The 57,671-nt window shown below is 36.8% G+C and carries 49 protein-coding genes, 1 pseudogene and 2 riboswitches (2 of these 52 running past the window's edge); of the genes and pseudogenes, 6 read left to right on the plus strand and 44 right to left on the minus strand.

Going from position 1 to position 57,671, the window contains the following annotated elements:
• On the minus strand, positions 1-536 hold the 5' end (the start) of the coding sequence (adh, locus tag O7776_RS19950; protein ID WP_274310554.1) for an aldehyde dehydrogenase. The gene continues 991 nt to the left of window position 1, outside the view; 536 of the gene's 1,527 nt are visible here — the first part of the coding sequence; the start codon lies at positions 534-536; the stop codon falls past the left edge of the window.
• Between the two features lie 318 nt (positions 537-854).
• On the opposite strand from adh, the gene rluF reads away from it, so the two are divergent.
• A complete protein-coding gene (gene rluF / locus O7776_RS19955; protein ID WP_241370700.1) occupies positions 855-1,559 on the plus strand; it encodes a 23S rRNA pseudouridine(2604) synthase RluF in 705 nt (234 codons plus the stop codon).
• Positions 1,560-1,735: 176 nt separating this feature from the next.
• On the opposite strand, the gene O7776_RS19960 is transcribed toward rluF, so the two are convergent.
• The 9 genes from O7776_RS19960 to O7776_RS20000 all read right to left on the minus strand — a co-directional run bounded on the left by O7776_RS19960 (position 1,736) and on the right by O7776_RS20000 (position 10,007).
• On the minus strand, positions 1,736-2,227 hold the full coding sequence (locus O7776_RS19960) for a cupin domain-containing protein (protein ID WP_274308610.1): 492 nt from the start codon (positions 2,225-2,227) through the stop codon (positions 1,736-1,738).
• A gap of 63 nt (positions 2,228-2,290) precedes the next feature.
• Positions 2,291-2,998: an ABC transporter ATP-binding protein gene (locus O7776_RS19965; protein ID WP_274308611.1), complete on the minus strand. Its 708-nt coding sequence runs from the start codon at positions 2,996-2,998 to the stop codon at positions 2,291-2,293.
• A gap of 1 nt (position 2,999) precedes the next feature.
• Positions 3,000-3,776, minus strand: coding sequence for an ABC transporter ATP-binding protein (locus O7776_RS19970; RefSeq protein WP_241370697.1), 777 nt, complete (start codon positions 3,774-3,776; stop codon positions 3,000-3,002).
• Entirely contained in the window at positions 3,773-4,711 is a 939-nt protein-coding gene (locus tag O7776_RS19975) for a branched-chain amino acid ABC transporter permease (protein WP_274308612.1), read from the minus strand. Before O7776_RS19975 ends, O7776_RS19970 begins: the two co-directional genes overlap by 4 nt.
• Positions 4,712-4,720: 9 nt before the next feature.
• The gene (locus O7776_RS19980; protein ID WP_274308613.1) at positions 4,721-5,596 is read right to left on the minus strand and encodes a branched-chain amino acid ABC transporter permease; all 876 of its coding nucleotides are present in this window, start codon (positions 5,594-5,596) and stop codon (positions 4,721-4,723) included.
• A gap of 82 nt (positions 5,597-5,678) precedes the next feature.
• Positions 5,679-6,893 carry an ABC transporter substrate-binding protein gene (locus tag O7776_RS19985; RefSeq protein ID WP_274308615.1) on the minus strand — a complete coding sequence of 405 codons (1,215 nt, stop codon included), beginning with the start codon at positions 6,891-6,893 and terminating at the stop codon, positions 5,679-5,681.
• Between the two features lie 259 nt (positions 6,894-7,152).
• Complete coding sequence (locus O7776_RS19990; protein WP_274308616.1) at positions 7,153-7,755, minus strand: class I SAM-dependent methyltransferase; 603 nt, start codon at positions 7,753-7,755, stop codon at positions 7,153-7,155.
• 145 nt (positions 7,756-7,900) lie between these two features.
• On the minus strand, positions 7,901-8,371 hold the full coding sequence (locus tag O7776_RS19995) for a methylated-DNA--[protein]-cysteine S-methyltransferase (protein ID WP_274308617.1): 471 nt from the start codon (positions 8,369-8,371) through the stop codon (positions 7,901-7,903).
• A gap of 154 nt (positions 8,372-8,525) precedes the next feature.
• The gene (locus tag O7776_RS20000) at positions 8,526-10,007 is read right to left on the minus strand and encodes a malate:quinone oxidoreductase (RefSeq protein ID WP_274308618.1); all 1,482 of its coding nucleotides are present in this window, start codon (positions 10,005-10,007) and stop codon (positions 8,526-8,528) included.
• A 751-nt stretch (positions 10,008-10,758) separates the two neighbouring features.
• On the opposite strand from O7776_RS20000, the gene O7776_RS20005 reads away from it, so the two are divergent.
• Positions 10,759-11,604: a DegV family protein gene (locus O7776_RS20005; protein WP_274308619.1), complete on the plus strand. Its 846-nt coding sequence runs from the start codon at positions 10,759-10,761 to the stop codon at positions 11,602-11,604.
• A gap of 41 nt (positions 11,605-11,645) precedes the next feature.
• On the opposite strand, the gene O7776_RS20010 is transcribed toward O7776_RS20005, so the two are convergent.
• Complete coding sequence (locus O7776_RS20010; RefSeq protein ID WP_241370688.1) at positions 11,646-11,891, minus strand: hypothetical protein; 246 nt, start codon at positions 11,889-11,891, stop codon at positions 11,646-11,648.
• A gap of 95 nt (positions 11,892-11,986) precedes the next feature.
• Here O7776_RS20010 and O7776_RS20015 point away from each other — a divergent pair, with 95 nt between their 5' ends.
• The gene (locus tag O7776_RS20015; protein WP_274308620.1) at positions 11,987-12,733 is read left to right on the plus strand and encodes a DUF2268 domain-containing putative Zn-dependent protease; all 747 of its coding nucleotides are present in this window, start codon (positions 11,987-11,989) and stop codon (positions 12,731-12,733) included.
• Between the two features lie 187 nt (positions 12,734-12,920).
• On the opposite strand, the gene O7776_RS20020 is transcribed toward O7776_RS20015, so the two are convergent.
• From O7776_RS20020 to O7776_RS20085, 14 genes are all read right to left on the minus strand, one after another.
• Positions 12,921-13,568 (minus strand): peptidylprolyl isomerase, encoded by a 648-nt coding sequence (locus O7776_RS20020; protein ID WP_274308621.1) that lies wholly within the window; start codon positions 13,566-13,568, stop codon positions 12,921-12,923.
• Positions 13,569-13,634: 66 nt separating this feature from the next.
• Positions 13,635-14,516 carry a VOC family protein gene (locus O7776_RS20025; RefSeq protein ID WP_274308622.1) on the minus strand — a complete coding sequence of 294 codons (882 nt, stop codon included), beginning with the start codon at positions 14,514-14,516 and terminating at the stop codon, positions 13,635-13,637.
• 70 nt (positions 14,517-14,586) lie between these two features.
• A complete protein-coding gene (locus O7776_RS20030; RefSeq protein WP_274308623.1) occupies positions 14,587-14,964 on the minus strand; it encodes a nuclear transport factor 2 family protein in 378 nt (125 codons plus the stop codon).
• Between the two features lie 3 nt (positions 14,965-14,967).
• A complete protein-coding gene (helD, locus tag O7776_RS20035; protein ID WP_274308624.1) occupies positions 14,968-17,304 on the minus strand; it encodes an RNA polymerase recycling motor HelD in 2,337 nt (778 codons plus the stop codon).
• A gap of 234 nt (positions 17,305-17,538) precedes the next feature.
• Positions 17,539-18,285: a class I SAM-dependent methyltransferase gene (locus tag O7776_RS20040; RefSeq protein WP_274308625.1), complete on the minus strand. Its 747-nt coding sequence runs from the start codon at positions 18,283-18,285 to the stop codon at positions 17,539-17,541.
• A 263-nt stretch (positions 18,286-18,548) separates the two neighbouring features.
• Positions 18,549-19,076, minus strand: coding sequence for an isoprenylcysteine carboxyl methyltransferase family protein (locus tag O7776_RS20045; RefSeq protein WP_274308626.1), 528 nt, complete (start codon positions 19,074-19,076; stop codon positions 18,549-18,551).
• 1 nt (position 19,077) lies between these two features.
• On the minus strand, positions 19,078-20,160 hold the full coding sequence (locus tag O7776_RS20050; RefSeq protein ID WP_274310555.1) for a type III polyketide synthase: 1,083 nt from the start codon (positions 20,158-20,160) through the stop codon (positions 19,078-19,080).
• A 302-nt stretch (positions 20,161-20,462) separates the two neighbouring features.
• Positions 20,463-21,728: an MFS transporter gene (locus O7776_RS20055; RefSeq protein ID WP_274308628.1), complete on the minus strand. Its 1,266-nt coding sequence runs from the start codon at positions 21,726-21,728 to the stop codon at positions 20,463-20,465.
• 95 nt (positions 21,729-21,823) lie between these two features.
• Positions 21,824-22,579 (minus strand): SDR family NAD(P)-dependent oxidoreductase, encoded by a 756-nt coding sequence (locus O7776_RS20060; protein ID WP_274308629.1) that lies wholly within the window; start codon positions 22,577-22,579, stop codon positions 21,824-21,826.
• Positions 22,580-23,236: 657 nt separating this feature from the next.
• On the minus strand, positions 23,237-24,589 hold the full coding sequence (locus O7776_RS20065) for a uracil-xanthine permease family protein (RefSeq protein WP_274308630.1): 1,353 nt from the start codon (positions 24,587-24,589) through the stop codon (positions 23,237-23,239).
• Positions 24,590-24,660: 71 nt separating this feature from the next.
• Positions 24,661-26,031, minus strand: a complete 1,371-nt coding sequence (gene guaD, locus O7776_RS20070) for a guanine deaminase (protein ID WP_274308631.1) — start codon at positions 26,029-26,031, stop codon at positions 24,661-24,663.
• Positions 26,032-26,730: 699 nt separating this feature from the next.
• Complete coding sequence (locus tag O7776_RS20075) at positions 26,731-27,066, minus strand: CotD family spore coat protein (protein ID WP_420802137.1); 336 nt, start codon at positions 27,064-27,066, stop codon at positions 26,731-26,733.
• Positions 27,067-27,696: 630 nt separating this feature from the next.
• Positions 27,697-28,776, minus strand: coding sequence for an agmatine deiminase family protein (locus O7776_RS20080; protein ID WP_274310557.1), 1,080 nt, complete (start codon positions 28,774-28,776; stop codon positions 27,697-27,699).
• A gap of 95 nt (positions 28,777-28,871) precedes the next feature.
• Positions 28,872-29,672: a MerR family transcriptional regulator gene (locus O7776_RS20085; RefSeq protein WP_274308632.1), complete on the minus strand. Its 801-nt coding sequence runs from the start codon at positions 29,670-29,672 to the stop codon at positions 28,872-28,874.
• A gap of 157 nt (positions 29,673-29,829) precedes the next feature.
• Positions 29,830-29,929: riboswitch (purine riboswitch) on the plus strand.
• Between the two features lie 62 nt (positions 29,930-29,991).
• Between O7776_RS20085 and O7776_RS20090 the strand changes: the two genes are divergently transcribed.
• The gene (locus O7776_RS20090; protein ID WP_274308633.1) at positions 29,992-31,188 is read left to right on the plus strand and encodes an MFS transporter; all 1,197 of its coding nucleotides are present in this window, start codon (positions 29,992-29,994) and stop codon (positions 31,186-31,188) included.
• A gap of 336 nt (positions 31,189-31,524) precedes the next feature.
• Here O7776_RS20090 and O7776_RS20095 read toward each other — a convergent pair whose 3' ends face one another.
• On the minus strand, positions 31,525-36,399 hold the full coding sequence (locus O7776_RS20095) for an OmpL47-type beta-barrel domain-containing protein (protein WP_274308634.1): 4,875 nt from the start codon (positions 36,397-36,399) through the stop codon (positions 31,525-31,527).
• Between the two features lie 93 nt (positions 36,400-36,492).
• Positions 36,493-36,585, minus strand: a riboswitch (cyclic di-GMP riboswitch).
• A gap of 239 nt (positions 36,586-36,824) precedes the next feature.
• Between O7776_RS20095 and O7776_RS20100 the strand changes: the two are divergent.
• Positions 36,825-37,384 (plus strand): annotated as a pseudogene (locus O7776_RS20100) (IS3 family transposase); the annotation flags it as partial.
• A gap of 115 nt (positions 37,385-37,499) precedes the next feature.
• On the opposite strand, the gene O7776_RS20105 reads toward O7776_RS20100, so the two are convergent.
• The 18 genes from O7776_RS20105 to rpsF form a co-directional block, all read right to left on the minus strand.
• Positions 37,500-39,518 carry a GAF domain-containing sensor histidine kinase gene (locus tag O7776_RS20105; RefSeq protein ID WP_274308635.1) on the minus strand — a complete coding sequence of 673 codons (2,019 nt, stop codon included), beginning with the start codon at positions 39,516-39,518 and terminating at the stop codon, positions 37,500-37,502.
• A 129-nt stretch (positions 39,519-39,647) separates the two neighbouring features.
• Positions 39,648-40,127 carry a 23S rRNA (pseudouridine(1915)-N(3))-methyltransferase RlmH gene (rlmH, locus tag O7776_RS20110; protein WP_274308636.1) on the minus strand — a complete coding sequence of 160 codons (480 nt, stop codon included), beginning with the start codon at positions 40,125-40,127 and terminating at the stop codon, positions 39,648-39,650.
• Between the two features lie 90 nt (positions 40,128-40,217).
• Positions 40,218-40,382 (minus strand): CxxH/CxxC protein, encoded by a 165-nt coding sequence (locus O7776_RS20115; protein WP_274308637.1) that lies wholly within the window; start codon positions 40,380-40,382, stop codon positions 40,218-40,220.
• A gap of 166 nt (positions 40,383-40,548) precedes the next feature.
• Positions 40,549-41,823: a S1C family serine protease gene (locus O7776_RS20120; RefSeq protein WP_274308638.1), complete on the minus strand. Its 1,275-nt coding sequence runs from the start codon at positions 41,821-41,823 to the stop codon at positions 40,549-40,551.
• 157 nt (positions 41,824-41,980) lie between these two features.
• A complete protein-coding gene (locus O7776_RS20125) occupies positions 41,981-42,769 on the minus strand; it encodes an MBL fold metallo-hydrolase (RefSeq protein WP_274308639.1) in 789 nt (262 codons plus the stop codon).
• A 15-nt stretch (positions 42,770-42,784) separates the two neighbouring features.
• Entirely contained in the window at positions 42,785-43,615 is an 831-nt protein-coding gene (locus O7776_RS20130; protein WP_274308640.1) for a two-component system regulatory protein YycI, read from the minus strand.
• A complete protein-coding gene (locus O7776_RS20135) occupies positions 43,602-44,915 on the minus strand; it encodes a YycH family regulatory protein (RefSeq protein WP_274308641.1) in 1,314 nt (437 codons plus the stop codon). Before O7776_RS20135 ends, O7776_RS20130 begins: the two co-directional genes overlap by 14 nt.
• A complete protein-coding gene (walK, locus tag O7776_RS20140) occupies positions 44,912-46,747 on the minus strand; it encodes a cell wall metabolism sensor histidine kinase WalK (protein ID WP_241370662.1) in 1,836 nt (611 codons plus the stop codon). Before walK ends, O7776_RS20135 begins: the two co-directional genes overlap by 4 nt.
• 5 nt (positions 46,748-46,752) lie before the next feature.
• Positions 46,753-47,463 (minus strand): response regulator YycF, encoded by a 711-nt coding sequence (gene yycF, locus O7776_RS20145; RefSeq protein WP_274308642.1) that lies wholly within the window; start codon positions 47,461-47,463, stop codon positions 46,753-46,755.
• Positions 47,464-47,700: 237 nt separating this feature from the next.
• Positions 47,701-49,167 carry a peptidoglycan DD-metalloendopeptidase family protein gene (locus tag O7776_RS20150; RefSeq protein ID WP_274308643.1) on the minus strand — a complete coding sequence of 489 codons (1,467 nt, stop codon included), beginning with the start codon at positions 49,165-49,167 and terminating at the stop codon, positions 47,701-47,703.
• A gap of 423 nt (positions 49,168-49,590) precedes the next feature.
• A complete protein-coding gene (locus O7776_RS20155) occupies positions 49,591-50,877 on the minus strand; it encodes an adenylosuccinate synthase (RefSeq protein ID WP_274308644.1) in 1,287 nt (428 codons plus the stop codon).
• 183 nt (positions 50,878-51,060) lie between these two features.
• Entirely contained in the window at positions 51,061-52,413 is a 1,353-nt protein-coding gene (gene dnaB / locus O7776_RS20160; protein ID WP_274308646.1) for a replicative DNA helicase, read from the minus strand.
• A gap of 12 nt (positions 52,414-52,425) precedes the next feature.
• A complete protein-coding gene (rplI, locus tag O7776_RS20165) occupies positions 52,426-52,872 on the minus strand; it encodes a 50S ribosomal protein L9 (protein WP_274308648.1) in 447 nt (148 codons plus the stop codon).
• Positions 52,869-54,842: a DHH family phosphoesterase gene (locus O7776_RS20170; RefSeq protein ID WP_241370656.1), complete on the minus strand. Its 1,974-nt coding sequence runs from the start codon at positions 54,840-54,842 to the stop codon at positions 52,869-52,871. The genes rplI and O7776_RS20170 overlap by 4 nt, the downstream gene beginning before the upstream one ends.
• A 13-nt stretch (positions 54,843-54,855) precedes the next feature.
• Positions 54,856-55,803 carry a YybS family protein gene (locus O7776_RS20175; protein WP_274308649.1) on the minus strand — a complete coding sequence of 316 codons (948 nt, stop codon included), beginning with the start codon at positions 55,801-55,803 and terminating at the stop codon, positions 54,856-54,858.
• A 249-nt stretch (positions 55,804-56,052) separates the two neighbouring features.
• Entirely contained in the window at positions 56,053-56,292 is a 240-nt protein-coding gene (rpsR, locus tag O7776_RS20180; protein ID WP_188227411.1) for a 30S ribosomal protein S18, read from the minus strand.
• A 44-nt stretch (positions 56,293-56,336) separates the two neighbouring features.
• Entirely contained in the window at positions 56,337-56,900 is a 564-nt protein-coding gene (gene ssb, locus O7776_RS20185; RefSeq protein WP_274308650.1) for a single-stranded DNA-binding protein, read from the minus strand.
• A 37-nt stretch (positions 56,901-56,937) separates the two neighbouring features.
• A complete protein-coding gene (rpsF, locus tag O7776_RS20190; RefSeq protein WP_241370653.1) occupies positions 56,938-57,228 on the minus strand; it encodes a 30S ribosomal protein S6 in 291 nt (96 codons plus the stop codon).
• A 176-nt stretch (positions 57,229-57,404) separates the two neighbouring features.
• On the opposite strand from rpsF, the gene O7776_RS20195 reads away from it, so the two are divergent.
• Positions 57,405-57,671, plus strand: the 5' end (the start) of a protein-coding gene (locus tag O7776_RS20195) for a DUF3267 domain-containing protein (protein ID WP_274308651.1). The gene runs 270 nt beyond the window's last position; the window shows 267 of its 537 coding nt (coding positions 1-267); it begins with the start codon at positions 57,405-57,407; the stop codon falls past the right edge of the window.

Raw genomic sequence — 57,671 nt, forward strand, 5'->3', positions numbered from 1 at the left:
GGTGCTAGTTTCCATACCGCCATTAGCAATGGGAAATTCCAAGGAATAATTTGCCCTATTACTCCAATTGGTTCATGGAAATGATAAGCAACTGTATTTTCATCTACTTGGCTAAGAGAACCTTCTTGTGCTCTTAATGCACCAGCAAAATAACGGAAGTGATCAATCGCAAGTGGCAGATCGGCATTTAATGTTTCACGCACAGCTTTACCATTGTCCCAAGTTTCTGCAACAGCTAACATTTCTAAGTTCTGTTCGATGCGATCTGCAATTTTTAACAAAATATTACTTCGCTCTGTGACCGACGTTGTGCCCCAAGCATCTTTAGCCGCATGAGCCGCATCTAAAGCTAATTCAATATCTGCTTCTGTAGAACGGGCAATTTGTGTAAATACTTTACCTGTTACTGGTGTAACGTTGTCAAAGTATTCACCATTTGCCGGTGCAATCCATTCGCCACCAATAAAATTGTCATAGCGTTCCTTAAAATGTACAAGTGCACCATCCGTATTTGGATTTGCATAAACTCCTGTCATTACATTAACCTCTGCCATTGAAAATTCTCCCCTTTTCTTAAATAATGGTGATCATACCTATTAAATTTTGTTTACGCTTACATTCATGCCGAAAATGATCTGTAATAAAATAGGTATCTTCTATTCTTATATTGTCAGAAAAGTAATTAAATTTCAAATATTAAACTACAATTTACAGAATTTTAAAATTGTTTACAAGCACTCTTAAAGAAATCTAGACACAATTACACCAAAACATAATGGATATAGCTCATAACAATTAACCTCCGAAGTGAATTATTGTATACTGAAGATATTCTATTAGTAGGTGAAAAAATTATGCGTATCAATAAATTTTTAGCAGAAACAGGCATCATCTCTCGTCGTGGTGCAGATAAATGGGTAGAAGAAGGTCGAGTAACGATTAACGGTGAACTTGCAACAAATGGTAGCCAAGTAGAAACTGGTGATCATGTTTGCGTAGATGGTAAACCAGTACAACGTGAAGATCAACTAGTATACATCGTGCTCAACAAACCAGTTGGCATTACAAGTACAACCGAAAAACATATCGAAGGAAATGTCGTAGATTTTGTCAATCATCCGCTACGTATTTTCCATATTGGGCGTTTGGACAAAGATTCAGAAGGGTTATTGTTATTAACAAATGATGGTGACATCGTAAACGAAATTTTACGTGCAGAAAACCATCATGAAAAAGAATATGTCGTACAAGTTGACAAGCCGATTACCGACAAGTTTTTACAGGAGATGCGTGCGGGGGTAGAAATTTTAGATACAAAAACATTGCCTTGCCGTGTTGAAAAAATATCCTCACAAGTATTTAAAATCATTTTAGAACAAGGTCTGAACCGTCAAATTCGTCGTATGTGTTCGGCACTTGGCTATTCCGTAAAACGTCTACAGCGTATTCGCATTATGAATATCCATATCGGCAACTTAAAGGTGGGTCAATGGCGTGATTTAACAGACAAAGAACGAAACGAACTTTTTACACTACTCAACTACACACCAAAGCAATAAGTGATGCCTATTGGGATTTAGATGATATTATTACAGCCATTCATAAATTGTAGGCAAAGAAAAGCAATATTTCCATTATGAAATAGAGCTAGCATTAAAATATCCGAATGATGATGCTATCATTTGGTGATTATATTGATAAAAGCGAGCCAAACTTTTAAGTTTGGCCCGCTTTTTTAAAGTTGTTCAAATGCCATTTTTTTAATTATCACTTCATGCTGCGGATAGATTTCCAGTAACTGCTGCTGTGTAAACAGCTCAAAATCTTCAAAATCAAAGCCTGGTGCCACCATACAGCCTACTAAGCCAAATGTATTTTCCTCCTCAACCGAAGAACCAAAGATTGTCCCCTTCTCGACTAAAATTTGTGGTTGCTCACCGTTCTCAATATTTAATCCTAATTTCTTTGCCTCATACGTACCGTCCTCATAAATCATATGGATAGTTAAAGCACTACCACCGTGGTAATACCATACTTCATCCGATTGAAGACGGTGCAAATGTGAAATGTCCTGCGAGCGTAGTAAAAAGTAAATGCTCGAATAAAGTGGACGCTCTCCATGCGCTAAGATTAGCTTTTCATTATCACGCATCGTTGAACGGTAAAAGCCACCTTCTGGATGTGGTTCTAGCTGTAGTGCCTCAATCAATTGTTCAATCGTTTGCATAAAAATCGCTCCATTCAAAAAAGTTCCCTATAAGCTTATAGCTTACAGGAAACTTCGTCAAAGTTACAGTCCACCCAGATATGCTGCTTTTACTTCTTCACTTTCTTGTAGCTCTTTTGCGGTACCGGAAAGTACGATTTTACCCGTTTCTAAAACGTACGCGCGGTGTGCTACTGAAAGCGCCATATTGGCATTTTGCTCTACTAGTAAAACGGTTACGCCTTCTTTATTAACCATTTCAATGATGTTAAAAATATTTTTTACCATTAGTGGAGCAAGACCCATTGATGGCTCATCCAGAATAATTAGTTTTGGTTTTGCCATTAATGCGCGGCCCATTGCTAGCATTTGCTGCTCACCGCCAGATAATGTACCCGAAAGCTGCTTGCGACGCTCTAGCAATCGTGGAAACAGTTCATAAACATGCTCTAAATCCTTTTTGATACCGTCCTTATCTTTACGTAAGTACGCACCAAGCTCTAGATTTTCTTCTACGCTCATATTTGAAAATACGCGACGCCCTTCTGGAACATGCGAAATCCCTGCTTTTACAATCGATTGTGCAGCCTTACCGTCAATCGCGGTGCCTAAATATTCAATCGAACCACGCTTTGGCTTGAGTAATCCTGAAATCGTCTTAAGAAGCGTACTTTTTCCAGCACCGTTCGCTCCGATTAGTGTAACAATTTCACCTTCATTTACTTCGAGGGAGAGCCCTTTTAAGGCTTGAATATTGCCATAGTATACATCGATGTCATTAATTTTTAGCATATTATTCTGTAACCTCCTCACCTAAGTATGCTTCAATAACTTTTGGGTTTGAACGAATTTCCCCAGGTGTTCCTTCCGCAATTAGTTGCCCATGGTCTAATACGTAAATCCGCTCACAAATTCCCATGACTAAGTGCATATCATGCTCAATTAAAAGAATCGTTAAATCAAATTCCTTACGAATAAATGCAATTAACTCCATAAGCTCATGTGTTTCCTGCGGATTCATACCAGCAGCTGGCTCATCTAGTAATAGCAACTTTGGCTTTGCAGCAAGTGCACGAGCAATTTCTAAACGACGTTGCATTCCGTATGGTAAGTTTTTCGCTAACTCATCACGGTAGACATCTAAACCAAAAATTTTTAAAAATGCTAGCGACTCCTCTTCCATTTTCACCTCACCTTTAAAGTGACTCGGCAAACGGAAAATGCTCGAAATTAAATTGTGCTTTGCTAAGCCATGATTCGCTACCTTTACGTTGTCTAACACAGATAGTTCTTTAAATAGACGGATATTTTGGAATGTACGGCTAATCCCTTGGCGCGTTACTTTATAAGGATCTAGTCCGCCAATTGATTTACCGTCAAATGTAATTGTTCCTTCCGTTGGAGCATAAACACCCGTTAACATATTGAATGTTGTTGTTTTACCAGCACCATTTGGCCCTATTAGTCCGATTAACTCGCCGCTGTTCATGTGGAGATCTACATTTTGCACAGCCTTTAATCCGCCAAATTGAATGCCTAATTTATCTACTTTAAGAAGTGTACTACTCATACACGAGTACCTCCTTTTTTACCGAACTTGAAAAATTCTGTAATCTCTTTCGTGCCAAGTAATCCCGTTGGACGATACAACATCACTAAAATTAACACTAAAGAATAAATAATCATACGCGTTTCTGGGAAACCTTGTAAGTATGTTGAAACAATTGTTAATAAAATTGCGGCAATGACAGAACCCGAAAGACTTCCTAAACCACCTAATACTACGAAAATCAAAATATCAAATGACTTTAAGAAACCAAATGCAGTTGGCTGAATTAAATAATAGTTATGCGCATAAATGGCACCAGCAACCCCTGCAAAGAACGAACCGATCGCAAATGCGACTACTTTGTAATATGTTGTGTTAATACCCATTGCATCGGCTGCAATTTCGTCTTCACGAATCGATATACATGCGCGGCCATGGCGTGAATTCGTAAAGTTCGCAATAACTAAAATTGTAATAAATGTCCCAAAAAATGCATATGTCCATGTCGATTGATGTGTTACCGATATACCAGCCGCACCTCCAACATAATCCACGTTTAAAAACACAATACGAATAATTTCTGCAAATCCTAATGTCGCAATTGCTAAATAGTCCCCCTTTAAACGCAGTGTCGGAATCCCAACTAAAAGCCCCGCGAGTGCCGCAACAACTGCACCAATTAAAATAGCTGTAACAAATGGTAACCCTAGCTTCATTGTACAAATGGCGGAAATGTATGCACCTACCGCTAAGAAACCAGCATGACCAATCGAAAACTGCCCAGTAATTCCGATAATAACGTGTAAACTTACCGCAAGCATAATGTTAATACACATCGCGATTAACATGTTTTGATAGTAGAACGCAACGAACCCGTTGTTGATTAATAATTGAACAACAACATAAATGACAAGTGCTAGAACGGCATAACCCCAAAAGATTTTTGATTTTTTCATGCTGCTCACCTACACTTTCTCGCGCGTATTTTTTCCGAAAATACCCGCTGGACGAATAATTAATATTAAAATTAAAATGACAAATGCTGCTGCGTCGCGCCATAACGAATAACCAAGCGCCGAAACGATTGTTTCTACGACACCTAATAATAAACCACCAACCATCGCACCTGGAATAATTCCAATACCACCTAATACGGCTGCGATGAACGCTTTAATCCCAGGAAGCATCCCCATTAATGGATCGATACGTGTGTAGTAAATACCAAAGATAACCCCTGCTGCACCAGCTAAAGCAGAACCGATCGCAAATGTTGCAGAAATTGTGTTGTCTACATTAATCCCCATTAATTTTGCTGCATCCGCATCATGAGATACTGCACGCATCGCTTTCCCGATTTTTGTTTTGTGCACAATGAATTGTAATAAAATCATTAAAAAGATTGATATTGATAAAATAAAAATCGAAAGTGTACTAATTTGTACGCCGAAAATTTCAAAATTCGTTTTTGAAAATACATTTGGATAAGCTTCTGGTGAGGCACCACGGAAGAAAATCACCGTATACTCAATTAATAATGACACACCGATTGCTGTAATAAGTGCTGCGATACGTGTAGCATTACGCAGTCGCTTATAGGCAATACGCTCAATAATAACCCCAATTACTGCACAAAGAATCATCGCTAAAACAAGCGCTAAGAAGACATTCATTTCCCAACGTGCAATGGCATAAAAGCCAATGAATGCACCAAGCATGAATACGTCACCATGGGCAAAGTTAATTAATTTTATAATTCCGTATACCATCGTGTACCCTAATGCAATTAGCGCGTAGATACTACCTATCGAAATTCCATTTACTAGCTGTTGGATCCATTCCATACACTTCACTCCTTTTTTTAGTTATTGAAGTATGTCCACATAAAAAAGGGAGGCTAGTTCCGCCCCCCTTACTTGTAAAAAATTAAGGATTTACTTTAGAGTTGAACTGTTGCTTACCGTCTACGAATTCTAGAACTGTTGCTGATTTTACTGGGTTGTGGTTTTCGTCAACTGTGAATGTACCTGTAATTAGACTTAAATCTTTTGTTGCAGCTAATTGTTTTTGAATTGCTTCACCTGTAATATCACCATCAACACGTTTGATTGCATCTACGATAAAGTAAACTGAATCATAACCTAAAGCGTGGAAGGCATTTGGCGCTTGATTGTATTTATCTTTAAACGCTGCAACGAAATCTTGAATTTTTGTATCTGGATCTTCAGATGAATAGTGGTTTGTGATGAATGTGTTGTTTAACGCATCGCCACCTGCTAAATCCACTAATGTTGGTGAATCCCAACCGTCAGCACCCATTAATGGCACTGTAATACCTAATTCACGAGCTTGCTTAACGATCAGGCCAACCTCCTCATAATAACCAGGGATGAAGATGAAGTCTGGGTTTTTACCTTTAATGTTTGTTAATGTTGATTTGAAGTCTACATCTTTTGCAACGTATGCTTCTTCAGCAACAACTGTACCGCCGTTCGCTTCGATTGTTTCTTTGAACGAAGCTGCCAACCCTTTTGCATAGTCAGATGCATTATCCGCGAAGATAGCTACATTTTTCGCTTGTAGCTCATTTGATGCGAAGTTTGCCGCTACTGTCCCCTGGAATGGGTCGATGAAGCAAGTACGGAATGCATACTCATTTACAGAACCGTCTTCATTTACTGTTACATTTGGTGCTGTACCAGAAGCTGTCACGATTGGCACCTTATGTTGATTTGCAATTTGTACAGTCGCCACTGAGTTACCAGAAGTTGCTGGTGCTAACATTGCAACTACTTTTTCTTGCTCTGCTAAACGAATTGCTGCAGAAGTTGCTTCCGCTGTTTCTGATTTATTGTCAACTGGGATATATTCAATTTTCTTACCATCAATGCCGCCAGCAGCATTAATCTCTTCAATTGCTAATTTAGCACCATCGTTAATAGATGAACCATAAGATGCTACAGCGCCTGATAATTCTAAGTTCGCACCGATTTTAATTACATCACCTGATGCTGAATTACCACTACCACCCGATGAAGTTGAACTAGAGTCGTCTGTACCGCATCCCGCTAAAGCCCCAGTTAACATTGCTGTTGCAATAAATAAAGAACCATATTTTTTCATTTTGTTGTGCTTTGTCATCATTGCATCCCCCTACTAACGCTTAATTGTTTGATATTTCTGATAATTATAATCAATTTAACTCATTATCACAATCTATTTTTATAATTTTCTGAATAAAAAGTTTCATTGAAATAAATTGTAGCAATCCAACTTCTGTATTGTAATAGAAACATAATATTTAGTCTAGTGTGATTTTTCAGTTAATTATGTAAATTTAGATTTTACTGAACTTAAAATCAAATACTTATTAATATTATGTAGAAATTTAACCCAATATTTATGGTTGCAGACGAAAAATTATAATGCGTTCATTTTCATTTTTTTCATTGCGTAATTTTATATTCAAGTAATAATCTAGCCCTAAATCTTGGTGCAAATAGTGCAAGTAATCGGGAGATGGATAATACAAAACAATGTCGATTGTACGGGTGTATTGCTCATAGGATTTTAAAATTTTGCTCATGAACTCACGAAATACGTGAATTGAAAAGGGGTTGAAGAAGAAAAAGACTTGATCTTTCCCCTGAATTTGATAAGTTTCTGCTACCATGTTATAAAACTGCAACGATGAACGCTTTTTCCCTGCCTTTTTCAAATATTGAGCTGCATTATGTTCAGCTTCTATAAAAAATTTTGGATCCATTTCAATACCGATGGCTGGAATATCAAAACGGTGATGTACATAAATAGGGACACGTCCTTTGCCACAGCCAATATCTAAAAAATTGGCTCCCGGAGGTAACGCATATACTTCAAACAATTGCTCTAACCCACTATACGGTGTCGGTTCATAGCGATGATATTTTGCTAATTTCGGAAATCCATATTGGAATCCTGTTGTTTCGATATTTAAAAATTTATCAAATTGTTGTTCATTCATTAAAAAAACTCCTCAAAAAAACAGTCCTGTAAACAAGGGTTTACAGAACAGTTTTCAATTTACTATATTATTTCTGGTGAAAAGTTGGCTCATACATCATTATTTTGAAAATAATCGATTTTCCTTCTTGTGAAGTTTTTATGGTTTAAAAATCCTTTTTCTCATGCTCAAGTAACCACTCTTTTCGCCAAATACCACCTGCATAGCCTGTCAGTTTACCACTTGCCCCTATAACACGATGGCACGGTACGATAATACTAATTAAATTTTTACTATTGGTCATCCCTACTGCTCGCACTGCTTTTTCATTACCAATTTGTTGGGCAATTTCTTTATAAGAAGCCGTTTTTCCAAAGGGTACGGTCGTCAAAGCCTGCCAAACACTTGTTTGGAATTCTGTTCCGTCAAAATGGTATGCGACCGTGAAATCCTTTCGTTTGCCATTGAAATATTCATCTAGCTCCCGATAACAAGTATTTATAATTTCAGGCATTTGTTCCACTTGTTTATGTTCTACATGCTCTCGTTCTGGAAATAAAATCGAAGTTATATGTTTTTCTGTACTTGTTATCTCAATAATTCCAATTGGTGAATCATAATCTACTTTATATAGCATAAAATATCCTCCTGCTATGAATTATATTTCCTTCTACTATAGATTCATTTATTCCAATCAATTACGCTGAGGCATAATTTGTGCTTTGACACCCGCTGAAAAAAGGTTAAAAAAGAACCTTTAATCTCTGAATAAATTAAAGGTTCTTTAATCATTATTTATTTAAGCCTAACGCTTCAGAAGTTGTTTCTTTTACTTCTTGTAGAAGTGCTGTATTTTCAACTAAGTTTTGACCGTAAGCTGGAATCATTTCTTTAATTTTTGCTTCCCAAGTTTTCATTTCTTGTGGGAAACATTGTTTAATTACTTTTAACATAACCGATACAGCTGTAGAAGCACCTGGAGATGCACCAAGTAATGCTGCGATTGACCCGTCTTGAGAGTTAATTACTTCTGTACCGAATTGTAATGTACCTTTACCAGCGTCTGTGTCTTTTATTACTTGTACACGTTGACCTGCTACAATAATCTCCCAATCTTCGCTCTTCGCTGCTGGTACGAATTGGCGCAATTCTTCAATACGTTTTTCTTTAGATGCTACAACTTCTTTTACTAAATAAGTTGTTAAGTCCATGTTTTTCGCACCACAAGCAAGTAATGTTACTAAGTTGTGTGGTTTGATAGATGCGAATAAATCCATGTATGAACCTGTTTTTAAGAACTTCGGAGAGAAGCCTGCGAATGGTCCGAATAATAATGATTTTTTGCCATCAATGTAACGTGTATCTAGGTGAGGTACTGACATTGGTGGAGCACCAACTGCCGCTTTACCATATACTTTTGCATGGTGTTGGTTAATTACTTCTTCATTGTTACAAACTAAGAATACACCTGAAATTGGGAAACCACCGATGTGTTTCGACTCAGGGATACCTGATTTTTGTAGTAACTCAAGGCTACCACCACCAGCACCTAAGAATACAAACTTTGCAGTGTGGTATTCAACTTTACCGCTGTTTTTATCATGAACTTTAACTTCCCATAAGCCGTCTTTTGTACGCTTAACATCAAGAACGCTGTGGTTGTAGTTAACACCTACGTCTTGTTTTTGTAAGTTGGCAATTAATGTACGAGTTAACGAACCGAAGTTTACGTCTGTACCAGAATCAATTTTTGTAGCTGCGATTGGCTCGTTTGATTTACGGTCATTCATAATTAACGGAATCCATTGTTTTAGTGTTTCTGGATCGTCAGAGTATTCCATACCTTCGAACAATGGGTTAGCAGTCATTGCTGCATGTCGCTTCTTAAGATACTCTACATTGTTTGCACCTTGTACCATACTCATATGTGGTAGAGGCATAATGAAATCTTCAGGCTTTTCGATTTGACCTGTTTTTACAAGGTGAGACCAGAACTGTAAAGAATCTTGGAATTGCGTATTTACATTGATTGCTTTAGTAATATCGATTGTTCCATCTTTTTTCTCACTTGTATAGTTTAATTCACATAAAGCAGCATGCCCTGTTCCAGCATTGTTTAATTCGTGAGAACTTTCCTCACCTGCTTTTGCTAACTGTTCGAACACTGTAATTTTCCACTCTGGTGCTAACTCTTTAAGCATTGTACCTAAAGTAGCACTCATAATTCCGGCACCAATTAAGATAACGTCTGATTTGATATGCTTGTTACTCATTTTTACCTTCCCTTATATATATATTAAGATTTTTAGAATTTTGAAAGCGCTACCGTAAATTATCGACAACATAATATTGGCAGAGACCTACTTATTCTATATCAATTATTACCTTATTGTAGTGTAACACAATTGCTAAAAGATTAAAATATATACAGAATGCTTAGCTGTAAGGTATTGAAAAGCACATCATTTACGAGAAATCTACCAACAATTGTGAGCATTTTTTGTCTTGTAAGAGTTCAATTGTTTTTATTTTCTGTATTTTCTCGCTGGGTATTGTCATTTTTTGTACCATCTATAATAGGAACGTAACCTTGTTATTGAACTGGCTTACCTGTATATTTTTCAAAGCCTTTATATGCATTGTTTTTATGTCAACGCTTTACAAGCCATGCAAATAGTTTGCGCTGTAATCAAAATGGTATACCGACAACTAATGTATTTTGCATTGATAAGATGAGAGCCGTATGCGCATATTTTTAGGATTGCCTTTTGATCCTTCGGCTATTTCTAAAAATGTAATTTGTTCTCCTGTAATTTGGTGTTTTACGGTACGATTAATATATTTAGTTTGCCCTCGTATATTACTTTTTGCCAATCGTAACATATTATTGAGGTATTCTTGATATATATAATAGAAGTTATTTTATATAATAAGGGAATTAGAACAATCATTGTGACAAATGTAAATAGTTTTAAATGAACATTAATACTAGTATTAATAATAAGTAAGATAAGGGGGATTTTTATGAAAATTTTTACGGATAGTGGTTCAGACTTACCAAAATCATATTTTGATAAGGAAGATGTGCATCTTTTCCCGTTACGTGTATTAATGAAAGGTGTCGAGTATGATGACGTTATTGGCATCTCAAATGATCAAGTATACGCAGCAATTGCAGAAGGCGAAATTCTAAAAACATCACAAGTTTCATTAGAAATCTTTTTAAACGCATTTGAACAACTAGCAAAATCAGGCGAGGAAGGGATTTATATTGCCTTTTCTTCAAATTTATCAGGTACTTGTCAAAGTGCTTTTTTAGCAAAAAATCAATTACTTGAAACCTACCCAGATTTAAAATTAGCAATTATCGATACAAAATGCGCTTCTTATGGACAGGGCTTAGTTGTTAAAGAGGCCGTACGTTTAAATAAATTCGGCGTAACTTTTGACGACGCTGTTGCACAATTAACAGATATGGCCGATTCAATGGAACACCTATTTACAGTTGGCGATTTAAATCACTTAGCAAATGGTGGCCGTATTTCAAAGACAAGCGCTTTTATGGGTGGCCTACTGAATATTAAACCGATTTTAAATATTGACGATGGAAGGCTTGTCCCACTCGAAAAAACGCGTGGCTTTAAAAAAGCAATACAGCGTATGATCGCCCTTATGAAGGAACGCGGCGGCGACTTCACAAATAAAACTGTCGGTCTATCTCATAGTAATGATGAGGAATTAATGCACGAAGTAAAGGTTGCAATCGAAGAAGCACTTCATCCAAAATCCATTGAAACGACAACAATTGGATCAGCGATTGGAGCCCATGTCGGACGTGGTACAATCGCCATTTTCTTCACAAACAAATAATGAAAAGCTAGCACAAATACAGAGTGTGCTAGCTTTTTTCGTTAAATGAAAAAAATTGAAGCAAGTACGATGCCTGTAATCGCTCCTAATGCAATTCCGTAGCCAAATCCAGGTTCACCAAAGCCCCAAAAGCCAATACCGTAACCTGCACGATCTGGCATCAGCCAAACATTTCGATTATCTACATTTGTAATACGCCCAACATGTACATTTCCGCGATTATCCGTAATTCTGACACGCTTGCCGTGGTATTTACAGCACATGTCATAAGCTGCTTTTGAATTCATTTTTTCCCCTCCTTTCTTTTCCTACTATATGTATAAGCAAATCGCACACACGAGCCTATCGTCCAAAACATATAGTAGAACGAAGGAGGGATTTTTTGATAGTCCTCGATACGCAAAGTTTATTTCAAGATTTAACAGAGCGCGTCCAACATACCTATCCACTTGTTCAATCCATTTTCCCAAACACTCCAGCTAAAGCCGTACAATATGAGCTTCTCCAACAAGGATTGTTAGAAACAGGGGCACTTCCTTTACAGCTCAATGTATGGGACATTGTAAAACGGCAGCTCTATGATTTGATGAAGATGTGGGATGGCCCTAACACTCAGGTAGCTATTTTGCCAATGCGACATGGCTTTATGAAAAATGGTGTCGCCTATAAACACGGCATTTGTTTATTCATTTCAAATCATGTTTCTGTAAAAGAGCTTCACGCCCTCATTACCCATGAATATCATCATATTTGCCGACAACATTATCAGTCTGAATTGCCGACATTACTTGATTCCGTGATGATGGAAGGCTTAGCCGAACACGCTGTAGAAAGCCTACTTGGAGAACATGCCCTTAGCTCTTGGACGAGGCGCTATAACTTAGAGCAAGTAAAACATTATTGGCACACCCATTTTATAGATGCTTTAGCGTTGCGCGGCTTACATAATCATCAAAGTTATTTATTTGGTGACGCTTCCGGGCAACTCCCAGCACATATCGGTTATTGTGTCGGTTACCGTATTGTCGAAGCCTTTTTAGAAAAAAACGGCCCTTTGACTACTCATCAATTACTACAAATTCCTTCTGAACAAATCACTTTAGGAGCTGGGTTTCCACTCACCAAATGAACAAAAGCGTTAAAACGCACGTCTAGCTCCGAGTGGGCAAAATGCCACGTCCATGTGGCATGCTCTCAATGACTCACATCGTATGAACCTCAAGCTTTAGAGGGCCGACTAAAAAGTTTGTACTTTTTCCACAACGGAAAAAACCATTAAAACTCGTCTGTTGCCCTACGAATTTTAATGGTTTTCTTTATTGTTTTTGCGTTACTGGCGCTGGATAATCAAAGCCTTTTGTATCGACTTCGACTTTCTTCATTTTTTGATCTTGTAATGGTTTGTCGTTACCATCGCGCTCTGCTGCTACGATTTCGTCAACAACCTCCATCCCTTCGATCACTTTTCCAAATGCAGCATATTCACCATCTAGATGAGTAGCTGCTTCTGTCATAATAAAGAACTGTGAACCGGCTGAATTTGGATCCTGTGTACGGGCCATTGACAAGACACCGCGCTCATGAGCTAGCATATTTTCAAAGCCATTTGATGAAAATTCGCCTTTAATTGAATAGTCTGGACCACCCATACCTGTACCATCTGGATCGCCACCTTGGACCATAAATCCTGGAATGACACGGTGGAAAATTAAACCGTCATAAAAACCGTCTTCCACTAATGAAATAAAGTTTGCTACTGTATTTGGCGCTGTTTTTGGCTCCAATTCGATCACGATTTGCTTATCATTTTCCATTGTAATCGTTACAATTGGATTTTCTTTTACATCGTTTGCGTAATCGCTAGATGTTGTCTGCTCGCCACTATCCGTCTTATTGTTGTCACCACATGCAGCGATAATAAGCATAGCGATTGCAGTTAACATTAAAAGCATGTATTTTTTCATATTATTTCCACTCCTTTTCCTACGTAATTCAATCATACTTAGGAAGGTTTAATCAAGTATTCACATTCAATTATTTCGAGCACGTTCGAGCGCAGCAATATCGAGCTTTTTCATTTTTAGCATCGCCTCTGTTACACGTTGATTTTCCTCACGCGAACCCTTATTCAAAATAGCCCCTATATTGGCTGGTACAATCTGCCACGACACGCCAAAACGGTCCTTTACCCAACCACATTGTTCCGCCTCCTCGACATACGATAAATGTGCCCAGTAAAAGTCGATTTCCTCTTGATCCTTGCAGTTAATAATAAAAGACACCGCTTCATTAAAATGAAAATCAGCTTCCATTCCATTATCCATTACAACAAATTGCGTATCCTCTAGTTGAAAGCGCGCAAAACTTACACTAGCTTTCTTTGCTGGCACTTCCCCCTCAGCAAAATAGGCTATTTCCTGCAACTCTACAAATGGGAATAACCCTGTGTAAAAATGCAGTGCAACTTCTGCTTGTCCATTAACTTCATGTGAAAATAAGAGGCTTGGCGTAATTTTTTGAAGCACTTTTTCTTCAGGTACCAACATCAGTTGCCAAGACAGACCGTAGCGATCCTGCACCCATACATACCAATCACTAAACGGATATTCCCCGAGCGGCATCAGTTCTGTACCACCTTGTATTAACCCTGCGTACAATCGGTCCACTTCTTCTTTTGAATAACAAGCTACCATAAACGAAATGGAGGGGTTCAATTGAAAATATGGCCCGGCACTAATTGCTTGGAATTCTTGATTAGCCAGTTGAAATGTTACATATTCGGCATCTCCAGACGGTGTATTTTCAATGACCGTTTCATGCATAATTTTTGAATCATCAAATAAACTTACATAAAAGTTTGCTGCCTCTTTTGCTTCTTTATCGAACCATAAATGAGGAATGATTTTTGGCATTACGCTACTCCCTTTCCTTGAATATGCTATTAAAACCCACTTAATTAACTATCCATACCCTTACTAGTGTTTAAAAAATCCCATCTGTATTGACAATTTCCTGTGGGATTGCTTGTCCAACATCCCACATCTCAACGATTTTTCCATTTTCTATTCGTACAATATGCACAACTACTACCCCTACATCTTCAGGCTTGTGCTTTAAATGCGAGTACGTCATTACTTTATTGCCATCTTCTAATGTAAGCTTTACTGTAAATTGCTTATTTGGTGTCATCTTTGCACTTTCTTCCATTCCGCGCATTAAGGCCTCACTCCCTGCTGCAAAATACGCATTATGATGTACAAAATCTTCGCCTATATAAAGCTCATATGCCTTTTTCACTTGCCCATCTGCTACTAATTGTAAAAATTTTTTAGCGATTTCTTTATTTGATTCGTTTAGCATGCATTATTCCCCCTCAATTATAATTTGAATAACATCTTGTTCACATGGAGCATGCAAAAATTCACTTGGCTCCCCTAAACTGAGAAGCGTTAACTGATGCATCGCTCTTGTACAAGCTGTATAAAGTAAACGACGCACTCGCTCTTGTCCATAACGATATTTGGATGCATCATAAATCACTACAGCATCAAATTCAATCCCTTTTGCTAAGTACGCCGGAATGATAATCACGCCTTGCTCGTATTCGGCAGAACCCGGTTTCATAAGCTTTAATTGATCGATAGAACTAGCTAATCCTTCATATGCGTCTTTACTCTCTTGCGCAGACTGACAAATAATTGCGATCGTTGCCATCCCTTGTTGCTGCAGGGCTACAACACGATGCTGAATTTTTTCATGTAGCTGCTGTCTGCTTTGAAGTATTGTCAGCGTTGGCATGTCACCCGCTCGATTAAATGGAATAATTGCTTGTCCTTCTGGAATGAGCTGACGCGTAAATTCAATAATTGGTTTTGTAGAACGATAGCTACGATGCATCGCTAATAGTGTTGTTTCTTGCTCTCCGAACAGCTCGATTAAGTGCTCGAAATTATTGAGATGATGCGCATGTGAAAAAATCCCTTGATTAAAATCACCTAAAATCGTAAATTTCGCAGCAGGAAATAAACGCTTCAACACCTCAAATTGAAATGGTGCATAATCTTGCGCCTCATCAATAAAAATATATTTAATTTGACGGTTCACTTGCATACCTACAAGCCATTCTTTCAACAAAACATAAGGCGTTGCATCTTCGTACAACAATATCCCAGAAGCTAGCTGTTGCTTTGTAATATGACAAATTTCAGCCCAATGTTCAACTTGGGATATAGAAGTATTCTCGTCAAACAGCCCTTCATAAATAGCCGGTATATCGATAAATTCCAACGCCTCAATTGCTTCACGTAGCGGCTTAAAACGGCGTGCTACCAGTAGTTGTGTAAGCTGTTGTTCTGACATTTCAAATTGCTCTACTTCTTCACGCTTAAATCCTTTCTTTCTCGCAAAATAGCGACGTGCTTCTTCAAAAGCAACATCACTCAACAACTCCATTTCTTCTTGTACCCAATTCTTTGTCCGTTCATACTTCGCTCGTTTTTTTAATGTATTAATCAGTCCGTGTTGAATCTTTTCTAAACGGGCTGCAAATGGTAATTGCCCATAGATCATATAAAACTGTTGTGAAATTTCATTTGCAGAAACAATTTCTTCACCGCGGAAAACAATCGGTTTAAATTGCATGCCCTTTTCTGTTAAAGCTATAAAGTACTGTTCAATTTGAGCAAAAAATGCCGTTGACGCTTTATAGTGAATGGCAGCAAGTCGGCTATTCATCGTTTCTGTAAAAGAATTCGTCAACAGTGTTTCTAATTGTTCATACGCTGTTTCTAGCGTAAAATCACCATCAATACGCTGCTGCAAATATTCCTGAAATGTCGTCTGTTGCATATTTTCTTCCCCCAGCTCTGGTAAGACATTTGCTACATAGCTGTTAAACATCCCATTGGGAGAAAATAATAATACTTGATCGGCCTTTAAAGTGGCACGATGCTTGTATAATAAATAGGCTATTCTTTGCAAGGCTGCTGAAGTTTTGCCACTACCAGCTGCACCATGGACGATTAATATTCTCCCCTGTTCATGACGAATGAGTTTATTTTGCTCCCGTTGAATCGTCGAGACGATGCTTTGCATTTGCTTATTTGTACCTTGCCCAAGCACCTCTTGTAATAACTCATCTCCAATTGTCAGGCTTGTATCAAACATTGAAATTAGCTTGCCGTTACGAATTAAATATTGCCACTTCTTTTCAAGTTCGCCTTCTACTGTTCCACTCGGTGTTTTATAACTTACATGGCCTGGTTCATCATCGTAATACACACTTAATATCGGTGCACGCCAATCATATACAATAAAATCCTCACCGGTTTCATCCATTAGTGACGAAATTCCAATATAAATTGGCTCTGCATCATTCATACCTTGTTCCTTTAAATCAATTCGTGCAAAATAAGGAGCGTTTTGCATTTTTTGCAACGTACTTAGACGTTTTTTTACATGGTCATAAGTCGTTTCGCCAACTGCTAAAGCTTGCGTTTCTTGGCGTAAGTTAATAACGGTTTCTAAAAAGTCGTCAAATGTATCGGTATTAATTTTTACCTCATCCCAAAAATGACGTCGAATCGATACAACTTCTTGCTGACGCTTCGATGTTTCTGCTTTTAACTTTTGCGTTTGCTGATCCACTACCTCCAAAACATCCTGTAAATGTTGTTGCTCTTGCTGAAATAATGTACTCATCGCATTCACTCCTTAAAAATAGATACAAAATGATTGACGCACACATAATTTTGATGTATGATTAATATAGGGAAAGTATACAATAATTATAAAAATGTGTGCATATCTTTAATAAGATACCATATTTTTTTGTGATTCGCAATGATGATATTTCTAAATTAATGGGACCAATTCGAAGTTTTTTTCGATTTGGTCCCTTTTTTGAAGCCACCTGTACAAAAATAATTGGCTGAATCAATTTAAATTTTTAGCTCTTATAATTAAAAACGGAGGGCTTCGAAGTATTTTTTTAAAATTGGACACTTGTTGCAAAATTTCTCTTGATGGAATTGGTTCAACTACTTTTTCAATGGATAAGCCATTATTCAATAACGTATTAAATATTGTGGCAATAGACCTATGATACATAATGACACCATCTACTAACCAATCTTCCTTTCTTATCCCCTCTTCATGATAACGGTCCACCGCAAAATGCAGGATATTTCCATCTTCATCTGTTATCCAATTATCCTCTCCCATATTCGCCGTATAAATAGGGTGCTGAATTGAAAATAATAATACACCGCCTCTACTTAAGGCTGCACTAATTTTTTGAATGACATCATGCAAATTAGCCATATAGTGTAGAGCCAGAGAACTACTTATAAAATGAAAATGACCCTGTTGTAAAATTAAATCTTCAAAAGCAATCTTCATAAATTTTAAATGCTCTTGCTCGTGACGTTTTTTAGCCGTAGTAATCATATTAGCAGATATATCAATCCCTAAAACTTCTTTCGCGCCTTTTTGTATACAAAGGACAGCAAAATCACCAGCACCACACCCAATATCTAAAACGACTTGCCCTTGAAGATCTGGTACAAGCTGCAGAAAACTCGGTTGCTCTATTTGCTTGTTATAATTATATTCTCTCGCTCTAATTTGCTGGTACTGTTCAAAAAATTCGGTGTTATCATAAATGTTCTGTTTCATATCCATCAACCATTCTCATAACGTTATGATGTATTTGCGCAAAATTATTATCTCACCCTACCTTGTCCAAAAATAGACTTATAATTAAATATTTGGTAGGATGTAGATAGAGGCATGCCATCTTTCTTAAATTACACTTTATTATCTTCTGAAAATCGTATGACAGACAATAATCGAAAATATTTACTTTTGTAAAACAACACACTTTACCAATTAAATTTAAAGACCGATTTGAGATAAAACACGTCTCAAATCGGTCTATTGTTATTTTATGTGCGTTTCATAGATGTAGCATAATCCGTTACCTCTTTTAATGCCTTTTCTTCTATTGGAATTCGGACAGCAAGCATGAGGAAATTTAAAATTGTAAAAATAAGCGCTGTAACATAGGCATGGAATAGTAAAGGCAGCACTAAAATTTCAAGACATACCACTAAGTAATTGGGGTGGCGAATATAGGAATACGGACCTTTCACAACAACATTTGCCCCTGGTAAAATAATAATTTTTGTATTCCAGTACATACCAAGGGATACTAAGCACCATATTCTAAAAAGTTGCAATAACACAAATACAACTAGCAACTCATAAAATGGGACAACCATGGATTTAAAATACAATACTTCTATTAGAAGACTTATAAAGAAGCTGACATGTAACGCAATCATAAATGGATAATGAGAGGCCCCAACTTCATAGGCCCCTTTTGCCCGCATCAATTTTTCATTTCTTTTCGCAATTAGCAGTTCCACTAGTCTTTGAATGATAACGAAAACAAAAATGAAGTAAAAAATCAATTTATGCCCTCCATTCTAATAACACCGCTTCCCCACTAAAACCTGGACCCAGTGCAACAAGTAAACCTAATGGATTGGATTGATTTTCCTTGAGCATAAATTGCTCTAAAACATAAAGAACCGTTGGGGAAGACATATTACCATGCGTTTTTAATATTTCACGTGAAACACTTGTATGCATTTTTGTTAAATTCAGGGCATCCTCATAAGCATTCAATACTTTTTTTCCACCTGGATGTGCTACAAAATTATTAATTTGGCTTGATGAAATATTGTAACTACTTAAAAATTCATGAATAAATGGGCCAAGCCAATTTGAGATGATACCGGGGATACTTTTAGAAAATACAACATGTAATCCTCCGCTTTTCACATCCCACCCCATTACATCTTCAGAATTTGGCATCCATTTTGATTTGCAACCAAGGATGTGTGGGATAGCTCTTTCCTGTTCAAGCTCCACATCATCCCCACAAACAAGCACACAGGCCGCGCCATCTGCAAACAAAGATGTCCCAACTAAATTACTTTTTGTATAATCCTCTTTCTGAAACGTTAAGCTACAAAGCTCTACACAAACTACGAGCACTTTAGCGTTTGGATATGCTTTGCAATAGTCATATGCCCTACTAACACCAGCAGCTCCACCAGCACAGCCAAGTCCCCAAATCGGTATTCGAACAATATGCTCCGAAAAAGCTAAAACATTCATGACACGCGCATCGATGCTAGGCGTTGAAATTCCTGTGCTGCTGACAAAAATAATGGCATCAATATCTTTTGTAGCAATATCTTTTTGTAAAAATGAGCGATTAGCCAAGCACCGTTGAATGACTTCCACACTATACGCTGTAGTTAACCGAATATAAAGTTCATTACGCTCTTCAAATGTATGGTCCTCACGATACCAATCTGGTGGAACACAAAAATTTCGCGTTTCTATTTCACCATTTTCAAAAACCTTTAGTAGCCTTTCTAATCTAGAAATCTTGTGTTGAAAAAGCTCTTTTGTTAATTGCTCAATATTGGACTGAGCTAATGAGTATGGTGGCGTGTATGTACCAACCGAAACGATTTTAGGAATAGTCATTGCTCCTTATATTAAATACTTTCTTTCAATGTATTGATAAAGTAAGAGAAATATACAAATGCACTAGAAAATTTCCTTCTACTAATTCCACTTAGCCGTATTTTCTTATGCGGATTTCTTTGAAAAATTGATCTATACCCGTCCAATAAAAAATGCCCCCTTATCACTTACATAAGTAATAAGGGAGCATCCGTTTTATAATAACATCGCTACTAGGCGTACAAAATATCGTATCATGTTCGCCGTTGAAAGTAATGTACTACTCAATGTTATGTTAAAGTCACCTTACGGAAGTATTAATTCCACAAACCTGCTTTTTCTAATTTCTTTTTACCTTTAAACGCTAATAATACTAATAGCGCGTTTAAAATCAACATAATAGCAAGTGCATACAGTACTAGTGTATAGCTACCAGTAAACTCAAAGATAAAACCATATCCCGGTAATGCTACGATACCAGCAACTGCTAAACCAATTGCAGCTGTAGAATAAATTTGACTATATTCTTTGTTTCCAAATAATGCTGTTGTTAAAAGAGGCCCTAATGTTCCTAGTGATGAAACGATGAAACCAAAAATAACAATTGCGACGATAAACATTGTTTGATTATCAGGAACTGTTAGGAAAATACCTACTGGCACTAAACCTAATAACATCGCGAAAATCGCTGTGTTTTTTGCACCAATTTTATCACTTAATACACCAAATGATAAAGCACCAACTAATACACCGATTTGCATGGCACCTAATGCACTACCTGCAAATTTTATATCGTAGCCAACGCCCATTGCGAATGGTGCAAGATGCTGACTAAAGCTCGCAATCGATGTAATGATGAAGAAAAAACCAAATAAAGCAAAGAATGCGCTAGATTTTTTTGCAACTGCAGCTGTAATTCCTTTTGCCGTCTCTTGTTGAGAAGAAGAATCACCATTTGTTTTTACTTCGTCCATACCAACTGGTTGTAAACCTTTTTGTTGAGGAGTCATTCGAATAAATAATAGAATGATTGGAATAATAATTGCCGCTACAGCAATACCTGAAGCAATATATGAAAATCTCCATCCTTGGCTGGCAATTAAATTACCTACTGTTGGTTGAATGATTGCACCAAATACACCACCGATTGCAACCATAAGTCCGATTGCTAATCCATTATGCTTTTTAAACCAGTTATTGATTAAAACAGGTCCTGCCATTTGTGTAATAAAAATTGAACCAATTGCCATTGGAATACTGAATAAGTACCAGCCCCAAACTGAGCTCATGAATCCGAACATTGCGAATGAACCAGCCATTAAGATAATCGATACGATTAAAATTAAGCGGATATCATATTTCGCCATTAATTTACCTGCAATTGGTAAGAAAATCATTGTAACGATTGATGCGATACTAAAGTATAGTGTTAAGCTCCCCATACCAATACCTAAATCTTGAGTAACAGGTGCTAGATACAATCCACCTGCTGTCGAAATACCATTTTTACCTAGAGCGACCATTATAGATACGGCGATTAATAGTAACCAAGCATAATGGAACTTATTTTTTTGTTTAGTCATGATGAAATCCTCATTCCATAATTTATTATAGTGCCGTGTTACATGTACTTCACGCAACACGGCAGTTTGTTTGTCCTAAAAATAAAGTATACGAATTAACGTAATTTAATTGATCCGCCGTCTACCATGATTGTTTGACCAGTAATATAAGCCGAATCTTCACTCGCTAAAAATACTGCAACACGACCGATATCTTGTTCAACTTCTCCAAGTCTTCTTAGCGGAATTTTTGCAAGCATTCCTTCGTAATATTCTGGATTTGCTTCTGCCCATTGGATCATACCTGGTGATTTAGCGATTGGTGAAATGATGTTAACATTAATACCAAATGGGCCAAATTCGTTTGCTGCTACACGTGTAATACCGCGGATTGCTTCTTTAGCAACAGCGTATGAACCTTGATTTACATCTCCGTTAATTCCTGCACCAGATGCGAAGTTGATGATATTTCCTTTTGTTTCTTTTAAGTAAGGTAGTGCCGCTTGCATCAAGTAGAATGTTGGATAGAATCCAGTATTAAACGAGAAATCGAAATCTGCTTGAGTTGTATCTTCAATTGAGTTCATTCTCGAAGCGTGTGCATTGTTTACTAAAATGTCCAATTTGCCATATTTATCAATAACTTGATTTACAATGTTTCCTAAATTAGCGTGCTCTGTAAGGTCCGCTTGGATGAACATTGACTCTGGTTCAAGCGCTTGTAATGTTTTGACCGTTTCATTTCCTACTTCTGCATTTAAGTCTACAATTACAACTTTTGCTCCCTCTTTTACAAAGGCAGTTGCCATGCCCATACCAATACCGCCAGCGCCACCTGTAATAATTGCTACTTTTCCTTCTAATTTTTTCATTGCTATATCTCCTTATCTAAAATTATTAAATTTTATCCAATAGCCTTCTTGAGTATTAAAATACCCCTAGTTCAAAGCAACGCACTTTTTGAATTGACTAGTTTCCTTAGTTTTCTTAACCTATCCTACTTCAATTCGCAGACGGTCTATCAAACCCTGGTTTTCGAGGGAAACTAACGTAAATCAATTCACTTAACCAAATTTGAAGTAGCGAGAATCTAAAAAAAAGCATTAAATATCGAAAGTATACAGTTAAAAAGTTTACGACTAAACGAATAATAATCGTTTTTGCTTATTGTGTCAATAATGTGAATTGTATTCTCTCAAAAACTTTAACAAACAGAATCTATAGTTTTATTTTCCATTACCTATCTGCTATTAGTTACTTTACGTAACCGTAGTAGCCTCGGTACTTTTATGTGCCAATTTAATGAACTCGACCATTTTAAAATTGTATTTTGGCTAGTTAAAAAACTAATAAGAGAAAAGTAGAAATCCATGTTCATACAAGAATAGAAATGTTAGAAAAACGGATTTCTCACCAAAGCGCACGACACAATATCTTTTCTTAAAGTTCAATAAAAATTAATACTTTTCTAACCACAAAAAAACTAGCTAGAATTTCTAGCTAGTTAATTCCTTTATTTTTATTATTGGCTATTTGCCACTTGGTAAAACTTTATTTAATACAATCGCGGCAATTGCAGCTGTTGCTACTGGAGAGCCAAATAAATATTGTACTGTCGTCGGTAAAGAATATAAGAAATCCTTAGGTAATAATGTTAATGCAAGTGTTAAAATCATTGGAACCGCAATAACGTACATTTCTTTTTCACCGATTCTTACATTTTTCATCACTTGCAAACCGCTAATCGCGATAATGCCACAAACGATGACGAACACACCACCAATTACTGCTGAAGGAATAACAGATATTAACGCTGCTAGTTTACCAGAAAACCCAAATAAGACAAACCAAATCCCCGCAGCTACGAAGACACGTCGACTTGCAATACCTGTAATTGAAATGACACCTGCGTTTGTTGAGTATCCTGTAACTGGTGTTGAACCAAGGAAAGAAGCAACGAAACAACCAATACCCTCACCAATCACTCCACGATTTACTTGCTTATCTGTTAAAGGTTGATCGATAACATTACTAATCGCAAACCAAGTACCTGTTGTTTCAGCCATTAATACAATATAAATAATGACCATTGTTATAATTGCAGAAGCATTAAACGTGAAACTAAAATCAGAGAACGGAATTTGTGGCAGGCTAAACCATTTAGCTTGTGAGACTGCCGATAAATCTAGTATTCCCATAAATTTCGCTGCAATGCTCCCTGCAATTAACGCAATAAGAACCGAAGCAATACGGAAGATGCGACCTTTTTGTTGGAAGTAAGAACCTATCATAACGCAAACGATTAAAACCGTAGCTGTAATAAGCGCTAAATAAATGTTTTGGTTAATTGTAGCACCTGCACCATTATAAATATTGCTACTTAAACCAACAGGCATTAATGAAAGACCAACGACAAAGATAATCGTACCTCCGACGATTGGCGGAATGAAAATTTTTACAATCTTATTAAAAAGACCCGTAAATCCTAAAATAATAACTAATATAGCACCGATTAAACTTGCCCCAAGCACCGAACTCCAGCCAAGTTCGCCACCACCACTAGCAGCATAAATACCAACGATGGCACCAAGCGGCACATAAGACGGACCTTGTGCAATCGGCAATTTCATACAGAAATATGTTTGAACAATTGTTGCAATTCCTGCTGCAATAAATGTTGATTGTATTAGCGCTGAAGATTGCCCTGATTGTAAACCGATTAACAACGCAATAAGGAAGGGTACTACATACACATCCATCGCCATTACATGTTGTAAACCTAAAAAGGCTGATTGACCAAATGAGATTTTATCATCGGGTAAAACGGTTAATTGTTGGGTACTGCTTTGATTGTTAGTTTGCTTATTTTTTTGCGATTCCACTAAATTGCACACCTCAAAGTTTTAATTTGTTTAATTCAATTTATCGACGTTTTAGGGTATTGAACTTTTGTTTACACCGTTCTGTTATGAACTTTGTTGCCTTGCACCCAAACTTCACGAATATTTTCAGGTCGAACAAGATACATGATTTTTTGGAAAATATCAGTTAAATCTTCATTCACATCGAAAATCGGTAGTTTTGCAGATGCTATTTTCGTATCAATTATTTGTACATCCCAAGCATAGTTTTCTTGTAAACGGCCAATTGGTAAACTTAAACTTTCCCCACCGCCAGCTGTTGCTAAATAAAAGGCTTCGTTAATTGTAATACGAGAATTTGCTACGCCACGTTTTTCGGCTGGGAGAGATGGATTTACCCCGTCTTCTAACATTCTAGATGACATTACAGCTTGTCTAGCATTATCGAAAAGGCTTGGAGAAAAACCTCCAGAAACATCTGAACCTAAACCAATATCGACTCCTTTTGAATGGAAATGAGCAACCGGAATGACACTATTAGCAAAATAAGCATTAGAAACAGGACAATGACTAATAGCAGTACCTGTTTCAGCAAATAATTCTACATCCTCATCATCTAAAAAATTACAATGTGCCATAACCGCTTTGTCACCTAATAAACCAAAATCATGTAACGCAAACGCATCATTTTTATTGAATCGCTCTTTTACATAACCGTGTGCCCAATCGCTTTCACTACAGTGAGATTGAATATGTGTATCGTACTTTGCAGCCAATTCTCCTAAGCCTTTTAAAGCACCGTCTGTACAACTTGGGATAAATCGTGGCGTGACAACTGGATAAACTCCTTGTTTTGTCGTTTTTGCTAATTCTTTAACAGCAATAATGAATTCTTCTGTATCTGCTAATGCTGTTTGAATATCAGCGTCTCGGTAAAATTCTGGCGTTTGCTCAGGATCATCCATCACAACTTTCCCTACTAGACCACGTTGTCCCTTGTTGGCACATATTTCAGCGAGCAATAAACTAGCCTCTTTATGAACAGTAGCAAAATAGAGTGATGTAGTTGTGCCATTTGCTAGTAATGTACTTACTAAATCTTCATACACCTCTTTAGCAAAATTTAAATCTGAGAACTTCGATTCAATGGGGAAGGTATATGTGTTTAACCAATCAGAAAGAGGAATATCTAGTGCTGTTCCAGATTGTGCCCATTGAGGTGCATGAACGTGCAAATCAACAAAGCCCGGTAGGAAATACTGCCCTTCCGCTAACTGGTGGAAGTTTTCTTTCCCTCGATATCTATTTAGTAGTTCTTGATAATCAGCATCCTCAGGTGCAACTACTTTTTCAATCATTCCGTCAGCATTTATGCAAAACAGATAATCTTTTAAAACCTGTATTTCTTGAGGTGACTTACTCGAAAAAGCAGTCCCTCGGAAAATTTGCGTATAATTAAACATAAAAACCACCTTAATGTTCGTTTTTAATGAAGAATAGGGAATATTATATGGGATAAAAGTCGTTTAGTCTATACAATACACGAATAAAGTTTTTAAATTTAAGAAAATTAGAGAAATGTATTATTTTGTAGTAAAAAGAGGAATAATTCTTTAAAAATAAAGTTGTAAATAAGCCTTGCATCAACACTTTACTTTGAACTTATTAACAAAAAATCCTAATATAGTATAAATATAAGCATTAAAAATCAGATTTACTTCATAGCTAAAGCAACTAATTTTAATTAGAAAACACATTTCTCCCCAAAATAGCGCGAAATGATCTCTGTTAAGATGCGGACTCCGTTGGGAGATTTATCCTCTCCTATACACTAAATAAATCAAACTAACTTTTACTTCACATTGTAAAGTTAGTTAGGCTTTCAAAATGGTGAATTATAAAATGATTTCATACTTACCCTTTAGTAATGAATCTTGAGTAAAACGAGGCTCAGACAGAATTAGTTTTAGTCCAAATAAAAAATCGAAATGGCACAAATGCCATTTCGATTTTTTATTGCTTTTTGTTAAATGTAGAGAAATTCACTACTCTCTCACCACATATTTCCGAAAAATTTCATGGATTATTCAGTTCAATTATTCAGAAAGCCATGTCCCACTAACTGAGAACATTATTCTTAATTCTCTACTCAACCGCTTTAATTACCAGCCTCTTCTTTTAGAACAGCCACACCCATTTGGTCTAAATGGGTTTCCGCACATTGTATTTGTTTCAAAGCATTCATTTATTACCGATTCAGTATGAGGGAAATAATGTTGGTTATTAATATAATGTTGATTAACAGTAGTTAAGTGTGAAGGGTGAATGTGTGGTACAACCGTATTTGTAATATTTCTTTGAACATATTGTCTTGACGGTGATACTTGTGGTGATGCATATTGCGTCGGTGAAGTCTGCGCTGGCAATTGTTGTGCATTGTTAAAGAAACCTTGACCTGTATTACCGCCAAACGGATCAAACCAGTTTCTATTGACCATTTAAATCTCCTTCCCTATTTGTAATAGTATCTTTATTAACATATGAAAGGAAATCTTGGTGACCTATTTACTTGCCTATTAAAAAGTCTTAAAAATTTGATTAAGTTAAACCTCGATAATGTAGCATAGTTTATCGACTCTTTAAATTCTTTATTTCCCTGTATTGGAACGATTTCCCTTTAGCGTAAATTACTCAAAAACATAAAGAATCTTTGGAGCAGACATATTGTCATGCGTTTTTAATATTTCACGTGAAACAATTGTATGAATTTTCTTTGAATTCCGTTCGTTATCATAAGCATTCCTAACCCCTTAAGCTAGCTGGACCTCTTCATCAACACAGAGGTCCAGCTAAGTAAATGCATGGTAATTGAAAATAAGTGAGAAAATATAACTCTTTCCCATAAAAAGATAAACGACCGATCCCCTGTTGAATTCAGGGAAGCGATCGTCGTTGGTACATAAGGACACATTTCTGGGAACATTTCAGTAAGGTGCTTGTACCCCGGCAAAAGGCACCACGGCTCTGCGGTATTTCATAAGACCGACACAAATATCGCGTAATAGGCATTCTTTATGCTCACCGTGATCAGAATATCGTATCAAATCGCCACCATTGGTTTGGATTACCTATTCAATCGGCTGCTGCTGTGTAACACAATGAATCATCCCACCATCTTTATAGAGCTGACGTACATCAATACCAACTACTTTTCTATTTGGATACAATTTTTGAATGATTTCATTAGCTCTTTTATCATTTGAATCATTATAATTTGGCACTAATACAACACTATTTGCAACATAATAGTTCAAATAAGAACCTTTATAACCTAAATTTTGACCATTTTTTAAACGGACATTTTCTTTAGTTAAAGGTAAATATTCATAGTTATATCGTTTATTCTTTGCGTTTTTTGCATTTAAAAGTATATCTCGGTCTGATTTCTTCAATCCCCAGTCTATTAAGTCTGCATTCTTTAATGTGATAATTGTTTCATCATCTAAAAAGCGTGCAAATCCATCGATATGAAAATCTGTAATGTCTTCCCCTTTTACCCCATCTAGCCAAATAGGATTGGAAATACCATAAACATCATACAGATAGCCCTCTATTTCTTTTTCAGATAAATGCGCATTTCGATTATCATTTGTGACAGAACTACGTGTTGCCAAGCTTGTCCCACTTCCATCAAATTCAATTGCTCCACCTTCTAAAACGACTTCATTTAAATTGACTAATTTAAACCCTAAATCTTCGCTTATTCGTTGGGGGATTATATCACTTTTTTTATATGGCTCCTTCTTACCCCAACCATTAAATCCCCAGTCTAAAATAACTAACTCATCTTTTTCATCATAGACAAATATTGGACCATTATCACGAACCCATACGTCGTCAGTTGGATATTGATAAAAATCCACACGCTTCAAGTTTACACCTGCATTTACTAACAACTTTTGAATCGCTTCTTCTTCTTTTTGATTGTATGTTATAATATGGACATTTTCACCCTCTGTAAGAGCTTTTGTCATCTTTACCCAAATGTCTTGAATATTTTCTTTATAGCCTTTTCCATAGGTATAGTTATGTGGCCATTGTAGCCAAGTCCCTTCATGCTGTTCCTCTTCTAATGGCATACTATATTTCCCAACTGGTTCTTGAGAAAGAGCTTGGACTGTTAATCCCCCAGCAATTAAACCTGCAATGCATAATGAACTAGCGATTCTCTTTTTTAGCTTGCTCACAATAATCCCTCCATTCAATTTTCAACTAAAATATATAGGTTGACATTATGTGAAGGTCAAGGCTTTTTAAGAGCAACCGTAACAAATATTTCTGTTATAAATTCCTCAACATATAAGGTATAGTATCCATCAACTAAATACCTCTCCATAAACTCCCCAATGATTTCATAATCATTTTCTTCTGCATAGCGAAAAAGCTGAATATATGCCCGACTTATTGTATTATACGTACCATAATGGATCGTACTTATATATATAGCATCAGAAAATGGTAACAACTCAAAATCTGTATGTTCTCCCCTATTTTCAATCGGTTGAAACACGCCTACATCAAGTTCACCTTCATTCATTTGTGACATATCATGAAAAACAACAAAAAATTTCCCACCCAAAGTAAATGGCTGCTTATACATATTCTCTACTGTATCTTCTAAAAATCGTTCCAAATGAAATTCCTTTATAACAGCTCTTTTAAAGATCGTATCGAATCCTTTTCTGTTTCCGATAAGAACATCATAGTTATTCTTCACTAATTTTGATGGAATATTTTCTTCTTGTAACTCATCAATTAGCTGTTGGTATTCTTCCACTACCCCATTTAACTGATCTAATTTTTCCTTATAAATACCAGGAGAATGGTAAAGTCCTTTTTCAAAAATGGTTTGTATCTCCGCAATAGAATAATGATATTTACGCAGTCTCTTAATTTTTTCAATCGTATCAATATCTTCCTCTGTGTACTGACGATATCCATTTTCCTCATTAACAGCAGGATTTAGTAACCTTTCTTTCTCATAGTGTCGCAGCATTCTAGTAGATACTTTTGTAATTTTTGCGATTTCACCAATTAAATACATTTATATTCCCCCATCCGCCTAGCGTAGTGCCTGTCATCCCTCTCTTGTTTCATAAACATTGGAAGTACAACTTGTTTTTTGCCAATTGGTAATATTAAAACTAAAATTAAACACTTGATAATTCAAATGAAAGCTAGTAAACTATTCAACGTGCTCGCTTATTACACATAAATATTACTGTATAACCTCAAGAATACGGCTTGAGGGTCTCTACCAGGAACCTTAAAATCCTGATTACAGAAAATGAACTATTCATTTTTTGTAATCAGGATTTTTTTTATTTTCTAATTTTTTCATCAGAGAGGATGTATAGCAGAATATGAATTACAAAGTTTTTATACTAGCATTATCAACTGTTGCCGTTGGTTTGGTAGAATTGATCGTTGGCGGTATACTTCCAATTATCGCAACAGATATGAATATCTCATTAAGCTCTGCTGGACAGCTGATTACAGTCTTCGCACTTATTTTTGCGATTTCCGGTCCAGTGTTATTAGTTTTAACGAGCAAAATTGAACGAAAAAAGTTATACCTTATTTCCTTGTTTATTTTTTTCATCAGTAATATCATAACTTATTTTAGTCCAGATTTTACCTTTATGATGATTGCCCGGGTTTTAAGTGCGATGAGTACAGCACTTATCGTGGTGCTATCCTTAACAATAGCAGCAAAAGTTGTTTCACCAGACCATCGTGCAAAGGCTCTAGGACTCATTTACATGGGAATTAGTTCATCACTTGTCCTGGGTGTGCCACTAGGTATTCTCATTTCCGATAATTTTGGTTGGCGGGTAATTTTTCTTGGAATTGCAATTCTATCAGTAGGCTCTTTTATCCTGATTTCCATCTTTTTGGAGCCAATTCCTGGTGAAGAGACAATTCCACTTTCACAACAATTAAAGGCCGTTGCCAGCTTAAAAATCGGGAGTGCACATCTTGCTACCATGTTTATGCTGGCAGGTCATTATACGATCTATGCGTATTTCACTCCATTTTTGGAAACGGAACTTCATCTGAATTCTTATTGGATTAGCCTTTGTTATCTTTTATTTGGTATTGCAGCGGTAAGCGGGGGAGCATTTGGGGGAACACTTTCAGATACGATTGGCGCTCCTAAAAGTATCCTTATTGTCATAATTTCATTTGCTATTGTGCTGTTCCTGCTGCCATTCACTACCTTCTCACTCATTGTATTTATACCGGTAATGATGATTTGGGCAGCATTAAGCTGGAGTCTAGCTCCACCACAACAAAGCTATCTAATTCAAACAGATTCTGCTACATCGGATATTCAGCAAAGCTTTAACAATTCAGCGTTACAAATCGGTATTTCCATGGGCTCTGGATTTGGGGGTATTGTTTTAAATCAAACAAATACTATCTCACATGCAGCTTGGTATGGGGGATGCCTTGTTCTCATTGCCTTAGCATGTGCAGTCTTTTCTTTAACAAGAAAAACGAATGTAAGAGGAGAATATAAAACGACAGCTTCGGATGTTCAACAATCAAATATATGATTTTAAATAGCATCATTCAGATTATTATCGAATGATGCTATTTCTATTTTAGAATCCTTATGGAGCTGAATTTAGTGAGTTATTTCGGAACAACCATTGAAATTCTAGAAAAAATATTCGTTACTATTCAATTTTAAAACCACCTAAAACGTTCGTTACCAAAGTCTTAGGTGGTCTTTTCAAAAACTGCACTTACTTATGATTCGGTTCACCACAACATGTATACTTGCGGTTTTTATTATTTCCAAATTTTTTGAAAAAACTTCATTTACTTATGATAAGGTGCTCCATATCACAAGTAAATGAGGGATTTTGGAAATTGAAAAATATAAACTTTTATTGAATTACTTTAACAGTTTTTTCTCCAACAACTAGTACCCCATCTACATAACCTCTAAACACAAGCGATACTTGCGGTTGATTCCACGTGAAATGAGATCGTTCGAACTTAAACTGTCCAAGCTTTGCTTGATTATAATATCCATTATTGCTCTTCAAGGCTTTTACACCATTAATAGTTGCAGTATTCAAGTCGAAGCCTTTTGTACTGATCCCATCTGGCAGAATAACCCGTACTGTGAATACTCCTTTATTTCCTTTAATTACTTCTGGCATTACTTCAAGTGTAGCTGGAATGTATACACTAAATTGTTTTGTAATAGTTGTGCTATTTCCAGCAGCATCCGTTACTTTAACAGTTACGTTATACTTACCAGGCTCATCAAATTTTACAGATTCCCCATTTGCTACAACGGTTGTTTTTAAACTTGGTGATGTAACAATCATCTCTTCCGAAGCAACACCTGAAAGAATATCGTTCGCTGAATATGTTAATTGTACTGAATCACCAAGCTTGTAATCTTTGTTTACATCCATTGAAACGGCTGGTACCGTTTTATCGATTTTCACTTTAATAGTATTCGATTCCTCGACATTACCTGTTAAGTCAGTAGAATAAAATTGAATTGTATGAATTCCTTCCTGTTTAACTGTGAAAGTATCTCCTTCCACAAAGGCAGATCCATTAATTGAATAAAACGTTTTTTCAACGCCACTTTCAGCATCTTGTGCATGCAATTTCACAACTACATCTTTGTTTGTCCACTCTGTCGGAGCTGTCGCAGTTGTAGTAGGTGCAATTAAATCTGCTTTTATTTCAATCTTTTGAACTTCCTCTTTATTTCCAGCAACATCCTCTGAATAATAGCTAACTTTATAAGAAGATTTGCTTCCATCTACTTTAATTGTTGTACCTTCCACATATGCTGCTCCATCAATTGAATAGAACGTTTTAGACACTCCACTTAATGCATCTGTTGCAAATAAGTTGATAGATGTATTTGCAGTAAACCACTCTGGAATTTCACTAGTTTTTGTAGTTGGCGCTTCTGTATCGATTTTCACAAATACAGTTTTTTCTGCTTCCTTGTTGCCTACTTTATCTACAGAGTAGAAAGTAATTTTATTAATTCCTTGCTCTGACACCGTAAACGATGTTCCAGATTTAAACTCACCATCATTTACTGAATAATACGTATTTGCCACTCCTGTCTCGTCATCAGATGCAGATAATGTTACGTCTACAGGACTTGCATTTGTCCAATTACTTGGTAAATTCGCTGTTGTAACAGGCGCTGTCGTATCCACAATCAATTTTGCTAACACGACGTTTGAAGGTATTGATTCACCAAATGAGTTACTGTAAGACGTTACATAATATTCATGATCTACATACGTTAAACCTGAAACTGTGTAAGATAAATTATTAATTTTTTCGGCAATTAACACTGGTTCCCCATTCACAATTTCATATAAATTGTAACCATTTGCATACGTTACAAAATCCCATATAATTCGAGCACTTGTCGGACTTAGTAATTTAATGCTTGCTACTGGGGGCTCCATTTCTGGATATACAATGTCCACTGCCAATTGGCTAGAAGGAGCTGATTCACCGAAACGATTACTAAACGCAACAATTTCATAATAATGCGTTGCTTCTGAAAGATTAAATAGTTGTGTAGTTAAGGCTGATCCTTTGTATACTAGCTGACGATTTGATCCCGTAACTTCATATACAAGATATTCATTTGCCCAATTAACAGCTTTCCATGACAAAGTAACGTTGTTGCCGTTAAAAATCGTGTTAGTCATGACTGGAGCTTGTACTTCCGGCCAAATAATCTCGAAGTTAATGTTAGTTCCTTCTGCCGATTCACCAAAACGTGGACTAACAGCATGAACTACAAACTCATATTGACCTTCTGCCATTTTAGGGAATGATGCAGAAGTAGTTGTTAGTGTATTCTTTAATACTTTTTGTCCATCAACGATTTGATACACTTTATAGCTCGTTGCATACGTTGCAGCGTTCCATTTTAAAACGATATCATTCACATTCGTAGCTGTTTTCGTTAAATTGCTAGGCGCTTGCATTTCTGGGAAGACTAAATTAATGGATACTTTGCTTCCTTCTGCTGATTCACCGTAACGAGAATTATACGAATGAATTTCAAACTCATACTCGCCCTCTGGCTGATTCGCATACGTTACTGTTGTAGTATTTACTGTACTTTTTAATACTTTTTGTCCATCAATAATTTGATATACTTTATAGTTTGTCCCGAAAGGAACCGCTTCCCAAGTTAATTTAATGTCATTTCCATTTACGAAACTGTAGGTAGCATTACTTGGCTTAGCCATTTGTACTTCACTCATATTAACAGATACTTCTTTACCTTCTGCCGACTCTCCAAAGCGAGGGCTTACAGAATGAACAACATAGACATGCTCCCCGAATGATACGTTAGACAACGTAGTTGATAAATTTGTTACTGTATTTTTTAGTACTTTTTGTCCATCAATAATTTCATACACTTTATAGCTTGTTGCATATTGAACTGCTCCCCAAGTTAAAGAAACGTCATTTCCATTAAGAATTTTAAATGTTAAAGAACTTGGTGCAGCCATATTCGGGAACTGTAAAGGAACTGTAATTTCTGCTGCAGTTGATGACTCACCAAACAATGATGAGAAAGATGTCACAACATATTTGTGATCGCCTTCTGATTGGTTCGTATACGTTACAGTCGTTCCTGTTAACGTACCCTTTAAAATTCTTTGACCATCGATAATTTCGTAAACTTTATAGCTCGATGCACCTGTAACAGCTGACCACGTCAACTTAATGTCATTTCCATTAAGAATTGTATACGCTAAATTTGTTGGTGCAGGTAAATCTAAACCATCTAATTTTAAAGAAACTGTACTACCTTCTACTGATTCTCCAAAACGGTTACTTACAGAATGTACTTCATACGTATATTCACCTGGTGCCATCTTTGTATAGCTAATAGTTGTTCCTGTAACAGTGTTTTTCAACACTTTTTGTCCATCAATAATTTGATACACTTTATAGCTTGTCGCATTTTCTGCTGCATCCCAGTTTAAAGTGTAATCAGTAGTATTTTTAATAACATACGTTAAGTTTGCCGGTGGACTCATTTGTGGGAACTTAATCTCGAAAGAAACTTTCGCACTTTCCGCTGATTCTCCGAAACGGCTAGAGAAAGCATGAATTTCATATTTGTAATCACCTACTGGTAAATACGTAAAGGTTGCTTTTGTATTATTTACTGTACTTTTTAATATTTTTTGTCCATCAATAACTTGATACACTTTATAGCTTGTGGCATACGGTACAGCATCCCAGTTTAATGTAACATCATTAATGTTAGCTGCTGTATATGTCGGATTCGTTGGAGCTGTCATTACAACAGGCTCTACCTTTACAGAAATTAAACTTCCTTCTGCCGACTCACCAAAACGACTACTTACAGAGTAAATTTCGTACGCATAGTCTCCTGCTGAAGAGTTTGCATACGTAACAGCTGTTGTCGTTACTGTGCTCTTTAATACTTTTTGTCCATCGATAATTTGATAAATTTTATAGCTTGTCGCATTCGTAGCAGCGTCCCATTTTAAAACAATGTCGTTTCCATTCGCAATTGTATACGTAACATTGCTTGGCGGCATCATCGCAACTTCTCCGACATTCACCTTTACTTGGCTACCATCTGCCGATTCACCAAAACGGCTACTTACAGAATGCACTACATACTCGTAATCTCCAGCAGGTAATTTTGTATATGCTACACTCGTCCCTGTTACTGTACTTTTTAATACTTTTTGTCCATCAATAGTTTGATAAATTTTATAGCTTGTCGCATTTGCAGCAGCGGTCCATTTTAACGTAACATCATTAAGATTTGCAATTGTATACGTTAAGTTTGTTGGAGGAAGCATTGTTACTGATCCAACAGTTACCGTTACTTGACTTCCTTCTGCCGATTCACCAAAACGACTATTTACAGAATGAACTTCATATACATATTCCCCACCAGGAGTATTCGTATATGTAACACTCGTTCCCGTTACTGTACTTTTTAAAATTTTTTGTCCATCAACAATTTGATATACGTTATAACCTGTTGCGTGTAAAGAAGCAGTCCATTTCAGTGTTACGTCATTAACGTTTGCAATTGTATACGTCAAATTCGTTGGAGCTGCCATTACTGGATGATGAATTGTTACGTCCACAGTATTAGAAATTGGCGACTCTCCATATTTAGAGTTAAATGAAGAAACTGTATACGTAAAATCCCCTTCAGGAGCATTTGAAATCGTATACGTTTTACCTGTTACTGTAGTAACTAAAGTTTGCTCTCCATTTGGTCCAATTTGGTAAACTTTATATCCTTCCGCATACTGAGAAGTTGTCCAGCTCAAGTTAATGTCGTTTGCGTTTTGTAAAGTGTAAGAAAGTGTTGGAGCTGCCATCGTTGGATAAGCAACATTCACCGTAATCGGTGCACAAGGACCAGATTCTCCGTTCGCACTTAACGTTGAAACGACGTATGTATACGATCCTTCTGGAAGGTCATTAATCGTATAACTATTAGTAGTAACTGTACCACGTGGTATTAATTGACCTTCTGTAATTTCGTAGATTTTATAGCCTGTAGCACTAACTACCGCACTCCAAGTAAGCTTCACATCATCTGGTGTGATATGTTGGTACTCAAGGTTACTTGGCGGCAGAAGGTTGCTATCTGTTGCTCCCAAAACATTTTGCATTGGAAACAGGAAAACTTGCAAAACTAACACCAAAGCTAGTAATGCTGAAATTTTACTTGATAAACTTTTACCCATGTTCTTTACCCTACCTTTCAGTAGTGAATAAGGAATAACGCGCATAAAAATAAGCCTCTTAACAAGGCTCATAAAAAAAGGACTCTGAATCCTTGCGGTAACCGGCTGCCATCCACATAGCACTTAGCGTGGTCCAGGCCCTTGGCTTTGCGTCACACGATTTCTCGTGGTTTGCCTTTTTCACTTGATTATTTTATATGTTACAAGGCTATCATAATACCTTAGCTACATACGTGAAACTGCTTTTATACCTATCTATACTTAACTCTAGTATTAAATAGTCACACTTGAATATGGCTAAATTCCCATAAAGAAGGATCTACGTTTTTTACAATTAAGTAGCGTGTATAGCGCGAAAGAACCGCATCTTTAATATCACTCATAGTTCCGGAGCCTAAATGAACAATTTTCCCGACATCAAAAGCTCATACAAAGAAAACGTCGGTAAGATTGCGACAAATATTTTAAAACGTGATTTCGTTGTGCCAAAACCAAATGAAAGATGGGTAACGGATGTGACGGAATTCCATTTATTTGGTATGGTAAGAAACTTTATCTATCACCTGTACTTGATTTGTTTACCGGAGAAATTATTGCGTATAACTTTGAAAAACGACCTATCTATCCACTTGTTTCAAAGATGTTAGAACCAGCCTTCAATCGCTTATCCGAAGAAGGTGCCCCAGTACTTCACTCTGATCAAGGGTGGCATTATCAAATGAATAAAAACGCTCACGTATTATAAGAACATGGCATTACACAAAGTATATCTCGTAAAGGAAATTGTCTCGATAACGCAGTAATTGAGAACTTCTTCGACCTCTTAAAATCAGAATTACTTTACTTACAAGAGTTTGAAAACATGGAACACTTAAAGCGAGATCTTGAACAATATATTGAATACTACAGTCACAAACAAATTAAGGAAAAATTAAAAGGAGTAAGTCCGGTACAATACCGAACTCAATCCTTACAAGTTTCTTAACTAAATAAAGTGTCTAACTTTTTGTGTTCACTTCACCTATACTTTTTTAGGGTTTGTCTTTATTCTAATATCTAATTAACTTGGATACGATTCACCACAACTAATCTAAATGAGGTTATTGTTCATTATTTTCATAATTAAATTTAACTAAAAAGATAGTGCCTTCCGATCCTGTTTGAATTTCTATTTTTGCATTATGACGGGCAGCAATGGCATAACATACGCCTAACCCCAATCCAGTTCCATTATCTTTAGTCGTGTAAAATGGAGTACCCAGTTTCTCTAATACTTCAGGCCTGATACCTTTTCCTTGATCCCGCACTGCAAGTACCACACAATTTTGACCTTCCTTGTAGGTGCTAATGGTTAGAACTTTCCCTGTGCTCATCGCTTCTAAGCCATTACGGTATAGGTTTATTAATAATTGCCGTATCTCATTACGATTTAAAAGTAATTCCGGAATGTCATTTGTATCGACTTGAATATATTTATTTTGATTATACGCATCAATCTTTATTAAAGGAATAATATCGTGGATAATTGAATTTAAATCTAACATCTGCAAATCCGATTTCCTTGTATTACCCGTTGAGAGAAATTCAGTAATAATAGAATTGGCACGGTCAAGTTCTTCAATCATTAAATTAAAGTACATATTATGTTTCTCATAGGTGTTCTCTTCTTTTAATAACTGCAAAAATCCTCGTACTGTTGTCATTGGATTTCTAATCTCATGGCTGATACCTGCTGCCATTTGCCCTATTAAATCTATGTTGGATAACCTTTTCAATTCCTTCTCATATTGCTTTTTTTCCGTTATGTTTTTAAAAATACAACAAATACCATTATCATACGGGTATGCAATAACTTCGTGCCAATATTCATCAGCGGTAGAAAGAAATTCGAAATGAACTGTAGTTCGCTCTGACATTGCACGATCAAATTCCTTATACATAACAGTGTCAACGCTACTCGGGAAAACCCTCCATATATTCTTGCCTAATACATCTTTTGCTGTTTTTCTTTGTGGAAAATATTGATGCTTATTTACATACGTAAATTCCCATTTATTATTCAAAGTAAAGAATCCATCCGTAATACTTTCAATTACACTTGTAACTTTTTCATTAGCAGCAGCTAATTCTCTCGTTCGCTCTTCCACCATGCTTTCAAGTTGATCCATATATAACAAGTTTGAAAACGTAGGAGCTGTGGCATCAACGATAGATTTTGCCAGTTGAATTTTGGAATTATTGTAATTGTGAGCTTTTTCCTCTTTGCCAACAACGATTACCCCTAATACTTCTCCCATTGAAACCAATGGAATCGTCAGTAACCCCTTACTATCTATATTTTTTGTTTGAATAACCCCTCGGATCTTGGCTTCATAGCTTTTCTCCATCCAATCCGCTTCTGTCCAATCACAGTCCTTGCTTAACTTCGTTGTTTTTATCGTTGTTTTGTCTAGCGGGTCTAAAAGGTGGGCAGCCATGTTTTTACTCTCTAAAATCTGACCTAAGTAAAAAAAACATTTATCAAAACTCTCCTGTATCGAGGAACATATTGATAAATCACGGGTAACATTTAGTAACAGCTGCTTCTCGGCAATAAGGTTTTCCTTTTGTGTTAAATTATTTGCGTTTTGAATTGCGACCGCAGCCATATTTACATAAGCTTCCACACTTTGAATTTCTGAATCTGTTAAGTTCATTGGAATTCCATAATCAAATAAAAAAACCAGACCAAATAACTCTTGCCCAAATGAGATCGGCAGGGCTAATAAGGACTTAATTTTGAACGCATCAACTGGTCTCGGATCCGGCCGATTATCCTTTGAGGTATCAGGGATATAGATGGTTTTTTTTGTTTCAATAACTTCTTTTGAAAGTAAGTCTATTTCAGGATCAATTACCTGAGTATCGATTGATACGCCATTTATCGTCTCTGGTTTTCCTGCAAACCCTCTAAATGTTCCATCTTCCTGGGGTAAATAAATTCCAACAGCGTTGCATTGAACAATCTCCTCTGATATCGCTATTGTTACACGCTGCAATACCTCACGTAGTTCTAATTTTGTATTTATTATTTTTGTTATATTCGCGAGCCTAGAATATCTCGCCTGATCACTTAACATTCACATAGCCTCCAATTATAGGCATAATAAAATAAACATAATAATATCAGTGAAAATCAAGACCAACCTGCCATTTTCGATTTTCTCCTGTATTCTTTTCTTACCCTTGTTTTACATAGAATACCGCACTTACTTATGATACGGTTCTCCCTTAATAATCCGAAAACTACGGTAAATCTGCTCCACCAACACTAGCTTCATCAGCTGGTGAGGTAGCGTCATTTTCCCGAAACATAACTTTTCATCCGCACGTTTAAAGACCTCATCATGCAGACCAAGTGAGCCGCCAATGACAAATGCCACCTTGCTCTTCCCATACGTCATGAGCTCATCTAAATCGGTCGCCATTTCTTCACTTGTTTTCATTTTTCCATCAAGTGCTAGGGCAATGACGTATGTGCCCTCACTAATTTTAGCTAAAATACGCTCGCCTTCTTTTTTCTTTACAAGTTCCATTTCCGCATCACTTAATTGCTCAGGTGCTTTTTCGTCTGGCACTTCGACTAAATCGATTTTCGCATAGCCTCCTAAGCGCTTTACGTATTCATCGATGCCCATTTTTAAATACTTTTCTTTCAGTTTACCTACAGAAATGATAGTAATATTCACAACTTATCCACCTTTACATTCCATTTACAAACATTTTATCCACAAAAGTTATACACATATCCACAAGCTATATCCATATGTTGTGTAAAGTTATTTACTTGATACAATATATGTTGCTTGCTGTTCACAGTAAGAGCAAGTTGTTGATAACTTTTTATCTTCTGATAAAAATTCCATCACAGGGTATTCTCCCGTTTCTGCAACCTGCATATCTAAAGCATGGTCTATATGGGTTTCACAGCTATATTTTGTCATTTTAAAAGCCTTCTTTCTTTTCTGAAATTTCCACAAACTTATTCACAATTTTAAGAATGTTATCCACAATCCATTGTAACAAACAAAAAACGGGTAGAAAAGGAAAGCATTTTTCCCCCTCTACCCGTTGTGATTAAATTGTTAATTGTATTCAGTTATCCACAAATTATAATTGTGCATTTTCTACTAATTCTAATTGCGCTTCTACTAATTTCCCTTGACGGTACACTTTCATTTGTAAGGTATCCCCAATTTGTTTTTCATTGTATAAATGTTTACGTAACTGAATTGCATTTTCGATTTTTTTGCCATCCATCTCAACAATGACATCATATTGTTGTAAACCAGCTTTTTCAGCCGCCGATTCGCGTACTACTTGAGAAATTACCACACCACCCGTTACTTCTTGCGGTAATTGTAATGTTTGTTGTTGATAGAATGCAGGCACTTCTGCTAAATCAATTAATGAAATACCCATTGTTGGACGCTTTACTTCACCGCTTCTCTCTAATTGCTCAATGATTGGAATCGCTGAGTTAATCGGAATCGCAAAGCCTAACCCCTCTACTGAAGATTGGGCAATTTTCATTGAGTTAATACCTATTAAATCCCCTGCAATATTAATTAACGCACCACCTGAGTTCCCCGAGTTAATAGCAGCATCTGTTTGTAACACATCTGTTGACCAATCTTCTACACCATCTTCGTTAAAATCAACTGGTACAGAACGGTCTTTACCAGAAATAACACCTGTTGTCACTGACCCATAGAAATCTAATCCAAGTGGATTACCAATTGCTATAACGGTTTCCCCTTGTTTTAATACATCTGAATCACCAAATTGGGCAACCGTTTCAATACCTTTACTTGAAATGGAAATAATCGCTAAGTCTGTCCACATATCACTTCCAACTAATTGCGCTTCAACTTTTGAGCCATCATCTAACGTTACTTCAATTTGTTTTGCACCATCTACTACATGATAATTCGTAACAATAAATGCTCGATTGCCTTCGATTTTATAAATTACACCTGAGCCACTTCCTACCTCTTCCATTGCTGAAGTGTTTTGACTCCAGAAATTCGGTGCCACATCTTGAATATTTGTAATACCGACAACTGCGCTCGATACTTTTTCTACCGCGCTTGTTACATCAGTTGTTACTTCCGTTGCTGTTTGTCCAATCGATGTACCCGTTGAATTATTCACTTGGCTAGAACCTGGTAGCTGATTTGCTAATGACGGTAACAGTAGCCAAAGTAATAGCACTCCAACAATAACACCACTTAGGCCAGAAACAAAATAACCCCACTTACTGCCACCTTTTTTATTTTTCTTATTTTGACGTTGTTGACGTTCCTCTTCCTCACGTTTTAAACGTGCTTCAAGTTCCGCAACACGATCTAATTGTTTTTGTTCATCCTCTGGAAAATAACTCATTACACTCATCCTCTCTTATTGTTTCTTTTCTTACTGTTAGAATACACAGGAAACATTAAAATTAGATGAAAATTATCTAAAACATGCTTAAAAATTAAAAAAGAATGCAAAAGGAGTGCTCAGAATCACTTCTTGAACACTCCCTTCTTTACCCTATTTAAATTGTCACAAGCTTTGTTGGGATATTGGCATCGGTATCATGCAAATTCAAGTATTCACCGGTAATAATCCCGCATGACTCTAGTGTTTGCGTGACACTCATATGCGCCAATTCCTTCATATTATTATCTTTACTTAAATGCGCTAGGTAAATTTGTGTTGGTTTTTCCGCAACAACATCGGCCATCGCGACTGCTGCATCTTCATTTGATACATGCCCAACATCTGATAAAATGCGGCGCTTTATGCTCCACGGATACTTCCCCATTTGTAACATACTCACATCATGATTACTTTCAAATACATAGGCATCTGCTGCTGCTATATAGCCTTTCATTCGGTCGCTCACATAGCCTGTATCTGTGATAACGACCAATTTACGCCCATCCTGCTGGAATGTATAAAACATGGGGTCCGCCGCATCATGCGACACTGCAAAAGATTGAATATCTAAGCCACCAAATGTTTTAACCGTCTCCATATCAAAATGATAGCGCAAATCGGATGGAATATTACCAACTAATCCGTCCATCGCTCCCCATGTTTTCGCATTCGCAAAAATAGGAACATTATATTTACGTGCCACGACACCTAGCCCTTTAATATGATCACTATGCTCGTGCGTCACTAAAATTCCCGATAAATTTTTCATGTCACGGTCAATTTCAGCAAACAACTGCTCCATCTTTTTGCCACTCAAACCAACATCCACTAAAAATGAATGCTCTTCATTTTCTACATATATTGCATTGCCAGAACTGCCACTAGCTAAAACGCTAAATCGCATTATTAAAACTCCCTACTACTCCAAATCCTCTTCAGGCTCAACAATTTCTGATAAGTCATTTTGAATTTCTACAATCTTGCCATCCACCGCATTTACAAAATGAGTTTCCTCTGATTTATCAGCTAAGCGCACACGTACTTCCCAAGTTGGGGCAAATACTTGTGTCTGTGTTAATTGCACAATTGTTGAATAGCCTAGATTTAATTTTAAAATTTGAGAATCCGGTTTCAATAAATTTTTACCATATAAAATTTGTAACACTTGAATCGGTGTTAGTAAATTTTGCTGTTTTTCTAGTTTTTCATGTTTTTCTAGCATCGTTTGCTCATACGCTACAACACGTTCATCATCATTCCAATAAATTTTCACATAACCACGAACATTATAGTAAAGTGTTAAATCATTTACCTTTTGGAAAAAGGTTGCAACTTTATTTTCATTATCAATATTCCATAATACGTAGGAATCCCCTTCATAAACATGGCTATGAAGGAATTCTGTAAATTTATCGTGCGCTCCACCTTCCTGTAGCTTCACAGGCTTTTCCATCGTCACCATCAGTTTATTACCATTTTCGATTTCTGTACGCTGATTTGCAAAATACGGCACTTCAGAAGGTGAAAAATTTTTGATTTGACCGGAATAATAAGCCGCGCTTTCATTATTATTTGGTAAGGCATTATACGTAATATTATCCTCTTTCAAAAGCGATTCAAATTTTTTCGTCTCACCAAGTACTTCTATTTCTTGCCCTTCATTGTAGCGCTGTAAATATTGCGTGTATAAAAAGATATTTAATATTAAAAATACCCAAATAAAAATTGTCTTCGTTCTATTCCAATCCATTCATTACACCTCCTATTTGTTCAGGTGTAATGCGTGTCCAAACGTTGTCAGAAATGATAAACCAGCTTGGATCTAGAATATACGAGTCCGGGTTTTGCATTAAATAATAGCCAACAACAATCTCATCCACTTCATCAAATGAATAGTCCTTTGAATTACGCAAATATTCCACAACCGCTTCACCTGAAGGCAAACTTTGCACCGCGCGCTCATTCGGAATATCTCTTTCAATTGAATAATACGGACGACGATAACGGAATAGTCTGTTTTCTCCCCAAGTCGTTATAATCCGCGTCGTTGTCATATTGCTATACACCGGATAGCCATGTAAAAATAGCTGGTATTCCATGATGTGCTTTCCAATATTCATCGAAGACAAACGGAAATCAGATGTAAAGCCCCCATGGTCATTCACAAATTCAAAGCTATCTAATAACAATCTTGAGGATGGGATCGGCGCTATGCTTTCTGCAGGTGGGTATACATAATTTAAAATACGATTTTGCGTATCGACCGTCATTAATGATGTACCATCTGTATACCTTACTGATTGCTCGTTTTCTACATTAGGTTGCACAATAGAAGGATCGGGAAAAACAATATTTTTAAAGCTTTCTGGTAAAAATTCATCAATTAAATACGTATATTTTGTAGCCCCAAATGTCCCCTGTGGCACATATAAAGAATGCAGTGAATCACGCTCAACCTCTACATAGCTTGTATAATTTTTCGAAGGCTGGATTACCTGTGTTAAAAAACGTTGACCACTAGCCAAATTGACATAGCCTTGCAGCAATAAACGCTTTTCCGTATTTAAAAATAATAGCTGAAGCTGATCTTGTTCTTCCGCATTCGACCAATCGATAATCAAGCGGTTGAAGCTTATATCCAACTCGTCCTTTTCAACAAACGGTAATACATTCGAAAAAGATTGCATTGGAATTTCTTCATTGAAAAATAAAGTTGCTCGATTATTTTTGTTTATTATTTCATTCATTTTAGGATCTGTATTAATTAATTTTACATCTTGGACTTGCCAAGTAATGAAATTTCTATATAGCTCATTTAATACACCATTTGAAACGGTCCCAGTAAATGCATCATTTTCGCGAAATAATACGCGATACGGCTTGAGCACATCCTGCAATTGCCTTTGGTCTCCGATAAGTACCTCTTCTACTTGTGTTTCTTCAATGAGCTCATAATCTGGCTGGTAATTCCAAATGATGAGTGTTAGGGCAACACTTAAGAACACGAGGAACACTAATAAAAATGATTTTATTTGCTCAACATATTTCATTCCCAATCCCCCGCCTCATCAAGTTCATACGGTAATGTGAAGAAGATTGTTGTTCCTTGCCCTTCCTCACTTTCTGCCCAAATTTTCCCTCCATGTGTTTCAATCATCTCACGTGCAATTGCAAGACCTAAACCAGTGCCACCCATAGACCGTGCACGTGCACGGTCTACACGATAGAAGCGGTCAAAAATACGACTGACATTTTCTTTCGGAATCCCCATACCATCATCGGAAATCATAACGCGCAGCATATTGTCATGAACCGTAAAGCCAAAGCGAATATTACCGCCATCTGGAGAATATTTCAGGGCATTCGAAATAATATTATCAATTACTTGTGTTAATTTATCGGTATCTATATCGACATAATAACTTTTCTCTGGTAATAGACGTACAAATTCAACATTTTGGGACTTTGACATTTCAAAGCGGTCAATAATACGCGTAAAAAATTTATTAAACTCAACAAATTCAAAATTAAGCTCATACTCTTGACTGTCCATTTTTGATAGCTGTAATAAATCATTTACTAGACGAATCATGCGCTCCGTTTCCGTTTGTGTAACATTTAAAAACGTTGGTGCAATATTTTCATCACGCCACGCCCCATCAGCTAGTGCTTCTAAATAGCTACGCATCGTTGTTAGTGGCGTACGTAATTCATGCGATACGTTTGCTACAAATTCACGGCGTTCCATATCGATTTTTTCCTGCTCGGTAATATCATGTAACACGGTAATAAGCCCGTTCACAAAACCCGTTTCCTTTTGAATAACGGAAAAGTTCGCGCGTAAAATATACGGTGTATCACTCATACTAAAGTCAAGATTTACCGGATCTTTCATATGAATCAAATCTTCAAAACTATATTCTTGATCAAGTCTTAATACCGACGCAATTGGACGATTTAACGTTGTTTCACGTGAATCATGCAATAATTCAAGTGCAGGTTCATTAATTAATATAATTTTCCCTTTACGGTCTGTCGCAATTACGCCGTCCGTCATATTACTTAATACACTCGCTAGCTTGCGTCGCTCTGCCTCTGTTGTAGATTGTGCTTCTTGCAAGCGATTCGTTAAATGGTTGAATGCAATAGCTAATTGTCCAATTTCATCGGTACCGTAAACACGTACTTTACGTGAATAGTTCCCTCTTGACATTGCCTGTGCTTGCTTTCGCATATCGGAAATTGGACGCGTAATTGTACGCGCTACTAAAATACCTAAAATAATGGTAATGACTAGCGACATCGCTATTCCTGCAGCAAAAATACGGTTAATCTCATTTAACTGTTCATAAACCTTCTCGATATTTGATTCTACATAAACTGCACCGATTACCTCACCACTCGGGCCAACTGTATCAGTAATAGGGGCAGCGAGCACCCACACACGCTTCCCTGTATCACGATCCAATGAAATGGAATCAAGCAACGTCTCTGCTGAAATCGACTTACGTATAATTTCTTCGTTTGCCCGCTGACCAACTTGTGCTTGATTGTTTGCATCAGACGTTGCTAAAATACGGTTTCGGTTATCGACGACATTGATTTTGTTAATATCCTGGGTCGAAAACTCCTTTAAAATTGTCCCTAAGCTTTCTTCACGCGACGGTAGTGTATCATCACGCTCTTTTAACATTTCCTCACGAATGCTATAGTGCACTAATTCAATGCGCTGACGAATCGAATCTTGGAAATTGGTTTTCAAATTGGTTTCTAGCTGCTTCATGAAGTAAATCCCAATAATTTGAAGAGCAATAATAATCAACAGCATATAAATCAATACAAGCTTTACATGTATTGATTTGAAGAAACTTACTTTTTGCATGTAGTCTACTCCTGTTCAGGATTTCGTAAGTAGTAGCCTACTCCTCGTCTTGTCACAATCCATAAAGGGTGACTAGGACTATCCTCAATTTTTTCACGTAAACGACGAATCGTTACGTCTACTGTACGTACATCACCAAAATAATCATAGCCCCATACCGTTTGTAAGAGGTGCTCACGTGTCATTACTTGTCCGATATGCTTCGCTAAATAATGCAATAATTCAAATTCACGGTGCGTTAATTCAATTGCCTCCTCACGTTTCAACACTAAATAAGCATCGGGTTGAATTGTTAGTGAGCCTATGACAATATCATTCGTCTCCACCTGTGCTTCTTCGACTTGTGCTGGTACATTTAAACGACGCATATTCGCCTTCACACGTGCAATTAATTCACGCGTACTAAATGGCTTGGTTACATAATCATCTGCACCCATTTCAAGACCTAATACCTTATCAATTTCCGAGCCTTTTGCTGTCAGCATAATAATCGGAAAATCATATTTTTTGCGTATTTCACGGCACACTTCCATGCCATCGCGCTTTGGTAACATAATATCTAATAGCATTAAATCTGGCTGCTCTTCTTCTACTTTTTGTAATGCTTCTTCTCCGTCATACGCGCAAATCACACGATAACCTTCTTTAATTAAGTTAAATTGCAAAATATCTGCAATTGGCTTTTCATCGTCAACAACTAATATCGTTTTATCCATCTTACATTCCTCTTTTCTTTAGAATAGCTCTATTTGGAAAGGATTCTATTATTACTCTATCACGCTTTCGCTTTTGGTGCATTATACAGATGTTTTGTACATTATTTTCCGGGAAATATTTCATTATTTTAATAGAATAAATTAATTAAATTCCCATTTACAAATAAATTTAAACATAATTTAACACTTTTAAACAAAAAACAGTCACACAAACATTTGTGGACTGCTTTTTAAAAATTAATTTAAATAAGATAATGGATTTACTTCTGCTCCATCTTTGTGAACTTCAAAGTGTAGGTGTGTTCCTGTTGAACGACCTGTTGAACCCATAACACCAATAGCAGCACCTTGTCCCACAACTTGACCTACTGACACGTCAATTTTTGATAAATGTGCATATAATGTTTCATACCCGTTATTATGATCAATCACTATATAGTTTCCGTAAGTTGAATGTTGGCCTGCTGTTTTTATAACACCGTTATCCGATGCTTTAATTGCATATCCTGATGGACGTGCGATATCAATACCATAATGGTAACGCCCCCAACGACTTCCCATTTGACTTGAAATATGGCCCCCCTCTGCTGGCCAAGCAAATGTCCCTGTACCTACCGAAGGAATTACTTTTGTTCCAATAACAACAATATAGTCTTTTGGCTCAAGAACAGTGTTTTCATCTGTTGGAACAATTTCAGTGCGTACGCCATTTTCTTCAATAAGAGTATACTCTACTTCCTTCTTACCGATAGCACCTTCTTGCTGGACAATTCTTTCACCTTTTAACATTGTTGGATCTTCTTTAACAACTTTTTGATAGTTGATTGCTTCTAACGTTTTCTTTTCATAAACAGCCTGCACTGATACATATGGCTTTTCTACTGTTACGTTTAACTCTTGATCGATTTGTAAAACAGAATCGGCTTTTAACGATGGATTTAACGCTAACAGTTCCGCCGTTGTTAAGCTATGGGCTTTCGCGATTGAGCCTAAAACATCACCCGACTTCACGGCATAAGTCTCTTTTGCTTCTGCACCTGTTTGTAAAAGTTGTACTGCCTTTTCTACTGTAGTAATTTCAGATGGACTTACTAAAACTTCTTCGTCCGTGATGTCTTCCGTTAATGTAACATCTACTAAACGGGTTTCATTTTTTTGTAATGAGGGTAAAGTAGAAGTAGTATTATTTTCCAATCCGTCAAGTTGGGTTGGTGTAACATATTGAAGCTTTAATCCGTCAATTACAGCTTCAATATCTTCTTTAGCCTTCAATGTAGCTACCGCTGTATCACCTACTTTTAACGAGTAGGCTTTTGCCTGTACAGTAATGGCTTGTTGAAGATCTTTTACTGTTTGTTCCTCATTTGTTTCTACTGTGAATACTTGCTCTGGTACAATCGTAATATCCGATCCTGCATCAAGCTCTATATTTTGATATTGTTGCCTTGCTTCCTGCTCTTTTTTCATAACAATTTGTTCAACAATCGCTTCATCAGCAACTGAACCAACGTAAGCGTCTGCTACATATACGTGATAAATTTTCGCGAATTCTTCTTTATCTGTCTCATTCGCAAAACCTAGATTAAATGTCACTGTTGAAACTAGTAATGCTAATACTGCAGCAATTTTAAGTTTACCATTGTGACGATTAATTAGACTTGGTTTTTTATGATTCAAGTCTAACTGGCTTTCATTCGATTCCATGATAATGCTCCCTTCGAGAATTTTTATACTATATTTTAAAAAATGAATTATGCTAATTACTTATAAAACACACTCTGCTACTGTATCATAATTCTCATTTCAATTGAACTATTTCAAAGTTTTTGTAATGAAATTGTATTATTTTCTAAAAATTTGTTACATTCTCATTACTAGCATCGGCAATACTATATCTTTATATTCATTTACTATATTTTTTATTCCCTTTATTATCCAATATGCACATGCAATATATAGAAAAGAGGCTAGTTCAGAATATGATTTCTGAACTAGCCTCTTGTAATAAATATGATAAAAATATATCCTAATTTCCAATAAAACGAAGGATATCAAAATTTTTTATTTTATAAGCACTACGTTAAAAATACTTTTTACGCAATGCTTTCTGTTTTTTGAATCTATTTTTTATGCCCAAATCTCATTTACAATGTTAGTTTGCTCGCGTGCTGGACCGACAGAGAATGTCATCAATTGAATGCCTGTCAGTTCTAATACACGGTTTATATAGTTTTGTGCATTTTGTGGTAAATCTCCAAATACTCTAACGCCTGTAATATCTTCAAACCAACCTGGTAACTCTTCATAAATTGGTTTGCACTGCTCAATAATTTCTAAGCTTGCAGGATATTCTGTAATGACTTCGCCGTTATATTCGTATGCCGTACAAATTTTAACCGTTTCAAGACCTGACAAAACGTCAATTGAATTTAGTGCTAAATCGGTAATACCTGACACACGACGTGAGTGACGCACTACAACCGAGTCAAACCAACCGACACGACGCGGACGACCTGTTGTTGTACCATATTCACGACCCACCTCGCGAATTTGCTGACCAATTTCATCGTGTAGCTCTGTAGGGAATGGACCATCCCCAACACGTGATGTATATGCCTTACATACACCTACAACACGTGATACGGCATTTGGACCAACACCAGAACCAATGGCAATTCCACCTGCCACAGGGTTTGATGAAGTTACGAAAGGATATGTGCCTTGATCAACATCTAGCATAATCCCTTGTGCACCTTCAAATAGCACTTTACCGCCATCATCAATAACGTCATTTAATACTTTTGATGTATCTGTTACATATTGTGCGATTTCTTGTCCGAATGCATAATATTCTTCAAATATATCGTCAAAATTTAAACCTTCTACTTCATAGAACTTTGTAAATAAACGATTTTTTAATTCTAAATTTGCTCGCAATTTCTTTTCAAAAATTGCTTTATCTAATAAATCTGCCACGCGAATCCCAATACGTCCTACCTTATCTTGGTAACATGGACCGATTCCTTTAGCTGTTGTTCCAATTTTCTGATTGCCTCGGCTTTGCTCGTCTACGATATCTTGATAAATATGATACGGTAAAATGACATGTGCACGATTTGAAATACGTAAATTTGACGTATCAATGCCACGTGCTTGTAAACCTTTTAATTCTGTCACAATCGACTTTGGATTAATTACTACTCCGTTACCAATAACCGATAATTTATCAGAATAAAAAATACCAGAAGGAATTAAATGTAGCTTGTACGTTTCTTGACCAATTTTAATTGTATGACCTGCGTTATCGCCACCTGCAAAACGTGCAATGGCATCTGCCTTTTTAGAAAGAAAGTCTGTAATTTTTCCCTTACCTTCGTCTCCCCACTGTGTACCTACTACAACAACTGCTGTCATCTATACGCACCTCCGATGATTGAGCACCCTAAATGATCTAGGCGTTCAATACTTATTCTTAAATTAGTCTTGCCAAGCTTTTTCATAATAAAGCATGAATATTTTATCAATAATAATAAAATAAAGTCAACAAAAACACGAACATATTTTTAAATTAATAAGAATAACGTTCGTGTTTCAATATTATTCCTCGCGTGGTGGCGGGGTAAATTCTAAGTTTAAGAATTTATTATATTCTTTTCGGAATGCTAAGCTAACTGTACCTGTAGGACCGTTACGTTGCTTGGCAATAATAATTTCGATAATATCTTTACTTTCCGATTCTTTATCGTAGTAATCATCACGGTAAAGGAATGCTACGATATCGGCATCTTGCTCAATTGAACCCGATTCACGTAAGTCACTCATCATCGGACGCTTATCTTGACGCTGCTCTACACCACGTGAAAGCTGAGACAGTGCAATCACGGGTACTTTTAATTCACGCGCTAGACCTTTTAACGACCTGGAAATTTCCGATACTTCTTGCTGACGGTTTTCCCCAGGTTTACCGCTTCCTAAAATCAGCTGTAAATAATCGATTAAGATCATTCCAAGGCCATTTTCTTTTGCTAAGCGCCGGCATTTGGCACGGATATCGGCCATACGCACACCTGGTGAGTCGTCAATATAAATACCTGAATTCGATAAACTTCCCATCGCCATCGTCAGCTTGCCCCAGTCTTCCGTTTCCAAAGCTCCGGTACGTAAGCGCTGTGCATCGATATTACCCTCTGCACATAACATACGCATGACAAGTTGATCTGCACCCATCTCCAGAGAGAAGATCGCGACATTTTCACGCGCCTTTACGGCAACACTTTGAGCAACATTTAACGCAAACGCCGTTTTACCAACAGATGGACGTGCTGCTACAATAATTAAATCATTGCGCTGGAACCCTGCAGTCATTTTATCTAAGTCACGGAAACCAGTTGGAATACCTGTCACGTCCCCGTCACGTGCCTGCAGCTGTTCAATATTATCAAATGTTTGAACTAATACATCTTTTACATGCTTAAAGTCGCCCGCATTTTTACGGTTCGATACTTCGAGCATTTTCTTTTCAGCTTCTGCTAAAAGAACTTCTACTTCATCTTCACGCGTATAACCATCATCCGCAATTTTCGAAGCGACACGAATAAGTCGACGTAATATCGCCTTTTCTTCTACGATTTTTGCATAATGTGCAATATTGGCAGCAGTCGGAACCCCATTCGCAAGCTCCGTCATGTACGTTAAACCACCAACATCCTCTAGCTCTTTTTTTGCTGATAATTCTTCTGTAACAGTGACAACATCAATCGCTTTCCCCTGGTCGCTTAAATTCAGCATCGTTTGGAAAATCTTTTGATGTGCAATATGATAAAAATCATCGGCAATGACTATTTCAGATGCTGTAATTAGTGCTTGCGGTTCAAGGAAAATTGCGCCAATTACCGAGGATTCTGCTTCGGTATTATGGGGCGGAACGCGGTCCATCATGGATTCGCTCATTGTTGTCGCTCCTTATTCTGCAATTACATGTACTTTTAATGTTGCCTTTACATCGTGATGTAACTTGACAGGAACGTTTGTAAAACCTAACGAACGGATTCCATCGTTGCAATCCATTTTTCGTTTATCTACTTTAAAGCCATGTTTCTTTTGTAGTTGATCGGCAATTTGCTTTGTTGAAACCGAACCGAATAATCGGCCACCTTCACCTGATTTTGCTTTAATTTCGACTGTTACTTTTTCTAATTCTACTTTTAAATCTTCCGCTGCTTGTAATTCTGCTGCTGCATTTTTTTCTACAAGGCGTTGTTGCCCTTTTAATTCGCTCATTGCTTGGTTGTTTGCTTCTTTTGCATAACCATTTTTAATTAAAAAGTTACGTGCATAACCTTCTGAAACCTCTTTAATTTCACCTTTTTTTCCTTTACCTTTAACGTCTTTTAAAAATACTACTTTCATGATTGATTACTCCCTTCGACTATTTCAGTAATTGCTTCATATAAATGCTGTTTCGCTTCATCAATCGAGCTAGCTGCAATTTGTGTTGCGGCATTCGTTAAATGCCCACCGCCACCTAGCTGCTCCATTATCAACTGCACATTCACTTCACCTAATGAACGGGCACTAATACCAATTAGGCCATCACTACGATGCGCAATAACAAACGATGCTCCGATATCTTTCATCGTTAATAAAATATCGGCCGTTTGTGCAATAAGCACCGAATCATACACTTTTGAATTTTCACCATGCGCAACAGCAATTTCCTTATATGGAAACTCAACTGTTTGGATAATTTTTGAACGCGTTACATACGTATCGACATCTTCTTTTAATAGGCGCTGAATCAATACTGTATCTGCACCAAATGTACGTAAATACGAGGCTGCCTCAAAGGTACGGGCGCCAGTACGCAATGTAAAGCTTTTCGTATCAACAATAATACCAGATAACAGCGCCGTTGCCTCTAATGGCACTAACTTTTCATTTTGCGGCTGATATTCTAGTAATTCTGTTACAAGCTCCGCTGTAGACGATGCATATGGCTCCATATATACTAATGTCGGATTTGTAATAAATTCTTCACCACGACGATGATGGTCAATGACAACAACCTTATCCGTTTTACTTAACAGACGGCTGTCTACTACTAAACTTGGTTTATGTGTATCGACAATAATAACGAGTGATTTTGCAGTTATTTTTGATAGCGCATCATCTGGCGTGATAAAACGATCATAGAAATCCGTTTTAGCTTCTAACTCATTCATTAAGCGATCGACACTGCCATGTACTTCATCAAAGTTAACAATAATATCGCCCTCTATACCATTCATTGCCACCATTTTACGTACACCTACACAGGCACCAATCGAGTCCATGTCTGGATTTTTGTGCCCCATGACAAACACACGATCACTATCTTGAATTAAATCACTTAACGCATGTGAAATGACACGAGCACGTACCCTTGTGCGTTTTTCAACAGGGTTCGTTTTACCACCATAGAAACGGATTTTCCCGTTTGATTGTTTAATCGCTACTTGGTCACCACCGCGTCCTAATACTAAATCCAATCCCGATTGTGCAAGCTGCCCAAGCTCCACTAACGATTGAGAGCCTGCACCCACTCCAATACTTAACGTCAACGATAGATTTTTTTGCGCGGTGCGTTCACGTACAACATCTAAAATCGAAAAACGCTTCTGTTCAAACTCTGCCAAAATTGCATCATTAAATACCGCAATATAACGATCCGATGCAAAACGTTTAACAAAAATATCATACTGCGCCGCCCATTCATTAATAATCGACGTCACCATTGTATTGGTTAAACTACGTGCTTGATCGTCCATACCTGATGTTAATTCATCATAGTTATCAATAAATATAATGGCAAGCACGGTACGATCCGCTAAATATTGCTTTTCAATTTGTACTTGTTTAGTTACATCAAAGAAATAGAGAATTTTTTCTTCTTTTTTGTAATACACATTATATTTACGATCAAATAAAGCAATTGCCATCTCTTCTTTTTTCCCTTGCATCACAAGGGTGTGCAGCGTTTCAGAAATACCGAATAACTCGTGCCCAACTAATGATTCTTGCTGAAGTATACGCTGCATAAACGGATTTGCCCATTCAATTGAAAAATCATCGTTTAAAATAAGTATCCCAAACGGCATCTCCAAAAAGGCCTCTTCGCCAACATTCTTCATACGAAACGATAATTCTTCAATATGCTTTTCCGTCTCTAAATACGTTACGAGCTCTACACGCAACGTATAGTACATCGCTACTGCATAAACTAATACAAAGACAATACCAATCCATACATTCCACATCATAATAAGGGTAGCTGCTACTATACCTAGTAAAAATAATACTAGCAATGGATATCGAATTGGTCGTTTACGAAAAATCCCCATTTCAATCAGCTCCTCATTTTTGACTCTTTTGTACAATAAATTCTCGAGCATTAAACCCTAAATCAATAATACCAATTAGAATTACAAATGAATAAAACGGAATAGCCATTAACGTACTAATAACCTTTAAAAACTTCGGTTGCTTATAACAATTAAGCACATAATGAATAAACGAGATTCCCTGTATTGTTAGTAATACCCATAAAATCATTGAAACATTTAGCATTACAACACCTAATATTGAATCAACCTCAGGGCGGACAAATAAATTAATTGCTAATACAATTAAGTAATACCAAAGAACCGATCTAGGTAAGCGTAATTTACTAAACTCAGCAAATTCTGGTACATTAACTTTCAAACGTTTTAAAATCGGTAAGTTCACCGAAATAAGTAATAGTGCAAATAACAGCATCGAAAGTGTAATCGCAGCTGGAACCACGGTTTCTAACATATCTAACATATTCGTTAAATTATCCATTGTTTCCTTAGGCGTTGCGTGACCTGTAATTTGCTCTGTCATTTTAATTGACTCTAAATACGTCGTTTTCATTAAATCCAGTGACTCTCTGATAAAGTCAACGGCAAATAAACGAACTGCAATTACATATTGAACCGCAAATGTCAGGATTAAAATAACACTTGTAGATAAAAACATAAATACTTTGCTTTTTTTATTATAAATGGCATCACCAATTGTCATACCTGCTGCTGCAAAGATTAAAGAAGCGGGCATTAGGAACAATCCACCAATAAAAAAAGTAACGATTACGGCTGCAATAGCAACAAATACCGATGATTTTCGGTCATAGTGTGCACTATACCAAATAATTGGTAGTGGTGCGACTACTGCTGCAAGTAAACTCGCTATAGGCACATAAAAAACGATGGCCATTAACACTGTAAACAGTGCAATCATCATCGCGCCGTGTGCTAACTTCCTTGATTGATTATTTTGCATGGAGAACCTTCCTTATCTAGAGTTCGAAAGACTTTCTAAATCACAAATACGTTTATGTCTTTCCGATGCCGAATAATATAAATAATTAATCGACCCTTTCAACTTTTCTCACCATTCTATTGTACCATTTTTACATGTTCAAACAAACTAACGCCACACACAATACATAAAATTGAAAGACAAAAAACCACCCACTTCTAAAATTAGAATGGGTGGTTTTATAACGGTTACTTAATAACCAAATGAGACTTATTTGTCTTCAGCAACGAATGGTAATAATGCCATAATACGTGAAACTTTGATTGCAGATGTAAGTTTACGTTGGTATTTAGCAGAAGTACCTGTTACGCGACGTGGTAAAATTTTACCGCGCTCAGAGATGAATTTCTTTAAAAGATCTACATCTTTGTAGTCGATGTGCGTAATGTTGTTTGAAGTGAAGTAGCAAACTTTACGGCGTTTGCGGCCTCCGCGACGTGGTGCCATTATCGTGTTCCTCCTTTTAATTTTTAAATTTGTAGATGTTGCAGTTCTTAGAACGGTAAATCGTCTTCAGAAACCTCAATTGGCCCTTTACTATTTGCAAATGGATCTTCATCTACACGTGTATAATTTTGCTGATTTTGAGGTGGTTGTTGATAAGAACCATAAGAATCTTGTGGTTGAGCTCCTCCAAATTGTTGGTTTGGCTGATTGTATGATGGTTGTCCACCATAATTATTCTGCCCACCGCCATATTGTTGGTTACCTTGCATACCTTGTGATGTACTTGCTCCTCCGCGCGGCTCTAAGAACTGCACAGCATCTGCAACGACATCTGTTGTGTATACACGCTTACCATCTTGTCCTTCATAGCTACCCGTTTGAATACGGCCTTCCACACCAACTAAACTTCCTTTTCGCATGAAGTTCGCTAAGTTTTCAGCTTGTTTTCTCCAGGCAATACAGCCTATGAAATCTGCTTCGCGTTCACCCGATTGGCCCGAAAAAGTACGGTTTACAGCAATTGTAAAACGCGCCATTGGAACTCCACTCGGTGTGTAACGAAGCTCTGGATCCTTTGTTAGTCTTCCAACTAATACAACACGGTTAATCATCAATGCACCCTCCTTTTTACAGCATTTTGTTTAAAAATTATTTGTCTCCTTCGCGTACTGCGATGTGACGGATGATGTCTTCGCTGATGTTCGCTAAACGAGTGTATTCGTTGATAGCTTCTGTACCAGCGTTAACTTTCACGATTTGGTAGAAACCTTCGCGGAAGTCGTTGATTTCATAAGCTAAGCGTTTTTTACCCCAATCTTTTGCTTCAACGATCTCTGCACCATTTGAAGTTAAGATCTCTTCGAAACGAGCTGTTAAAGCTTTTTTCGCCTCATCTTCAATGTTTGGACGGATGATGTACATTAATTCGTACTTTCTCATTTGTGTTTGCACCTCCTTATGGACTTGGGCTCTCCTGTCTAGCAGGGAGCAAGGAGTAAGTAACTTCTATTACTCACATCAATGAATTGTATCACAATTACAATTTAGGCGCAACCAGATACGCCTCTTAATCTTTATTCAATTTTTGTTATAATCATTGATAATGGAGGTGCTTTATGAACACTAAACAGCCAATTATTATTGAATTAAATATGCAAAAAATGGCACGTGACAATATTATATGGACAATTGTTTTAATTATTTTTACTGTTCTACTAAATTCACTCATTCATCAACGATTTACTGCTAATTTTTCATTGTTTGATTTTTTCTATTTGATTCTCGCCTATATTGTACTCATTATTTTACATGAAGTATTTCATTTAATCGGCTTCATCGTATTTGGTCGCGTATCTTACAAAGACCTTGATTATGGCGTTAAT

The organism is Solibacillus daqui (assembly GCF_028747805.1).
In the GTDB taxonomy this organism is placed as follows: domain Bacteria; phylum Bacillota; class Bacilli; order Bacillales_A; family Planococcaceae; genus Solibacillus; species Solibacillus daqui.

Bases quoted from the DNA above. Each gene is read 5' to 3' on its own strand.
- rluF (WP_241370700.1), top strand. From the start codon at position 855: ATGCGTATCAATAAATTTTTAGCAGAAACAGGCATCATCTCTCGTCGT.
- O7776_RS19960 (WP_274308610.1), bottom strand. From the start codon at position 2,227: ATGCAAACGATTGAACAATTGATTGAGGCACTACAGCTAGAACCACAT.
- O7776_RS19965 (WP_274308611.1), bottom strand. From the start codon at position 2,998: ATGCTAAAAATTAATGACATCGATGTATACTATGGCAATATTCAAGCC.
- O7776_RS19970 (WP_241370697.1), bottom strand. From the start codon at position 3,776: ATGAGTAGTACACTTCTTAAAGTAGATAAATTAGGCATTCAATTTGGC.
- O7776_RS19975 (WP_274308612.1), bottom strand. From the start codon at position 4,711: ATGAAAAAATCAAAAATCTTTTGGGGTTATGCCGTTCTAGCACTTGTC.
- O7776_RS19980 (WP_274308613.1), bottom strand. From the start codon at position 5,596: ATGGAATGGATCCAACAGCTAGTAAATGGAATTTCGATAGGTAGTATC.
- O7776_RS19985 (WP_274308615.1), bottom strand. From the start codon at position 6,893: ATGACAAAGCACAACAAAATGAAAAAATATGGTTCTTTATTTATTGCA.
- O7776_RS19990 (WP_274308616.1), bottom strand. From the start codon at position 7,755: ATGAATGAACAACAATTTGATAAATTTTTAAATATCGAAACAACAGGA.
- O7776_RS19995 (WP_274308617.1), bottom strand. From the start codon at position 8,371: ATGCTATATAAAGTAGATTATGATTCACCAATTGGAATTATTGAGATA.
- O7776_RS20000 (WP_274308618.1), bottom strand. From the start codon at position 10,007: ATGAGTAACAAGCATATCAAATCAGACGTTATCTTAATTGGTGCCGGA.
- O7776_RS20005 (WP_274308619.1), top strand. From the start codon at position 10,759: ATGAAAATTTTTACGGATAGTGGTTCAGACTTACCAAAATCATATTTT.
- O7776_RS20010 (WP_241370688.1), bottom strand. From the start codon at position 11,891: ATGAATTCAAAAGCAGCTTATGACATGTGCTGTAAATACCACGGCAAG.
- O7776_RS20020 (WP_274308621.1), bottom strand. From the start codon at position 13,568: ATGAAAAAATACATGCTTTTAATGTTAACTGCAATCGCTATGCTTATT.
- O7776_RS20025 (WP_274308622.1), bottom strand. From the start codon at position 14,516: ATGCCAAAAATCATTCCTCATTTATGGTTCGATAAAGAAGCAAAAGAG.
- O7776_RS20030 (WP_274308623.1), bottom strand. From the start codon at position 14,964: ATGCTAAACGAATCAAATAAAGAAATCGCTAAAAAATTTTTACAATTA.
- helD (WP_274308624.1), bottom strand. From the start codon at position 17,304: ATGAGTACATTATTTCAGCAAGAGCAACAACATTTACAGGATGTTTTG.
- O7776_RS20040 (WP_274308625.1), bottom strand. From the start codon at position 18,285: ATGGATATGAAACAGAACATTTATGATAACACCGAATTTTTTGAACAG.
- O7776_RS20055 (WP_274308628.1), bottom strand. From the start codon at position 21,728: ATGACTAAACAAAAAAATAAGTTCCATTATGCTTGGTTACTATTAATC.
- O7776_RS20060 (WP_274308629.1), bottom strand. From the start codon at position 22,579: ATGAAAAAATTAGAAGGAAAAGTAGCAATTATTACAGGTGGCGCTGGC.
- guaD (WP_274308631.1), bottom strand. From the start codon at position 26,031: ATGTTTAATTATACGCAAATTTTCCGAGGGACTGCTTTTTCGAGTAAG.
- O7776_RS20075 (WP_420802137.1), bottom strand. From the start codon at position 27,066: ATGGTCAATAGAAACTGGTTTGATCCGTTTGGCGGTAATACAGGTCAA.
- O7776_RS20085 (WP_274308632.1), bottom strand. From the start codon at position 29,672: ATGTATTTAATTGGTGAAATCGCAAAAATTACAAAAGTATCTACTAGA.
- O7776_RS20090 (WP_274308633.1), top strand. From the start codon at position 29,992: ATGAATTACAAAGTTTTTATACTAGCATTATCAACTGTTGCCGTTGGT.
- O7776_RS20095 (WP_274308634.1), bottom strand. From the start codon at position 36,399: ATGGGTAAAAGTTTATCAAGTAAAATTTCAGCATTACTAGCTTTGGTG.
- O7776_RS20105 (WP_274308635.1), bottom strand. From the start codon at position 39,518: ATGTTAAGTGATCAGGCGAGATATTCTAGGCTCGCGAATATAACAAAA.
- O7776_RS20115 (WP_274308637.1), bottom strand. From the start codon at position 40,382: ATGACAAAATATAGCTGTGAAACCCATATAGACCATGCTTTAGATATG.
- O7776_RS20120 (WP_274308638.1), bottom strand. From the start codon at position 41,823: ATGAGTTATTTTCCAGAGGATGAACAAAAACAATTAGATCGTGTTGCG.
- O7776_RS20125 (WP_274308639.1), bottom strand. From the start codon at position 42,769: ATGCGATTTAGCGTTTTAGCTAGTGGCAGTTCTGGCAATGCAATATAT.
- O7776_RS20130 (WP_274308640.1), bottom strand. From the start codon at position 43,615: ATGGATTGGAATAGAACGAAGACAATTTTTATTTGGGTATTTTTAATA.
- O7776_RS20135 (WP_274308641.1), bottom strand. From the start codon at position 44,915: ATGAAATATGTTGAGCAAATAAAATCATTTTTATTAGTGTTCCTCGTG.
- walK (WP_241370662.1), bottom strand. From the start codon at position 46,747: ATGCAAAAAGTAAGTTTCTTCAAATCAATACATGTAAAGCTTGTATTG.
- yycF (WP_274308642.1), bottom strand. From the start codon at position 47,463: ATGGATAAAACGATATTAGTTGTTGACGATGAAAAGCCAATTGCAGAT.
- O7776_RS20150 (WP_274308643.1), bottom strand. From the start codon at position 49,167: ATGGAATCGAATGAAAGCCAGTTAGACTTGAATCATAAAAAACCAAGT.
- O7776_RS20155 (WP_274308644.1), bottom strand. From the start codon at position 50,877: ATGACAGCAGTTGTTGTAGTAGGTACACAGTGGGGAGACGAAGGTAAG.
- dnaB (WP_274308646.1), bottom strand. From the start codon at position 52,413: ATGAGCGAATCCATGATGGACCGCGTTCCGCCCCATAATACCGAAGCA.
- rplI (WP_274308648.1), bottom strand. From the start codon at position 52,872: ATGAAAGTAGTATTTTTAAAAGACGTTAAAGGTAAAGGAAAAAAAGGT.
- O7776_RS20170 (WP_241370656.1), bottom strand. From the start codon at position 54,842: ATGGGGATTTTTCGTAAACGACCAATTCGATATCCATTGCTAGTATTA.
- O7776_RS20175 (WP_274308649.1), bottom strand. From the start codon at position 55,803: ATGCAAAATAATCAATCAAGGAAGTTAGCACACGGCGCGATGATGATT.
- ssb (WP_274308650.1), bottom strand. From the start codon at position 56,900: ATGATTAACCGTGTTGTATTAGTTGGAAGACTAACAAAGGATCCAGAG.
- rpsF (WP_241370653.1), bottom strand. From the start codon at position 57,228: ATGAGAAAGTACGAATTAATGTACATCATCCGTCCAAACATTGAAGAT.